Origin of the sequence: Dolichospermum sp. FACHB-1250 (genome assembly GCF_014696335.1) — a bacterium.
Taxonomy (GTDB): Bacteria; Cyanobacteriota; Cyanobacteriia; order Cyanobacteriales; family Nostocaceae; genus Dolichospermum; species Dolichospermum planctonicum.
The window spans coordinates 1-57671 of sequence record NZ_JACJPZ010000025.1 but is presented as its reverse complement, the minus strand read 5'-3'; the positions used below and the strand labels follow the sequence as shown (position 1 = coordinate 57671).

Annotated in this window: 47 protein-coding genes and 1 pseudogene (1 of these 48 running past the window's edge); 21 read left to right on the top strand and 27 right to left on the bottom strand. The window is 36.9% G+C overall.

Annotated elements, in window-relative coordinates; all coding sequences use genetic code 11:
• A protein-coding gene (locus H6F39_RS11005) for a hypothetical protein (RefSeq protein ID WP_137908754.1) crosses the window boundary here: on the top strand, window positions 1–289 show its end. The gene continues 665 nt to the left of window position 1, outside the view; only the last 289 of its 954 coding nucleotides appear in the window; the start codon falls outside the window, past its left edge; its stop codon occupies window positions 287–289.
• A 48-nt stretch (window positions 290–337) separates the two neighbouring features.
• Here H6F39_RS11005 and H6F39_RS11000 read toward each other — a convergent pair whose 3' ends face one another.
• The 5 genes from H6F39_RS11000 to H6F39_RS10980 form a co-directional block, all read right to left on the bottom strand.
• Window positions 338–1207 carry a DUF4351 domain-containing protein gene (locus H6F39_RS11000; protein ID WP_137908755.1) on the bottom strand — a complete coding sequence of 290 codons (870 nt, stop codon included), beginning with the start codon at window positions 1205–1207 and terminating at the stop codon, window positions 338–340.
• A 154-nt stretch (window positions 1208–1361) separates the two neighbouring features.
• The gene (locus tag H6F39_RS10995; RefSeq protein ID WP_190396701.1) at window positions 1362–2003 is read right to left on the bottom strand and encodes a tetratricopeptide repeat protein; all 642 of its coding nucleotides are present in this window, start codon (window positions 2001–2003) and stop codon (window positions 1362–1364) included.
• Window positions 1951–2178 (bottom strand): hypothetical protein, encoded by a 228-nt coding sequence (locus H6F39_RS10990; protein WP_236097156.1) that lies wholly within the window; start codon window positions 2176–2178, stop codon window positions 1951–1953. The genes H6F39_RS10995 and H6F39_RS10990 overlap by 53 nt, the downstream gene beginning before the upstream one ends.
• Before the next feature lie 88 nt (window positions 2179–2266).
• Window positions 2267–2635 carry a pentapeptide repeat-containing protein gene (locus H6F39_RS10985; protein WP_190396700.1) on the bottom strand — a complete coding sequence of 123 codons (369 nt, stop codon included), beginning with the start codon at window positions 2633–2635 and terminating at the stop codon, window positions 2267–2269.
• A 424-nt stretch (window positions 2636–3059) separates the two neighbouring features.
• Window positions 3060–3722, bottom strand: a complete 663-nt coding sequence (locus tag H6F39_RS10980; protein ID WP_190396699.1) for a phosphoribosyltransferase — start codon at window positions 3720–3722, stop codon at window positions 3060–3062.
• Between the two features lie 270 nt (window positions 3723–3992).
• Here H6F39_RS10980 and H6F39_RS10975 point away from each other — a divergent pair, with 270 nt between their 5' ends.
• The 3 genes from H6F39_RS10975 to H6F39_RS10965 all read left to right on the top strand — a co-directional run bounded on the left by H6F39_RS10975 (window position 3993) and on the right by H6F39_RS10965 (window position 5679).
• The gene (locus H6F39_RS10975) at window positions 3993–4331 is read left to right on the top strand and encodes a hypothetical protein (RefSeq protein ID WP_137908760.1); all 339 of its coding nucleotides are present in this window, start codon (window positions 3993–3995) and stop codon (window positions 4329–4331) included.
• Window positions 4332–4400: 69 nt separating this feature from the next.
• Window positions 4401–4946 (top strand): hypothetical protein, encoded by a 546-nt coding sequence (locus H6F39_RS10970; protein WP_190371677.1) that lies wholly within the window; start codon window positions 4401–4403, stop codon window positions 4944–4946.
• Window positions 4947–4998: 52 nt separating this feature from the next.
• A complete protein-coding gene (locus H6F39_RS10965; protein ID WP_137908761.1) occupies window positions 4999–5679 on the top strand; it encodes an SDR family oxidoreductase in 681 nt (226 codons plus the stop codon).
• 145 nt (window positions 5680–5824) lie between these two features.
• Here H6F39_RS10965 and H6F39_RS10960 read toward each other — a convergent pair whose 3' ends face one another.
• Window positions 5825–7672, bottom strand: coding sequence for a bifunctional serine/threonine-protein kinase/formylglycine-generating enzyme family protein (locus H6F39_RS10960; protein WP_137908762.1), 1848 nt, complete (start codon window positions 7670–7672; stop codon window positions 5825–5827).
• Window positions 7673–8286: 614 nt separating this feature from the next.
• On the opposite strand from H6F39_RS10960, the gene H6F39_RS10955 reads away from it, so the two are divergent.
• Both H6F39_RS10955 and H6F39_RS10950 read left to right on the top strand, forming a co-directional pair.
• Window positions 8287–9597 carry an AAA family ATPase gene (locus H6F39_RS10955; RefSeq protein ID WP_137908763.1) on the top strand — a complete coding sequence of 437 codons (1311 nt, stop codon included), beginning with the start codon at window positions 8287–8289 and terminating at the stop codon, window positions 9595–9597.
• Window positions 9585–10316, top strand: coding sequence for a hypothetical protein (locus H6F39_RS10950; RefSeq protein ID WP_190396698.1), 732 nt, complete (start codon window positions 9585–9587; stop codon window positions 10314–10316). Before H6F39_RS10955 ends, H6F39_RS10950 begins: the two co-directional genes overlap by 13 nt.
• A gap of 26 nt (window positions 10317–10342) precedes the next feature.
• Here the strand turns inward: H6F39_RS10950 and H6F39_RS10945 are convergent, their stop codons facing one another.
• From H6F39_RS10945 to H6F39_RS10915, 6 genes are all read right to left on the bottom strand, one after another.
• Window positions 10343–11986, bottom strand: coding sequence for an acetolactate synthase large subunit (locus H6F39_RS10945; protein ID WP_137908765.1), 1644 nt, complete (start codon window positions 11984–11986; stop codon window positions 10343–10345).
• Between the two features lie 128 nt (window positions 11987–12114).
• A complete protein-coding gene (locus tag H6F39_RS10935; protein ID WP_137908766.1) occupies window positions 12115–13482 on the bottom strand; it encodes an NAD-dependent succinate-semialdehyde dehydrogenase in 1368 nt (455 codons plus the stop codon).
• Between the two features lie 154 nt (window positions 13483–13636).
• The gene (gene ylqF / locus H6F39_RS10930; protein WP_137908767.1) at window positions 13637–14518 is read right to left on the bottom strand and encodes a ribosome biogenesis GTPase YlqF; all 882 of its coding nucleotides are present in this window, start codon (window positions 14516–14518) and stop codon (window positions 13637–13639) included.
• 53 nt (window positions 14519–14571) lie between these two features.
• Complete coding sequence (locus tag H6F39_RS10925) at window positions 14572–14937, bottom strand: VOC family protein (RefSeq protein WP_137908768.1); 366 nt, start codon at window positions 14935–14937, stop codon at window positions 14572–14574.
• A 185-nt stretch (window positions 14938–15122) separates the two neighbouring features.
• Window positions 15123–15728, bottom strand: coding sequence for a Uma2 family endonuclease (locus H6F39_RS10920; RefSeq protein ID WP_190396697.1), 606 nt, complete (start codon window positions 15726–15728; stop codon window positions 15123–15125).
• Between the two features lie 70 nt (window positions 15729–15798).
• Window positions 15799–16428, bottom strand: a complete 630-nt coding sequence (locus H6F39_RS10915) for a type I restriction endonuclease (RefSeq protein ID WP_190396696.1) — start codon at window positions 16426–16428, stop codon at window positions 15799–15801.
• Between the two features lie 248 nt (window positions 16429–16676).
• Between H6F39_RS10915 and H6F39_RS10910 the strand changes: the two genes are divergently transcribed.
• Window positions 16677–17843, top strand: coding sequence for a pyridoxal phosphate-dependent aminotransferase (locus H6F39_RS10910; protein WP_137908771.1), 1167 nt, complete (start codon window positions 16677–16679; stop codon window positions 17841–17843).
• 151 nt (window positions 17844–17994) lie between these two features.
• Here H6F39_RS10910 and H6F39_RS10905 read toward each other — a convergent pair whose 3' ends face one another.
• Together H6F39_RS10905 and uvrC are read right to left on the bottom strand one after the other, a co-directional pair.
• Window positions 17995–19191, bottom strand: coding sequence for a glycosyltransferase (locus tag H6F39_RS10905; protein WP_242028635.1), 1197 nt, complete (start codon window positions 19189–19191; stop codon window positions 17995–17997).
• 135 nt (window positions 19192–19326) lie between these two features.
• On the bottom strand, window positions 19327–21207 hold the full coding sequence (gene uvrC, locus H6F39_RS10900) for an excinuclease ABC subunit UvrC (protein WP_190396694.1): 1881 nt from the start codon (window positions 21205–21207) through the stop codon (window positions 19327–19329).
• 1121 nt (window positions 21208–22328) lie between these two features.
• Here uvrC and H6F39_RS20500 point away from each other — a divergent pair.
• The 4 genes from H6F39_RS20500 to H6F39_RS10885 all read left to right on the top strand — a co-directional run bounded on the left by H6F39_RS20500 (window position 22329) and on the right by H6F39_RS10885 (window position 25642).
• Window positions 22329–22589 (top strand): hypothetical protein, encoded by a 261-nt coding sequence (locus H6F39_RS20500; protein WP_162501202.1) that lies wholly within the window; start codon window positions 22329–22331, stop codon window positions 22587–22589.
• Window positions 22590–22784: 195 nt separating this feature from the next.
• Window positions 22785–23069 (top strand): HU family DNA-binding protein, encoded by a 285-nt coding sequence (locus tag H6F39_RS10895; protein ID WP_137908773.1) that lies wholly within the window; start codon window positions 22785–22787, stop codon window positions 23067–23069.
• Between the two features lie 26 nt (window positions 23070–23095).
• Window positions 23096–24184, top strand: a complete 1089-nt coding sequence (cobD, locus tag H6F39_RS10890; RefSeq protein WP_190396693.1) for a threonine-phosphate decarboxylase CobD — start codon at window positions 23096–23098, stop codon at window positions 24182–24184.
• Window positions 24185–24187: 3 nt separating this feature from the next.
• Entirely contained in the window at window positions 24188–25642 is a 1455-nt protein-coding gene (locus tag H6F39_RS10885) for an NAD(P)/FAD-dependent oxidoreductase (RefSeq protein WP_137908775.1), read from the top strand.
• 587 nt (window positions 25643–26229) lie between these two features.
• Here H6F39_RS10885 and H6F39_RS10880 read toward each other — a convergent pair.
• Window positions 26230–27927: a DUF3685 domain-containing protein gene (locus H6F39_RS10880; protein WP_190396709.1), complete on the bottom strand. Its 1698-nt coding sequence runs from the start codon at window positions 27925–27927 to the stop codon at window positions 26230–26232.
• A gap of 152 nt (window positions 27928–28079) precedes the next feature.
• Here H6F39_RS10880 and H6F39_RS10875 point away from each other — a divergent pair, with 152 nt between their 5' ends.
• Complete coding sequence (locus H6F39_RS10875; protein ID WP_190396692.1) at window positions 28080–28568, top strand: CRR6 family NdhI maturation factor; 489 nt, start codon at window positions 28080–28082, stop codon at window positions 28566–28568.
• Between the two features lie 183 nt (window positions 28569–28751).
• On the opposite strand, the gene H6F39_RS10870 is transcribed toward H6F39_RS10875, so the two are convergent.
• From H6F39_RS10870 to H6F39_RS10850, 5 genes are all read right to left on the bottom strand, one after another.
• Window positions 28752–29693: a glycosyltransferase family 9 protein gene (locus H6F39_RS10870; protein WP_190396691.1), complete on the bottom strand. Its 942-nt coding sequence runs from the start codon at window positions 29691–29693 to the stop codon at window positions 28752–28754.
• A gap of 261 nt (window positions 29694–29954) precedes the next feature.
• Window positions 29955–31076, bottom strand: coding sequence for an ABC transporter permease (locus tag H6F39_RS10865; RefSeq protein WP_137908778.1), 1122 nt, complete (start codon window positions 31074–31076; stop codon window positions 29955–29957).
• Window positions 31077–31130: 54 nt separating this feature from the next.
• Entirely contained in the window at window positions 31131–32237 is a 1107-nt protein-coding gene (locus H6F39_RS10860; protein WP_190372685.1) for an ABC transporter permease, read from the bottom strand.
• A gap of 91 nt (window positions 32238–32328) precedes the next feature.
• Window positions 32329–34323 carry an ATP-binding cassette domain-containing protein gene (locus tag H6F39_RS10855; protein WP_190396690.1) on the bottom strand — a complete coding sequence of 665 codons (1995 nt, stop codon included), beginning with the start codon at window positions 34321–34323 and terminating at the stop codon, window positions 32329–32331.
• A gap of 43 nt (window positions 34324–34366) precedes the next feature.
• Window positions 34367–35740: an HlyD family secretion protein gene (locus H6F39_RS10850; protein ID WP_190396689.1), complete on the bottom strand. Its 1374-nt coding sequence runs from the start codon at window positions 35738–35740 to the stop codon at window positions 34367–34369.
• Between the two features lie 361 nt (window positions 35741–36101).
• Between H6F39_RS10850 and H6F39_RS10845 the strand changes: the two genes are divergently transcribed.
• Complete coding sequence (locus tag H6F39_RS10845; protein WP_190372683.1) at window positions 36102–38231, top strand: peptidylprolyl isomerase; 2130 nt, start codon at window positions 36102–36104, stop codon at window positions 38229–38231.
• A 96-nt stretch (window positions 38232–38327) separates the two neighbouring features.
• Here H6F39_RS10845 and H6F39_RS10840 read toward each other — a convergent pair whose 3' ends face one another.
• Window positions 38328–39743: an addiction module component gene (locus H6F39_RS10840; protein ID WP_190396688.1), complete on the bottom strand. Its 1416-nt coding sequence runs from the start codon at window positions 39741–39743 to the stop codon at window positions 38328–38330.
• Between the two features lie 402 nt (window positions 39744–40145).
• Here H6F39_RS10840 and H6F39_RS10835 point away from each other — a divergent pair, with 402 nt between their 5' ends.
• On the top strand, window positions 40146–41000 hold the full coding sequence (locus H6F39_RS10835) for a Uma2 family endonuclease (protein ID WP_190396687.1): 855 nt from the start codon (window positions 40146–40148) through the stop codon (window positions 40998–41000).
• Between the two features lie 233 nt (window positions 41001–41233).
• Here the strand turns inward: H6F39_RS10835 and H6F39_RS10830 are convergent, their stop codons facing one another.
• The 4 genes from H6F39_RS10830 to H6F39_RS10815 form a co-directional block, all read right to left on the bottom strand.
• Complete coding sequence (locus H6F39_RS10830) at window positions 41234–42385, bottom strand: LptF/LptG family permease (RefSeq protein WP_190396686.1); 1152 nt, start codon at window positions 42383–42385, stop codon at window positions 41234–41236.
• 173 nt (window positions 42386–42558) lie between these two features.
• The gene (locus H6F39_RS10825; RefSeq protein WP_190396685.1) at window positions 42559–42945 is read right to left on the bottom strand and encodes a hypothetical protein; all 387 of its coding nucleotides are present in this window, start codon (window positions 42943–42945) and stop codon (window positions 42559–42561) included.
• A 269-nt stretch (window positions 42946–43214) separates the two neighbouring features.
• Window positions 43215–44543 (bottom strand): TIGR03279 family radical SAM protein, encoded by a 1329-nt coding sequence (locus H6F39_RS10820; RefSeq protein WP_137909667.1) that lies wholly within the window; start codon window positions 44541–44543, stop codon window positions 43215–43217.
• A 152-nt stretch (window positions 44544–44695) separates the two neighbouring features.
• Window positions 44696–45622 carry an undecaprenyl-diphosphate phosphatase gene (locus tag H6F39_RS10815; RefSeq protein WP_190396684.1) on the bottom strand — a complete coding sequence of 309 codons (927 nt, stop codon included), beginning with the start codon at window positions 45620–45622 and terminating at the stop codon, window positions 44696–44698.
• 1387 nt (window positions 45623–47009) lie between these two features.
• On the opposite strand from H6F39_RS10815, the gene H6F39_RS10810 reads away from it, so the two are divergent.
• From H6F39_RS10810 to nadB, 3 genes are all read left to right on the top strand, one after another.
• Entirely contained in the window at window positions 47010–47741 is a 732-nt protein-coding gene (locus H6F39_RS10810; protein WP_137909628.1) for a DUF3120 domain-containing protein, read from the top strand.
• Between the two features lie 315 nt (window positions 47742–48056).
• On the top strand, window positions 48057–48485 hold the full coding sequence (gene psbU, locus H6F39_RS10805; RefSeq protein WP_190396683.1) for a photosystem II complex extrinsic protein PsbU: 429 nt from the start codon (window positions 48057–48059) through the stop codon (window positions 48483–48485).
• Between the two features lie 141 nt (window positions 48486–48626).
• The gene (nadB, locus tag H6F39_RS10800; RefSeq protein ID WP_190396708.1) at window positions 48627–50303 is read left to right on the top strand and encodes an L-aspartate oxidase; all 1677 of its coding nucleotides are present in this window, start codon (window positions 48627–48629) and stop codon (window positions 50301–50303) included.
• 335 nt (window positions 50304–50638) lie between these two features.
• On the opposite strand, the gene H6F39_RS10795 is transcribed toward nadB, so the two are convergent.
• The gene (locus H6F39_RS10795) at window positions 50639–51628 is read right to left on the bottom strand and encodes a vitamin K epoxide reductase family protein (RefSeq protein WP_190396707.1); all 990 of its coding nucleotides are present in this window, start codon (window positions 51626–51628) and stop codon (window positions 50639–50641) included.
• Between the two features lie 71 nt (window positions 51629–51699).
• Complete coding sequence (btpA, locus tag H6F39_RS10790; RefSeq protein WP_190372682.1) at window positions 51700–52512, bottom strand: photosystem I biogenesis protein BtpA; 813 nt, start codon at window positions 52510–52512, stop codon at window positions 51700–51702.
• 690 nt (window positions 52513–53202) lie between these two features.
• Between btpA and rimO the strand changes: the two genes are divergently transcribed.
• The 4 genes and pseudogenes from rimO to H6F39_RS10770 form a co-directional block, all read left to right on the top strand.
• Window positions 53203–54558 (top strand): 30S ribosomal protein S12 methylthiotransferase RimO, encoded by a 1356-nt coding sequence (rimO, locus tag H6F39_RS10785; protein WP_137909629.1) that lies wholly within the window; start codon window positions 53203–53205, stop codon window positions 54556–54558.
• Between the two features lie 65 nt (window positions 54559–54623).
• A complete protein-coding gene (locus H6F39_RS10780; RefSeq protein ID WP_137909624.1) occupies window positions 54624–56213 on the top strand; it encodes a DEAD/DEAH box helicase in 1590 nt (529 codons plus the stop codon).
• Window positions 56214–56418: 205 nt separating this feature from the next.
• Window positions 56419–56931, top strand: a complete 513-nt coding sequence (locus tag H6F39_RS10775; RefSeq protein ID WP_242028634.1) for an IS607 family transposase — start codon at window positions 56419–56421, stop codon at window positions 56929–56931.
• 27 nt (window positions 56932–56958) lie between these two features.
• A pseudogene (locus H6F39_RS10770) lies at window positions 56959–57671 on the top strand (addiction module component); the annotation flags it as partial.

Here is a 57671-nt window from a genome sequence, read left to right as displayed (position 1 = left end):
ACCAGCGTATCTTAAACAACGGGAAGAATGGAAACAAGAGGGAATAGAGGAAGGAAGACAACAAGGAAGACAGGAAGGAAGACAGCAAGGACGACAGGAAGGACAAAAAGACGGACAACGTTTGATGGTAGAGAGTTTGTTAGCGGTGCGTTTTGGTAATTTAGATGAGGAGTTATCTGCTATTGTCAGTCCGTTAATGGAACTTTCTTTAACAGAAAGAACCCAGTTATTACTTAATTTATCTAATCTTTCCCGTCAGGAATTATTAGCTAGGTTTAAAGTTGATTAGACATTGCCAAAAAAGAGAGACATTTCCTCAAATGTCTCTTGCAATGACTTAATCAATATTTTGTTGTAACCAGGTTTCTAAATCAGCCATAGCAGAAAAATCAAAAATACTTTCTCCTAATGTTTCTAATTGTGAAATTGATAACTGGCGAATTTGTGATGCAATTGCTGGATCTAAATTACCAAACCGCTTTGATAATTGACGAATAATTAAATTAGCTTCACCTTGTTGTTCACCTTGTTGTAAACCTTGTTGTAAACCTTGTTTGAGGATTTCGTTATACCAGGGTGATTCTCTTAATACTGTCATATCCCACCTCATGATTTGTTGAACTATTGGTATTTCTAGGACAAAGGATGCAAAAAATGATAATAATGGTTCTAAATCCCTTAACTGTTCATTTTCTCGCAGTTTAATTACTGCTTCTCTGACAACTGCTTCTTCACCACCTCCTTTGAGAATTGGTATAAAAGGTAATAAACTTGATAAATTTTCTGCAAATACTAAACTAGCTTCAATTTCCCAGAGATTAATTACCCGATAGTCTTGATAACTTTTCATTCCCATAAATTCTTGTTGATAGAAGTTGGGAATATTGGGTGTTTTGACGTGGGGTAAAATATTGATCAGTACGGGATAAATGGGTAATTTATAACGTTCCCGTGCTAAAGCTATATAAGCCGTCATTCTCAGCGGAACTTTCTCGTTATAACGCAATTGTAGCTCATTGAGAATTAAAAATTCCCCCTCTGGGTTTTCGGCTTTAATCAGTACGTCATTATCGCGGCTGATCCATTGAAATTCTGAGGAAATAAACTCTTTCACCCGAATATCTTTTCTTTGTGTTACCCATTGTACCCAATTATCGGGTGCGAGACTGATTAAGCGTTTACTACCAATATCTACTTTTTTGGTCATAGATTGATGATTATGAATTTAACAATCAAGGGGAAATTATTATAGCAATTCCCATTCAAGTGAGATACAAGCAGTAATAATTAAACGCAGATGGACGCAGATAAACGCAGATTTTTTACAATGTTATCAAAGTTTGGAATTTAAAGAAATTACCTTAACCGTTTGCCATTTTTTGCACATCATTAATAATTTTCCTCACTGTTTCAGCATCGGGTGATTGAATACGCTGGAATATCTCTAAAGACTGATGTAAATATTTTAGTGCAGTCACAAAATCTCCTTTGTTATATGCTAACAACTGTCCCAACATTGCTAATGTCGCGGCTTGACCTTGGACATTACCAATGCTTTCTTTGATTTCTAAAGACTGCTGGTAGTGGGCGATCGCTTCTTCTATTTTCCCTGTGTTGGCGTAGATACTGGCTAAACCGTGCAAAGTCACGGCTTGACCTTGGACATTACCAATGCTTTCTTTGATTTCTAAAGACTGCTGGTAGTGGGCGATCGCTTCTTCTATTTTTCCCGTTTTGGCGTAGATACTGGCTAAGTTATTAATAATTACCGCTTTTGTTGTTTTATCTGTTGCTGGACAGAGTTCTAATGCTTGTTGATAATCTTGCTGTGCTTGTTCAATGTTTCCAAGTTCTTGTTCAGATCGTGCTAGATTAGTAAGAATTTCATAGCTTTCAACAATATTTAAGGTAGATTTGCATAGATGTAAGGTTTCACGAAATCGGCTAGTATTAATCCACTTTTGTGTTAAAACTATTCCTACTCTTGCGGATTTGTTCAGCAATGGCCAGAGTTCCACCCACAAGACCAACTATAGTGGCTACAGTGGTAATAACTGGCTCTCTTTCGATTTCTTCTGAATTTACGGTATAGTTACCAGTTATGCCCTCAATTGCCAAAAGTTCTTTTGTGGCTGTAATTGCGTCTTCACCTTCAATAGCAAATTTAATTTCTGTCATAAATTTACCTAAAAATACCTAATTTTTATTGCTATTGCTCACTACTTTAAAATATTTCCCATACCAACAGCAGAAGCAGTTTAAGTATTTACAACTTTTGCATATTGTGACTAAGAGGATCAAAATCTCTAGGAAATTTGGTACTTTCATCATAATATGCACCATGTAAATTCGCGCCGTAGAACTTGGTGTAATGCAATGTAGCACCTCTAAGATTTGCCTCAGTCAGATTAACACCAGATAAATTCGCTCTAGTTAAATTGGCCTGGGCTAAATTCGCTCTACTCAAATTCGCGCCCCACAGTTTAGCTTTAGCTAAATTTGCTTCGCTTAAATCTGCTCCCCATAAATTAATTCCTGGTAAGTAAGCATTAATTAGTTTAGCTTTGACTAATTTAGCCGAAACAAAATATCTTTCTCCCACAGCATAACGCCGTTTTAGTTCTTCAGTGTCCATATCTTGTTAACCTAATTGAGTAACAAAACCTCTATTTCCACAATACTCCCTGTCAACCAATTTTGGATTTTGGATTTTAGATTTTAGATTTTAGATTTTCCTCTTCTTAAAAAGAGGCTTGCAAATGTGCAATTAAAGTCAAACTACTAGTAGTTATAAATAAGAAAAACGCCTGAGTTTTTTCTCACTCAAGCGTTTCCCCGTATAACTTTATACTACTTCACTAGTTTTGTGACATTTTAGACCCGCAACTCAAATAACAGGAAGTATAAGCAGCGCGAGGGGACTTGTAACAAGTATCAAGTGAAGTGGTATCACTCCTTGCATTTGCTAATGATACCCCTTTTAACACCAAATAGCTAGTGTAGAGAGTGACACTTTCTTAACTGACACCCAATGTTCTATCAATAACTTTAACTTCGATTTAGGAGTCTTTAGCTACCAATAATTTTTGCGTTGTCAAAATTTCACATACTTCAGCGTCGGTTGTTTGCCGAAAATCCTCGTACCAAATACCAATTGCATACAAATTGTTTGGTGTTATTACTGATATAACCTGATCTACCTCTGCTTTTAATTCTTCAGAAGTAGATACCGCCGCCACTGGAACAGCTACTACAAGCTTCTGGGGTTGTTGTTTTTTCAACGTAGCGATCGCTGCTCGGATAGTAGCACCCGTAGCAATACCATCATCCACCAGAATAATGATATGATTTTTTACCTCTGCTAGGGGACTATTACCGCGATAAGCGTGGCGGCGGCGGTCTAATTCCCGCATTTCTATTGCTACTACTTGATCAATAGTTGCTTGGGAAATATGCAATGAATCTACAACATTCTCATTCATAACACGGACTCCTCCGGTCGCAATAGCCCCCATGGCCAATTCCTTATGTCCAGGTACACCTAGTTTCCGCACCAAGCAGATATCTAAAGGTGCATTAAGTTCCTTTGCTACCTCATAAGCCACAGGTACACCGCCACGGGGAAGCCCTAATACTAAAATATCAGGACAATGGGCATATTCTGTTAACTGAGCAGCTAACAGTTTCCCTGCTTCTGTGCGATTACGGAATTTTTGCAGCATATTGTTATACCTCTTTATGAAAATAAGTCCCTAATTGAAGCCAGAAATTTGATCGTAAATCCTGTAATGGCACTACAAAAACAAAATTACCCCTCTAATTTGAGGGTAGCAATAAAATCAGAGAACTTGTTAAATCAAATTACCAACCAAAACTTTATTAGAGGTTTTTTTCTTAAATTTTATCTCAATTTTTTGAGCTAAACTAAAGAGAGTGGGATAATCTCTGGTAGTAAGTTACCTAAATTACACATCTACATAACTCCAGTAAAAATGTCTGAAGATCCCTATAAATCACCTGAAATCCAAGAAGTAATTGGATTAAAACCGCAACACTTTGCTGACTTAGTTAGAGCCTCACAATTAATTTTTGACCCGACTGCGGGAGTTACCGGCAGAAATGTCAAAATTGATTGGCAGGACTTTGGTATTCCTGGGAATATAGAAGATAATCTCAGAATTATCGGTGAAGAATTTCAATATGCTTCTCCCCATGTTCCCGCTGATATTATTTGGGGTAAATTAACTACAGAAACTCGAATTTGGTTTCTGAAAAATAAAGATCAATTGTGGCAATTTGAAGAAATTTTACCTGCACTTGACGAAGATTAACTATTGCCAAAAATATCCTTCTCAAGTAGGATATATATATTTTCTATCCTACTTGTTTATTAGAAGATAATGTTGATTAAAATTGCAAATACTCAGGTTTTACTAGTTCCTTTATCTTTGATGTTTCCATTAATAATATCGGGTTTACATAACTCTGATATTGCTTTAGCAGAAAGTCAGCAAGAAAGTAAACAAAAATATAGTCATGGAATTATTAATCAGCAACTAGCTGTTAATAAAACTGAATTTGGAGTTAAGATAATTAATTCATCAGGAAAGGTCAATTTTTTCCCAACAACTACCGTTCCGTTAAAAGAAGGTGATGCTTATGGTTGGAGAATTAAACTTGATAACTATCCAGATAAAGTCCAATGGAGAGAAGTTTTAACTTTACCAAAATCTCCCGAAACTTGGATTACAGAGAATCATCAAAATCTTTCCATATCAAAAGATGGAAAAACGGCAATTTCCACCCGAATACAAACACCTGTTAATGGTGTGATTGAAAATTTCTGGACTATTTCTCCTGGAGATCCTTTAGGTAAACATCAAATAGAAGTTTATATTGATCAGCGTTTGCTTGCTACTTTTGAATTTGAAATAGTCCCATTTTAAAATGACCATTTTGTGATAGATGTAAATATAGGATCTTTTTTATCAACTAATTATGTCAGTCACATCTTACATTTTTCTAGCTGGTGCTAGTCGCGGTGTTGGTCAAGAAATCGCTAAATATTTGACAGCACAGGAAATTCAAGTTAAAGCACTTGTGAGAACAGAAACCGCTGCTGTAGAACTAAAAGCAATGGGTATTCATCCAGTTTTAGGAGATGCTTTAAATGCGGCAGATGTTGAACAGGGAATGTTAGGAAATGAACCTATTCAAGCGGTTATCAGTACATTAGGAGGTTTACCGACAGATAATATCAAACCTGATTATATCGGTAATAAAAACCTGATTGATGCAGCAGTTAAAGCGGGAGTAAAAAAGTTTATTTTGGTAACTTCCATTGGTAGTGGTGATAGTGTTGTGGCTTTACCTCCCCAAGCATTAGCAGCACTCAAACCCGTTTTAATTGAAAAAGAAAAGGCTGAACAATACCTGATTTCCAGCGGACTGAACTATACAATTATTCGTCCTGGTGGTTTAAAATCAGAATCTGCTACCAACAACGGAATTTTAACTGAAAATCCTCAAATTGTGGGGACTATTCATCGTGCGGATGTTGCTGCATTGGTTTGTCGTTGTTTAAATTCTCCTAATTCTGATCAGAAGATATTATCGGCCATAGATCGAAATATGGTATATCCAGGATTACCGGAATTTGTGGAATTTAATTTAGATTAGGGATTGCCAAAGAATAAATAATCTAATTTATTAGGGTGTGTTAAATTCCAGGATAACGCACCCTACAGTTGAGGATATTTTTCTAATTTTCAGTCCCTTAGTTGTTGTTGATGTTGAGGACTAAAGTTCTCACTACTAACTAAATTTAAACAGAAAATACTACTCGAAAACCACAAATTCGTAAACCACCGTCTGCTTCATTCCAACTTCTACTAGCACTGCGACAAAGTTGCGCGTTAAAATTCCACGCACCACCCCTTAAAACTCGACGATGTTGATCACCACCATTTTCCCAGACACTACCATCTATAGGCGCTCCATGATAGTTATTATGCCAAGGATCGGCACACCATTCCCATACTAAACCGTGCATATCATATAAACCAAAAGCATTTGCAACTTCAAAATAACCAACATTTGTTGTTTGTTTACGAAATCTACTTTTTCGTTCTCCAGCATAAGTATCACTACCACTACAGTTAATTAAATCGGAGGTAATTGTTTCTCCAAAATGAAAAGATGTGGTAGTTCCCGCACGACAAGCATACTCCCATTCTGCTTCACTAGGTAGACGATATTCTCTACCAGTTTTAATTTTTAATCTAGCACAAAATTCCACAGCTTCATACCAAGAAACATTTTCTACTGGCAGATTTGTACCTTTAAATTTCGAGGGGTTGGGATGTAATTCTTGTTGAACTTTTGGTAAAGCTGCTACTATTCTCCACTGTGCTTGAGTAATAGGATATTTAGCCATAAAAAAAGATGGAACTATTACTTGATGTTGGGGACGTTCATCACTATCACCTTCACAAATAGGAGAACCCATGATAAAAGTCCCATTAGGGATTGACACCATTTCTAAGGTTGTATTTCTGCCTAATTCCTCATGAAAATATTTAGAATTACGTCGATCACGATTAACTTCTCTCCCAGTAGTGTCTACAGTAATGACATAAAAATCAAAGTTATACAAAGGGGGTAAGGGAACAATAATTTTTGTGGGAGGTGGTGGAGGTAATGGTGTTAATGGTGGTTTAGAAACAGGGGGGAATTTAATGACAACGGGGGATTTAGCAAAATTCAAATCATGTAAAACATCCATTGCTGACTGATATCTATCACTAGCAAAATGTTGGAGTAATTTATCTAAAATTTGCTTAAATTCATCACTAATAGTAATTCCTTTAAGTTGTAAACGTTCCTTCCATAACCATTTAGCATTCATAGCATCATAAAGATGATCTTTTAGTTGTCCATAATCATCTTGTAATGGTAAATCTTGAGTTAATAACCGCACACAAGTTACACCCAAAGCATATAAATCACTTGCTTGACAAGCAAACCCGGCCATTTGTTCCGTTGGTGCATAACCGAGGGTATAAATAGCTGTTGCTTGTCTAGCTAGACTAGTTTGAGTAACTTGTTTTGCACCACCAAAATCAATTAAGACCGGTTTTTTATCACTATCTCGACGAATAATGTTTTCTGGTTTAATATCGCGGTGAATCACATTGTGTTTGTGAACAAAATCTAACACTGGTAATAAATCAGTCAAAAGTTGACGAACTTCTATTTCACTATAAGCTTGATTTTGCAGTTCTTCTAGAAGAGTTTTACCAATTATAAATTCCTGGACTAAATATAAACTAGAACCTTGTTCAAAATAAGCCAAAAGTCGCGGAATTTGAGAGTGATTTTCTCCCAAATCATATAATCTAAAAGCTTCTTCTTTGAAAAATTTCGCAGCTTTAGCACGTTGTCCAGTTCCTTGCACTTGGGGAAAAAATTGCTTAATAACACAGGGTGCATTAAGTCTATCTACATCTTCAGCAGCGTAGGTTCTGCTAAAACCACCTTCACCTAATAATCTTAAAACCCGGTAACGGTTACGCAGCATTTCTCCAAAGTTACTTTCTTGACAACTTTGGCAAAATTTAGAGGTTTTGGGATTAAAGGGGTTAGAACAATTGGGATTTTGACAAATTTGCATAGAACTTGGGAAAATAGCATCCTGTAAAAGTAGTCCCCAATTTTATTAATTTGTCAAAACGATATTGATTGTTGTTAGAAAAAAATAGTCAAAATATAAATTAGTTTATGGGGGAAAGTGAAAAAATCTGAGTTGTGATTTACTTATAAATAACACTTTCGGCTAGAAAAATCTGTGCTGTTTGTTGCACAGATTCTAATTTTTTTCCCAGTCCATTTCCTGTAAGTTGGGTTAAGCAATAGCGCAATGGAACGCTCATGTTGGGTTTTATACTTCAACCCAACCTACAAATCAAAGCTTTTTCCAATTTGGACTAGGTATTGTAAGAACCAAAACTTTCTACAAATTTGGTATAGAGTGTCTATTTAATTAAGATCCCTGTGGGACTACCAGCAGGAGTATTTAAAGGTAGAAAAAATCAACATTTCAAAGATATTACTTAACCTATCGCTAAAGTCACCCTTGGCTATGGAACAACAATAAACACCAGTATTGGGAATTAAGTCATAGTTGAGTAAAGTGCTGTACTCATATATATTTCTTGTAAATTTCAGAAAATATATTGTATAATCTTCTCAGTCAAAAATATCTTTCTATAGTGTTAGTAAAAAAATATGTATCAACCAATTCTTAAATTTATTTTAACCCAAAATTATAAAAATCTCTCGTTATCTCAATCCGTAGAGTTAAAAAATCTTAATATTTTCATAGGAGCAAATGGTTCTGGAAAAAGTAATTTTATTAGTACATTAAAATTTTTAAAGGATTGTTTAACTAATGTTTCTGATGAAAGTCGTGGTATTACTAGTTTTGAAGAAGCAATTAGTAAAATTGGCAATGATAGAATATTAGATAATAGTGTTGCTAGTCCTGCGGTCATTAAATTTCAGTATGGCTTTTCAGAACAATTACAAGATACGAGTCAACTGAAAAATTCAGTTCTTGATCTTGATTTGTTTGTAGATAGGAAAAAACAGAAATTAACTATTCATCAAGAATCTTTATATAGTGGAGATAATTTAGTAAATCCAGATTTATCACCTTTTTATTATTATAAATTTAATGATCCAAAACTGCAAAGAATAGGTAAAGGTGTGATCTCAGTATATAATCAAGGTGAACAGAAATCAGGAACACATTTTGAAGTATTAGATAATATTCCTGCAAACATTCTAGGTTTAAATGTACTTCCAGAATTATTAGAAAATAGTCAAAATAAACTGATAACTACACCTGGGTATAAAATTAGGAGAGAGTTAATTGCATTTATTTCTCAATGGCAATTTTATAATGCGAATAATATGGATTTGCATCAAATTAGAAATTCAGAACCAAAAATAGGAGGAAATGATATTTATTTATCTACATCAGGAAATAATTTACCCTTAGTATTTGAGAATTTAACCCAGGAAAATATTGACTTTGAAGACAGCATTAATAATGCCATGAAGTCCATTTTACCTAAAACCCGTCGTCTGCGTTCTCTTCGTTCTGGGCGATTATCATTAACATTAGAATGGCATTTTGAAGATATTAAAGAACCATTTTATCTTACAGAAATGTCAGATGGAACGGTAAGAATGTTATGCTGGGCAACTATATTACATTCTCCTATTTTACCCTCTTTATTAGTTATTGATGAACCAGAATTAGGTTTGCACGTATCTTGGATGCCAATTTTAGCAGAATGGATTAAACAAGCTGCTAGAAAAACTCAAATTATTATCACTACTCATAGTCCTGATCTTTTAGATCATTTTACAGATTGCTTAGAAAATGTTTATTGTTTTTATTCTCAAGATAAGACGCATTTTTCCATGAAAACACTCTCTCATGAAATTTTAGATCAAAAACTAGAAGAAGGATGGCAATTAGGTGATTTATACCGTGTAGGAGATCCTACTGTGGGAGGATGGCCGTGGTAGTTTGGGTATTTGCAGGTGGTGGAGAAGCGGAGGTGAGAGGATTAATTCCTTTTTTAGAAAAGAATTTTCCCAGTTGTCAATTTGAACGGAAAACACCAGCAAGACTCAAACCAGGACCAAAACCTGGGAAGGTAACTGGTTATGGTAAAACAGGTAAGAGTTTAATTGAACAAATTACTCAAGAATTACCTATTGCTTTGCAATGTGATCCCAAAAAATGTGATTTAATTTTAGTTTTTGATGATTTAGATTGTCGAGATGTTAATTCTCAAAGAGAGAAGTTTATATCAGCAATATCTAAGATAACTGAATCTCATGATATTCCTCAATATATCGCTTTTGCTGCACCTGAATTAGAATCATGGATGATTGGGGATTGGGATAATACTATTGCTAAACATCCAGATTTTCGCGGTAGACATGAAAAAATGCGTTGGTGGTTAAGCACTCAGAAAAATATCTCGTTTGATGATCCTGAATCTTTTAGTAAATATGATCAAGATCGAGATTGTTGTCAAGATAAATTATCTCAGCTAATTGTTGATAGTAGCATTTTACTAGAACTAAACTTTGATATGCAATCAGTCCGATTTTCTAAAGGATTACATACACCTTTGTTATTACTAAAAATAGTCCCAGAAAATTTACAAAAAAAATGTCCTTTATTTCGTGAACTTTATAACTATTTACATGATTTTTGTAATACTAAGATGCAATAAAGGGTGGGGTTTCCCCGCCCCTACATTTAAACTTCACAAATTAACTCACCGGCTTTTTTAGTAAAACGACTGTTTTCTCGATAATCTACGCGACAGTCTATAACTGCTGGTACATCTTGAGCGAGCGCTTCTTTAAGCATGGGAACTAAATCTGTAGCAGATTCAACTCGATAACCTTTTAATCCCATACTTTCGGCAAATTTGACAAAATCAGGATTACCAAAATGTACGAAAGATGAGTTACCTTTACCAAATTGATTTTCTTGTTTCCACTCAATTAAACCATAGCCACCGTCATTAAAAATCAGAGTCACGAAGGGAGTTCCCACTCGCAAAGCTGTTTCTAATTCTTGACAATTCATCATAAAACCACCGTCACCGGTTGCAGCGACAACTTTACGATTTGGATAGACTAATTTTGCGGCCAATGCACCAGGAATAGCAATACCCATAGCCGCGAAACCATTAGAAATAATGCAAGTATTGGGACTATGACAATGATAATGTCTAGCAATCCACATTTTATGTGCGCCAACATCAGAAATCACAATATCATCGGGTCCCATAACTTGCCGCAAATCATAAATTAATTTTTGCGGTTTAATGGGAAATTGATCATCTTGGGCATATTCTTCATAATCAGCCCGAATATTAGGACGTAAGCTGATAGAATAGGGATTGGGTTTATTTTGTCTATCTGCTAATTTTAAGATCTCATTCAGGGAATCAGAAATATCTCCTACTACTTCCAATTGGGGAATATAACTACTGTCAATTTCTGAAGACGTTGCTGCAATATGGATAATAGGAATTGTCCCTTCAGGATTCCATTTTTTGGGAGAAAATTCAATTAAATCATAACCAATAGCTATGACTAAATCTGAATTATCAAAGCCGCAGGTGATAAAATCTCGTTGTTGTAATCCCACGGACCAAAGTGCTAAGGGATGGGTGTAGGGAATCACACCTTTACCCATAAAAGTATTCACAACAGGAATATTCATTTGGGTAGCAAATTGTGTTACTGCGTCGCTAGATTGGGCGCGAATTGCACCATTTCCTACTAAAATGATGGGATTAACTGCTTGGGAAATTACGGCAGATGCGGCGCGAATACTGGCAAAGGAAGCATAGGTTTTTTCACTATTATCCTTATTTAAAGGTTTGCCTTCTACGGGCATGGCGGCTATATTTTCCGGTAAATCAATGTGAACGGCACCGGGTTTTTCTGTTTGCGATCGCTTGAAGGCTTTTCTGACGACTTCTGGTGTAATACTTGGTCTAACAATCTGTTTATTCCACTTAGTAACGGGGGCAAACATAGCTACTAAATCCAAGTATTGATGAGATTCAATGTGCATTCTATCTGTTCCCACCTGGCCGGTAATTGCCACTAATGGCGCACCATCTAGATTAGCATCTGCCACTCCTGTCATTAAATTAGTTGCCCCAGGACCGAGAGTAGAAAGACAGACTCCGGCTTTTCCTGTTAACCTACCATAAACGTCGGCCATGAATGCTGCACCCTGTTCATGACGGGTAGTAATAAATTGAATTGATGATTTTTTTAAAGCTTCTAAAACGTGCAGATTTTCTTCTCCAGGAAGTCCAAAAACATATTGAACTCCTTCGTTTTCTAAACACTGTACTAACAATTCTGCGGTGTTCATAAGTTTGGTAATTGGTAATTGGTAATTGGTAATTGGTAATTGGTAATTGGTAATTGGTAATTGCTTAATTTTCTTCTTTTTTATCTGTTCCTCCTGAACTCCTGTACGGGCGAACCGCAGGAAAGCCCCTACTTCACCCAAACGGTCTTGATATTCACAAATTCATGAATACCTTGAATACTCAATTCTCTGCCATAACCAGAACGCTTGGTTCCCCCAAAAGGTAACCGAGGATCAGACTTAACCATGCTGTTAATAAATACTGCCCCGGCTTCAATTTCTTGAATTAGACGATTTTGTTCTTCTGTATTTGTTGTCCATGCACTTGCACCTAAACCAAAGGGAGTATCATTAGCTAATTTAATCGCAGTGTTGAGATCAGGAACTCGGAATAATAATGCCACAGGACCAAAAAATTCTGCTTGGGCAATTGGTGTATCTACGGGAACATCTATGATAATTGTTGGTGGGTAAAAGTTCCCCGACATTTCTGTTAAAGGATGTCCACCTGTGAGGATTTTACCGCCACTTTTGACGGCTTTTTTAACTTGTTGGTCTAATTCTTGGAGAATATTAGAAGTTGCTAAGGGTCCTAAATCTGTATCTAGGTCCATGGGATTGCCAATTTTCAGGGATTGGAATTTTTCTAACAGCAATTTTTGAAATTTATCAGCAACAGCCTCAGCAATAATAAAGCGTTTGGCCGCAATACAAGATTGTCCGTTATTCAACATTCTCGCTGTAACTGCGGTAGAAACTGCTGTTTCTAAATCAGCACTTTCTAAAACTATAAATGGGTCACTTCCCCCCAATTCTAAAACAGTTTTTTTGATTTGTTTCCCAGATGCAACAGCGAGGGATATCCCTGCTGGTTCACTACCTGTTAAAGTAGCGGCTTTAACTCGATCATCGGCCATTAAATCAGCAACTTGATCTGCACCGATTAATAATGTTTGAAATACACCACCAGGAAAACCAGCGCGATGAAAAATATCTTCAATTGCTAATGCACACTGTGGTACATTAGAAGCGTGTTTTAGTAGGGCTACATTGCCCGCCATCAGTGCTGGTGCTGCAAACCGGAAAACTTGCCAAAAAGGAAAATTCCAGGGCATGACGGCGAGAATCACCCCTAAAGGCTGATATTTTACAAAACTATGACTAGCATCGGTTTTGATGGTGACATCAGCCAGAAAACTGGCGGCATTTTCGCTGTAATAACGACAAACAAGGGCGCATTTTTCGACTTCAGCAATGGCAGCTTTTAATGGTTTACCCATTTCCAAAGTCATCAATTTCCCCAAATCTGCCTTTTCTTGGTCTAAAATAGTCGCTGCTTGTTCTAACCAGTGAGACCTCTCTAAAAAACTTGTTTGACGGTATTCTTGAAAAGCCTTTCCTGCTAAATCTAATTTAGCAGCAATTTCCATTTTTTGTAACGGCTCAAAAATTTTCAGTGTTTCCCCGGTGTAGGGGTTAATAGTAGCTATAGCCATTATCTGACCTCTGAATAAAAAATAGTGTCAATAATTCGTAATTTAATTATTCTCTATTCTTTGTTGCCTATCATTTATGATCTAACACATTCATAACTCATATTTTAGACATTTTGGCTGAAAAATATTCACAAGCTCAACAGCAAATTGACAGTTACATTGGTGGTAATTCTAAAGGAATACTCCCCAATAATCCTTTCCGAAAATCGGTGATCATTTGTCTAGCTGTACGTTCTATGTCTCCTTTGTAGCGATGTTCTGCTAAAGCTTGTAAATACGCTTCCCCTGTGTGGATAACAGAGTCAAGATCATATCGTGTTAGTAATGGATGGGGTGGTAAAAATTTTGGGTATGTTTCCTGAAGTTCATTAAGTATATCTACGAATGCAGCGGCGATGAGTTGGTTATCATAGGATGCTTCACCGATATCATCACAAATGGCTAATTTCACTCCTGCGGCTTGGCTATCGAGTCTAGCGGGGATGACACCCGGTGCATCTAATAATTCTAGCTGATCGGAAATTCTGACCCATCGTAGTTGACGGGTAACTCCGGGACGGGCGGCACTTTCTACCACTCGTTTACCTATGAGACGGTTAATTAGAGCGGATTTACCGACATTGGGAAAACCAATAACCACGGCGCGAACGGGACGGGGTAACATTCCCCGTTCTTGACGGCGTTTGTTAAGTTCTATACCTGCTGCTTGGGCGGCTTTGGCGATCGCTGTAATTCCCTGTCCATGTTGAGCATCGGTAAAATATGGAACTTCACTTTGATTTTTAAACCACTCTATCCAGCGCGATCGCACCTGTGGTAAAATCATATCTACTCGGTTAAGTACCAGTATGCGCGTTCTTGTTCCCACCCATTCATTCATTTGTGGGTGGTTTGTTGCTAGGGGAATACGAGCATCTCGTACTTCTAAAATCACATCTACCCGTTTTAGCTGTTCCTTGAGATTCTTTTCAGCTTTGGCGATGTGTCCGGGATACCATTGGATTAGATTTAATTTGTAGTTTTGTGTAATAGACATTTATTGTTAGTTGTTAATTGTTAGTTGTTCGTTGTGACTAATAACTTCCCATATTAGTTAGATTGATGTAAAATTAATCTGTTACCATCGGGGTCATAGGCGTAAATTTCTCTACCGTGGGAAGCTGTATAAATTATTCCTGGTGGGGGATAACCTAAAGATGTTAAGTAAGATATGGAGCTTTCTAAATTATTGACTTCTAAACACAAACTTAGGGGACTTTGGGAATTAGTGACAAATTCTGCTGCGTTAACTGGTTTGGGTTGAAAAATACCTAATTTTAAACCAGGGATTTCAAACTCAGCATAAATATGAGGGATGAGTTTTTTTGGTTCTTGTGCTAGTAATTGAGTATAGAAACTAAGGATACAATCAAAATTAACTGTGGCTATGGTGATGATTATACTATTATATTGCATATTTAGGATTTGCTGAAGAAATTCACAACTACAATCTAGAATATTATACCAGTTGTGTAAGTCCTGTTAATATGGTTGTGATCAATTAAAAGCGATTCTTGACTAAGTGAGATACAAGAAACCCATCCCCAACCCACACCTCCCCATGAGATTTTATCAGTCCCTATGATAAATTCTCACAAAAATTATCGTGGCATAATATCATCTAGACGCAGTTGTAAAGAAGGTAAAAGAGAAGATTTGATATATTCTCCTAAACGATATTGTTGCTGACTATAATCTTCGCCAATTAATTGACAAACTGTAAATGTCGGTTGCTTTCGTTTACCAATGAAAACCACTCCTCCCAAACCTCGATAATCAACAATCCAATATTCAGAAATTCCTAATAAAGCATATTCTTCAACTTTACGAGCATAATCTGTTTCCCAGTTAGTGCTGACAACTTCAACCACTAATTTAATTGATTGTCTTAAAGCAATAATTGGTTGATGTTCCCAAAAAGGTTCATGGTGCTGCAAAGTTTCATCTAATACTACAATATCAGGTCGTCGGGCTGTGGCTATTTCTGTAAAAGGACGGATAAGACAGGTACGAGGGATAAACCAGGGAAGTTGTGCATTGGTAATAGCAATACCCAGTTGAGTTGCTATTTTACCACCGACGGTTTCGTGGGGTCTTGTTGGTTCTGTGTCAATCAATTCTCCGTCTGCAAGTTCATAGCGGGGGTTGTTACTGTATTCAAGGATGAAATCTGCGAAAGTTAATAATTTTGTTAATGCTTGAACCATAACTCACTCCATCTTTATTGATTATGATTCGCTACCTTGTTACCAGGAAGAAAACAATCTTGTCAAAGTTTCAAGCGGTCACTAGTTGAGTTAAATGCTTGAGAATACGCAATACATCGTATAATTCATTGCCAGGATTACGCATTAAGAAACCTTTTGATAAAGAATAACGGGTAGGTTTTCCTTTGATTAATTTCACAAAAATAAACTCGCTACCTGTAGCAATCATTCCAAAACTGGGTTGATCATGATAGGGATTACCTAACATATATGATAAAATTTGCGCCAGTCCTTCTTCAATAGAAAATGAAGCTTTTTTTGACTCAATAATCATCACCCATAATTGATTTTTTAAAACTAAAATATCCATTCTCCCCTTAATAATTACATCTTCATCTGGTACAGCAATATCTATAGATTCTTCCGATTTTACATAAAAGGGAGATAGGTAAAAATCACCGATAAAAAGTATTGGGTCTACAATTGCCATTCTGACAACATCTTCTAGTAATGGTGGATAATTGAGAAGATTCAAATAACCAGCTTTTACTTTGTCTAAAAGTTGTTTATCTAAATCTGTAATTTCTGGTAATCCTGCTTGCCATTCCCAGAAAAATTGTCCATCTAAAACTAACTCAATGCCAAAATTATCAATTAAGTAGCGTAAATTAATATCTTTTGCTGGGAGTGTTTGTGTCATTATTTGGTTGATGATTGGTAATAGGAAGCAATCTTTAATATTTTATTTAGAACCGCTATAATCATCTAATGCTTGTTTTAATTCCTCTACTAGCTGGAAATATCATCATATACTTGGTATTATGGGAATTTATTGATCTCAATATTTACCGCTGGTGAAGGAAAAAGAATTTAAAAAAAGGCAAATATAGAAGAGAATTATGGGATATCCTGAGATCAATAGGACAGATATTCGCCAAATAAAGTAGAATGAAGCTGGCAGAAAGAGTAAGTAGGGTAACACCTTCCATCACCTTAGCCATTACAGCTAAAGCTAAGGCTATGAAGGATAAGGGTATAGATGTTTGTAGTTTTAGTGCTGGAGAACCGGATTTTGACACCCCAGCGCACATTAAAGCCGCAGCCTCAAAGGCTTTGGCTGAGGGTAAAACCAAATACGGTCCAGCCGCAGGAGAACCAAAGTTAAGGGAAGCGATCGCTCGCAAGCTAAAAAATGATAATGGTCTTAATTATAAGCCAGAAAATGTGATTGTCACCAATGGTGGTAAACATTCTCTTTACAATTTAATTGTAGCACTGATTGACCCCGGCGATGAGGTAATTATCCCCGCTCCATACTGGTTAAGTTACCCCGAAATGGTAACTTTAGTCGGTGGGAAGTCTGTGATTGTAGAAACAGACGCTTCTACAGGCTACAAAATCACCCCAGAACAACTGAAACAGGCAATTACCCCAAAAACTAAGTTATTTGTCCTTAACTCCCCTTCCAACCCCACGGGGATGGTATACACGGCGGCGGAAATTAAGGCTTTAGCACAGGTAATAGTTGATGCAGATATCTATGTGGTTTCTGACGAGATTTATGAGAAGATTCTCTATGACGGTGCAGAACATATCAGTATTGGTGCTTTAGGTGAAGAGATTTTTAACCGGACTTTAATTAGTAACGGTTTTGCTAAAGGTTACGCAATGACGGGTTGGCGCTTGGGTTACTTAGCCGGACCTGTAGAAATTATTAAGGCCGCTAGTACCATCCAAGGACATAGTACCTCAAATGTGTGTACTTTTGCTCAATATGGAGCGATCGCTGCTTTAGAGGGTTCTCAAGATTGCGTAGAGGAAATGCGTCAAGCTTTTGCTAAACGTCGTCAAGTCATGTTAGACAGACTCAACGCTATTCCTGGTTTGAGTACGGCTAAACCAGACGGTGCTTTTTACCTATTCCCAGACATCAGCAAAACCGGCTTAAAATCCCTGGAATTTTGTGACGCATTATTAGCAGAACATCAAGTTGCAGTTATTCCGGGTATAGCTTTCTGTGCTGATAATAACATTCGTCTTTCCTATGCTACGGATTTGGCGACCATTGAAAAGGGAATGGATAGATTAGAGAAATTCGTGCTTTCTCGTATCTAATTAAGTGATTATACAGAATTAATCTCAGGTTGCATAGGATAATTTATCTGACAAGACCGACGCTTTCAGAACAAAGAGAGGAGTTTGGGGAATGTATTAATCTTGATCTGCGGCTAATAATTCTGGATATTTGATTCTATGCAGCCTGATATTAACTTGGTAATAAACCCATTTCCTGTAAACCCTGATGAATTCGTTGTGCTTCTTCGGGGTTATGCAGTTCATGGAGAGAAATAGCATATTCAAAGGCTTCTAAACTAGCGGAAACATGACCAATTTTCAACAACACAACCCCCAAATTTTGATAAGCTTCTGCATAATCAGGATTGAGATTAATAGCATGATTATAGCAATCAATAGCCTGGGAAAATAATCCCATAGCTTTACATACCATCCCCAAGTTATAATAACCAATTACGAAATTAGGATCAATTTTGATAGCTGTTTCATAGGCAATTTTTGCTGCTGGTAAATCTCCCAGATTTTTTAATAAATTTCCTAAATTATTATATCCTCCTAATTTTAGAAGTGAATAAATAGGTAATTTTACCGCAGCTTGATAATGATGAATAGCGGAGGATATATCTTGTAGATGTGTATAAGCAATTCCCAAATGATAATGTAATTCATACAAGATATCATAATTTATATCTTGATTAAATTGATTAGTAATTAATTGATTTAACCCTCGATTTAACAAATCCATACCTTGATTAATTTTGTGATTATGCACATACAAAGCCCCCAATTTACTACAAACATAAGCGTCATGGGGATGATTTGCAAAAAATTCCTCCATTGCGGCTGCGGCTTTAGAATATTTATGCAGTGCATTAATCACAGATTTTTGATAACCAGTGTGGAGAATTGCTACCCCGGGTAAATAACCAACTTCCCAACATGGTTCTTGAGTTAAAATTGTCGTCACACTATCATCAATTAAAGCATGATAAGGGCGATCGAAATATATATTTGGATGATTACGAAATAGTCGAGAAACCAGAGAATAAGGTGATTGTGTAGAACCGACTTCTTGACGCACCAAATTAATGACAAGATATTCTTCCTTAAGAAGAACTGATTTAAGTAAAGGAATAATTTCCGACGTTAAAGTTTCATCAGCATCTAAAACCAAAATCCAATCACCCGTCACATATTTTAAAGCCTGATTTCGAGCCGAACTAAAATTATTATTCCAAGTAAAATAATAAACCTTAGCTCCAAATTGTTCAGCAATTTGAGGAGTTTTATCAGTTGAACCCGTATCAAGAACCACAATTTCATCAACAAAACCTTTTACACTTCCTAAACACCTTGGTAGAGTAGTTTCTTCATTTTTGACAATCATACACAGGCTAATTTTCATCTCTTAAAACCATGGTATTTACAAAGTTAACCAATAATACAAAACCAACCATAACCCAAGACAATTCACTTGTAAATTTTCCTTGTCTCTCTGGTTTGTATTTCTTAAAAAAGATATTTAAACAGGATGGAAATAATCATAAATATCTTGCGCTAACCGGGAACCAATTCCGGGAACTTCCGTTAATTGTGTAAATGTCGCTTGACGAATATAATCAATGGAGCGAAAATGAGCTAATAGTAACTTTTGTCTATGTTGTCCTAAACCGGGAATTTCATCTAAACGAGATCGTTTTAATTGATCACTTCTTTGTTGACGATGAAAACTCACAGCAAATCTATGGGCTTCGTCTCGTAATCTTCTTAATAATTGTACTCCTGGTTGTTCTGGGTTAGTTTTTAAAGGTTGAGATGAATTTGGTAAAAAGATTTCTTCTCGCTTTTTAGCCAAACTAATAACCTGCAAATCTCTTAATAAATTCATTTCTGTTAAAATACCCACAACAGCAGATAATTGACCTTTACCACCATCAATCATAATTAAATCAGGCCAGTCAGAATTACCTAATCTTGTTAATTGGGGATTTGCGATATAATTACGAAACCTTCTATGAATAACTTCGGCTAAACTAGCGAAATCATCTGAATGTCCAATTGTAATATTAGGGTTTTTAATTTTGTAATGTCGGTAATGTTGTTTGGCTGGTAAACCATCAATAAATACTACTTGAGAAGCGACGGTATTAGTACCTTGAATATGGGAAATATCATAACCTTCAATACGTTTTGGTAAATCTGGTAAATTGAGAATAGTAGCTAAATCTTGAGTTGCTTGTAGATTGCTATCTCCCAATTTCTGCATTCTTTGTAATTCATATTGGGCATTTTTTTCCACCATTTCAATTAATTCGGCTTTAGTTTGTCGCAAAGGGGCTAAAATTGTCACTTTTTTGCCTTTACGTTCTGTCAAAATATCGGACAGAATTTCACTATCTGGTAAATCATGTTGTACTAGAATTTCGCTAGGAATTTCTATATTTTCTGCTGTTTGGTAATGTTCTTCTAAAACTCGTTGTAAAATTTCTCCAGGTTCAGGGTGGGAGTCAGTAACAAAGGCCAACCGGCCAACTAATTGACCAGCGCGAATTTGAAATAGTTGAATATGGGCGTGTTGATTATCTGTGGCTAAAGCGATCGCATCTCGTGAGATTGTATCATTAGGTAAGGATACTTTTTGGTCTGCATTGAGGGATTTTAAAGCAACTATTTGATCACGGATTTTGGCCGCATTTTCAAAATCCAATTCCTCCGCAGCCCTTTGCATTTGTTCTGTTAAGATATTAATTAATTCCTGAGTTCTTCCTTGAAAAACCATCGCCACTTTCTGGACAATTTTCCTATATTCTTCTGGAGAAACTAATTTTTGACAAACTCCAGGACAACGACCTATATTATAATTTAAACAAGGACGATCTTTAAATAAGGGTTGTGGTCTTTGTCGCAGGGGGAAAATGCGTTTACATAAATGCACAATTTCCCGTAATAAACCGGAATCTGTATAAGGTCCGTAGTATTTATCTTTTTTATGTTTTGCTAATTGACGTTTACGAGTTATAAAAATACGCGGATATTCCTCTGACCAAGTAATACAAAGATAGGGATATTTTTTATCATCTTTGAGTAAAACATTAAAATATGGTTGATGTTGTTTAATTAAATTGGCTTCTAGTGCTAATGCTTCGGCTTCACTATCAGTGACGATAAATTCAATTTCTGTCACTAATTTGACCATCGTGTTGATACGTTCCGTTTTATTGCTGGAGTCGCGGAAATAGGAACGGACACGAGAACGCAATTTACGAGATTTACCTATATATATTAAGCGATCGCTGCTATCTTTCATTAAATAAACCCCCGGTTCTGGAGGAATTTCCCCTAGACGATTTTCTAGTTTTTCGGGATTTTTAACTAGTGGTAGTGTTTGCGAATTTATGGTCATAATTGTCATAAATTTAATTAATTTATGTAATTTTACACGACAAATATTAAGATTTTTTTAAAATGGCTCAGTTCATAGCATACTTCTAGACAAGTAAACACACTCCATAGAGGGATGCAAAAAAAGAGAAGTAGATTTACATTAATCCTGGTGTGTCGAATAACTGCTTTTTATGAGGTTTAGCTTCATGCTAGACCTTTTTCCTTATTTGAGAAAAAATCCCCAAAATATACCATTCTATATTACTTAGTTCTTTCTTTTGCACCCCATAACAGATTTTGTGAATATTGATATACATACTTTAGACTTTAGATAGATTAATATCAGCATCAATTAATGTATATTCAGTAGTTATAGTAAACAATTGGTATATATAGGCTTGGTAAACCACTAAGCCTTTCTTATTATTGTAACTTCTTACGCACCAAAAGCACAAATATCTTCTTTAATTCTACTTTAGGTAGTAGAAATATTTATGAAAATTGAGTAGTGTTAACTTTGATTAATGCCTGAAAAACGTGTATGGACTCTGAAAATAATTTCAGGGTCTTTTTTTATTTCTGATCAAGTAACAGGGAAACGGCTAAAAACACTATAGTTTCGTTAATTATCATATTTTGTCGGTTTTGTAAACATCTTACAGAATGATGAATAGGAATAACATCCGGTTTAAAGTAGTTATATATGGTAAACACCTGGTATATATAGAGGCTTGGCTAACACCCAAGCCTTTTTTATGTCTAATTTATTTAGTAAGATTTTATATACTTTACCCCTGTAGTATCAATATCTGTGGTGACAATGCTCTATCATTTTTAGGACAATTTGGACACACCCCATAGGAAGATGATCTATCAGCAGAGTAGGACTAAATTAATTAAGTACGTTGTTAAGCACAGCAATTATGGAGGTTTGGTTGAAAGCGCCAAACCTTTTTTTTCGTTGCAACTACATGAAGCTATATCAATATCAATTTTTTGAAGGTTTAACCAGAATCCCCAGGAAGAGGAGGTAGGGTAAAAGTTGAAAATTCCGTTTCAAACCCAAAAAATCTTACATGATGACCAGCTGAGGGTAATAAAATAGTTATAGGGCGGGCAAGATGCCCACCCCACAAGAGTTTGATCAAATATCAATATGTAAACATAAGTGTTTGGGCTGATTTCCTGAGAATTATTCCTATAGAGGAGAAAAAGTTAACCTGGGAAGAGTTGAGAAAAACGAAGGGAGTAGGGGACGAAGAGGAGGAGAGGGAGAAGGTGTTTCCCAAGCACCAAGGACTAAGGAATAGCACCACTAAGTATTTATTCATGAAAATAGGGTGTTTTAACTACAAAAAAGAGGTTAAAAACACAAAAAATCCTGAAATCTATATAAATTAATAGTTTCACCTATCCACTTCGGGCGACAACACCTTAGAATGATTCATTGAAAAGTCGAGTCAATGGGATTTACGGCGGTTTTGAGTGTAAATACTCTCCAGGAACGATTTTTGTATTTGTACAAGCAGAGATTTACGTAAAGATGCGAAAGGGTGCATCTTGAAAGAATATCTGGTAAAACTTTAGGAGTCTGATATGAACAAAGGCGAATTAATTGACGCAGTGGCGGAAAAAGCTAACGTTACCAAGAAACAGGCTGATGCTGTTTTAACTGCTGCCATAGAAACCATTGTGGAAGCGGTTTCTTCTGGTGATAAGGTTACATTAGTGGGATTTGGTTCTTTTGAATCACGGGAACGCAAAGCCCGTGAGGGACGTAACCCCAAAACGAACGAAAAAATGGAAATTCCCGCTACCAGAGTTCCCGCTTTCTCCGCTGGAAAACAGTTTAGAGAAAGGGTAGCACCCCCAAAAGAGTAAGTTTTGTTGTAGGGAGAGTATTTTTGATGCCACAACCAGCACACGGGGGAAATTTAGCCTGGGCGGCGGCGTTAGCTGACTGTTCCCCTGATGCTATTGTGGATTTTTCTGCCAGCATCAGCCCGTTTGGACCGCCCAGCAGCGTCCTTGCAGCCATTATGTCCCAACTGGGTAATCTCAGGCATTATCCTGACCCGGAATATAGTGAACTCAGACTGGCTCTGGGTCACTTTCATCAAATAGCTGCTGATTGGATTTTGCCAGGTAATGGTTCAGCAGAATTATTAACTCTGGTTGGTAGAGAATTAGCGCAATTAGCAGCAACTGTTATACTGACTCCGGCTTTTGGGGATTATTACCGCACTCTGGCGGCTTATAATGCTAAAGTGCTGGAGTTTCCTCTGGATTTGGGAACGGGGACAAAGGCTATACCTAAGCAGGAGAATTTTTCTCTGTTTCCAGATTTCAGATTTATAACCTCGGAATATGGGTTACTCCTGAATAATCCTCATAACCCGACGGGAAAGTTATTTTCACGGGACTCTATCCTACCGTATTTAAAACGGTTTGCTTTGGTGGTGGTGGATGAGGCTTTTATGGACTTTTTACCCCCTGATGAGGAACAAAGTCTGATTGAATTGGTGCAAGAATATGATAATTTGGTGATTTTACGATCGCTTACTAAATTCTACAGTCTAGCAGGTTTAAGATTAGGTTATGCTATCGCTCACCCCCAGCGTTTAGCAAAATGGCAATCATGGCGAGATCCCTGGCCTGTAAATATTTTAGCAGCCAAAGCAGCGATCGCGGCTCTTGAAGATAGAGAATTTCAAAATCGCACCTGGAAATGGCTACCAGATGCGAGAAATCAACTATTCCAAGGGTTAGCCTCAATTCCTGGTTTCACCCCCCTAGAAGGGGCTGCTAACTACCTATTGGTAGAATGTCAGCAGTCTACTTCCCAGTTACAAAAAAAATTACTTCAGCAACACCAGATTTTAATTCGTGATTGTTTAAGTTTTCAAGAGTTGGGTGATCGTTTTTTCCGCGTCGCTGTCCGTTCTGAATCTGATCACCAACGCTTATTAACAGCCCTGAAAAGATTGGACAATTAACTAATGACCAATATTGATTATGATATAGTTATTCTTGGTGACACTATTGCTGCATACCAAGCCGCTTTAAATGCTACTGGGTTAAATGCAAAAGTGGCTTTAATTGTCAGCGATAATTTTTCTCATAACTACTATTTTAATCATCAATATGTACTGAATGAAATTAGTAAAATTACTCAACAATATCGTAATTTAGAAAATCTAGGAATTGACGAAACAAATATTAACCTAAACACAATATCTCTTAACTGGAAAAAGGCTTTGTTTTATGCTATTTCTGTTTCAAAAAATCTTACTCAAATCAATTCCCTTGCTAATTTAGCAGCTCAAGGAGTTGATATTATTGTTGGTAATGGTCAATTTCAATCTTCTCCCTTGAGTTTGATAGTTAATGAAAGACGGTTGTATAGTCGGACTTACTTACTCGCTAATGGTTCACGTCCTTTAATTCCTAATATTCCTGGATTAGATACTATTGAATATCTGACTTTAACTAATATTTGGGATTATTTAGAAAAAACAACATTACCTAAAAATTGGGTAATTCTTGGTGGTATTCCCCAAAGTATAGAAATTGCCCAAGTTTTAGCCCAGTTTGGTTGTAATATTACCTTAATAGTTAAAAAATCGAGTATTGTTCCCCTTCTTGACCCAGAAATAAATCAATTACTAATAGCACAATTAGAAGTTAATGGTGTGCGTGTTTTAACACAAACAAAAGTAACCCAAGTTCGACATATAGATAATCAAAAATGGGTACAAGCAGGAAATCAAGCTATGGAAACTGATGAAATTTTCATTGCTACCGGACAACAACCAAACTTAGAATATCTCAACCTGTCCGCAGTGGGAATAAAATATCATCAACACCGCTTAGTTGTCAATGAAAAATTGCAAACGACAAATCATCGTATTTATGCTTGTGGTGATGTAATTGGTGGTTATAATATTCAGAATCTTAGTAGTTATGAGGCTAATATTGCCATAAAAAATGCTTTATTTTTTCCGAGAGTAAAAGTTAATTATCACTGTGTTCCTTGGGGAATCTATACTTATCCCAGGGTAGCACAAATTGGTTTAACGGAAATTCAAGCAAAAAGTCAATATTCTCAAAATCAAGTTTTAGTTTTCAAACAATATTTTAAAACAGCTACAAGCGCACAAGTTCAAGGACAAATTACAGGAATTTGTAAATTAATAGTTTTTAAAAATGGTAAAATATTGGGATGTTCTATTTTAGGAATAGCAGCAGCAGAATTAATTAATATAATTAGTTTAGCAATAACCCAAAATATTAAAATTCAGCATTTAGCAAAATTATCACCCATTTATCCCAGTTTATCAGAAATTCTCATCGAAACAGCACGAGAATGGCATAGACACAGAATTAATAAAAACCATGCTTTTCAAGAATTATTAGCAAGTTTCTTTAATTTTCGTCGTGATTGGAATTTATAAGCTGTTACAAAACTAAATTGTACAATCGTAATATGTATAAATCTTGTGGTGCGGGCATACTATGGCTAACGCCACGCTACGGGAACGACAAGCTCAGTACAAGTCCTGCCCGCTATTATTATTATTAATATAATTATAAGTATAAAAATTAGCTTTAATTATACAAATTCAATGCAGTACAGCTTACAGCAAGTAGCTTTGAGTGAGGTACACCTTGTGCGGGCAAGATGCCCGCACCACAAGAGTTTTATTATTACAGCACTACAAGAGTGTTATGAGGTACACCTTGTGCGGGCAAGATGCCCGCACCACAAGAGTTTTATTATTACAGCACTACAAGAGTGTTATGAGGTACACCTTGTGCGGGCAAGATGCCCGCACCACAAGAGTTTTATTATTACAGCACTACAAGAGTGTTATGAGGTACACCTTGTGCGGGCAAGATGCCCGCACCACAAGAGTTTTATTATTACAGCACTACAAGAGTGTTATGAGGTACACCTTGTGCGGGCAAGATGCCCGCACCACAAGAGTTTTATTATTAATATTTGTACTTCATAAGATCGGGAACTGCTGTATTTTTCAGCTTATTCTCTATTTTTATTTTTCCGTTGTCCTTTTTCTGTGAAAGAAACGCTACCAATTCCTTGTAAAATACCCCTCCCAACCAAACCTAAACTCCGGCCAATAACTTGGGTCAGCACGAAAACAATTCCAGTTCCTAAAAACCCTAATAATGATTGTAAACGTGGAGCAATAGCATCTCGAAATTCTAGCATTAATGTCACTCCTAGAGGAATACCAGAAAGTTCCGCTAATTCTTGGTTACGAGGAGCATAAATTGATATTTTAGCAATACCACGAGGTGCAAAAACAAATAACTCATAACGACTTTCAAAAATTTTTTGAGCTTCAGTTATATATTGATTTAATCTATATTTCCAAGATAAGTTATTTCTAAATCTTTCAATTTCTCTAGTAGAAATCATTTGTCTGTGATAAAAGTTTTGTTTGATTGTTTCAACGTCTGCTAAATAATTTAATAATGGTTGAATTACATTATTAGCTATATGAATCAATAAATTTTCTAAAATTAATAATGCTTGAGATTGAGCTTCTTTACTACCAAAGGGACAACAAGTATTATCAATATATAAATCTGTGAATAGTAGCAGATAAGATAAAAAATCCAAGAAAAAAGGGACTTTATTAATTATTTCTTTTTGTAAATCTGTGGTTTTATCTAATAAGAATTTAACTAGGTTTATCTCTTGTTTATCCAAACTAATACGGTAGTAATTACCAAAAAATTCTGTGATACTAAATTGCCATAAATCTAGTAAAATCTGCTCTTTTAAATTAAATATTTGATTTTTATTAAAATTAAAAGTCCGAATTTCATCCAACTGCTGAAAAAATTTCTGGAGGATAATATAAAGTAGTTCTCGCTTTTTATCTTCTTGGAGAATATCAATTTCTAAAGGTGTGTCCGTGATATTTTCTAAAGGAAATTTTAGTTTATTTAAACATAATGTTAATAATTCAGATTGCAATTGTTGAGAACTCACTACAGGTGGTATATTTATTAAAGGTTGTGTCTCGGATTTGATAATTACTTGATTAATAGGGTTTTCTGGTGGTAAATTCTGCCTTTTGTGTGGTAATTTTAATAAATTACTAATAAGCCAACGAGCCGCTAAAAGTTCCCGTCTTTGTCCTGCTAAAATTGCTTTATTTAATAGGGTTATTCCCGGTAATTTTAATTGTTCTGTAACTTGATATAAAGTATCATCAATATAGTTAATTCCCGAACTTTGTAAGTGATTTCGCAACTTACCTGGTAGGGAAGATGAGGTAAAATTAGACATTTTTCTATCTTCAAACCAATAATAACCCCCATTGGCTACCTGCTCAAGAATGGGGACTAATTGAGAAATTGAGACCCCTTTAGGACAATAGCCATTTATTCCTATCGCTTTGGCAGATATAATTAGTTCCGGTTGAGATGTGCTAGTTAGAAGTAATATAGGTATATAAGGATATAAAGTTTTTAGTTGTCTACAGAATTGCCACCCTAAATGCTCATTATTTAATGCTAAGATTATCAAGTGAATTTGCTGAGAATTAACGGCCAATATTTCCGCTATAACTTTTAAAGCAGAAGTATCTGAGGGAACATCTGCTATGACTTGTAAATTGGGAATAGTTTCCAATGTCACCTTTAGTCCTAAACGGAAAATTGGATCTGGATCAATTAATAACAATTGTAAAAGGCGATCGCTCATTGGCCATATAATATCAAAGTTGGCAAGATCTTTGGCGTGATTATTGTTCTCCTGAGAATTTGCGGGGAAAATTCCTGTAAATGTCCATCTCAAAGGGGTAAAAAGCTGCTAATCTGGATTTTCACCACTGTTGAGCCAGAAAATAAACAGTTATGACCATCACAATCATCCTCAACAACGACTCCATTTATAATTTGGATCTGTCACCTGCTTTAATGGTGATTGAACCATTACTCCAAGCAGGAAACATTTCCTCCCATGAACAGCAACTGCGTTTAGAAATTAATTATGAACGAGTTGCAAATGATCCAAGAGAACTATCGGAAATTCCAGAGGTCAGACTGTGGTTTGTCCGTCTCGATGCTAAATATCCGTGGTTGCCATTTTTACTAGACTGGAAAGCTGGAGAATTAGCTCGTTATGCGGCCATGTTAGTACCTCATCAGTTTAGCTCCAAAGAAGGTATCCAATATAACCCAGAAGCCTTAGAAATATTCTTGATGCAGAAGATATTTATTTTAAGTGATTGGTTGCACAAACAAGATATTGTTAGTCCATCTCGACTGAAATCTTTAGCACAAGTTCTGGGTTATGAATTAGATGATGCTTTCTTTGAGATGATTGAAAAAGGTAATTCTTAAAGACAAAATCAAAAAGACAAAATCAAAATCTCAAACTTTGCTCCTTTGCTATTTGGTGCGAAAGATAATTCCTACTCCCATTATGCAGCGCTGATAACACTTATTAGACATCTCTTTGATAAAATTGGTGGTTTGGGATTTTGAATCTCAAATCCCAAATCCAAAACCCATAATTGATAATATTCAACCTCCCCAAATTTTTTCTAATACTATTTGGGGTGAAATATCCGCTACTTTCCCAGTATGTGAGGTGATAGTCAAGACTTTTTCACTTGTGGGTAATAATTTTAATGATTCCGTAGAATTAAGCAAGGCAATTGTATATGTTTCTACTGCTACGCTTAGTTGGAGTAAGCTGTTTTCCACAGATAACATTAAACTAGCGCCGGCAATTATAGCAGTTAACTTGCCAATATCTTCGGGGGAAGTAACTTTAATATTGTCACAACTTTCTAGAAGTGATTTGACTAAAGGCTCATTATTGGCTTCTTTAATAACCACAATGGGTAAATCCGGTTGTTTTTGTTGACAAGCTTCAATAATTTGTCGCCAATTTTCTCCCGGATAAGTTGTATCTAAACTAGTTCCACCACCATTAATGAGGATAAAACCTGTTTCAGTTACTCCTAATCGTTTTTGTTCACCTTGCGCCCATTCAATATCTATTTTAGGTACATTTACAGATAATGTTGGACAATCAGTATCAATCTTTAAAGGTTTCAATAAGTCATGGTACATCCTGGCCACATATTGGGATAGATTTGGCGCAATTCGGTGAGTCAGAAAAACCGCACCTTGGCCTTGGTAGCCAATACGCATGGTAATTCCTGTTAACCACATCAAGAAACTTACAAACCAACTTTGTCCTACAATAATAGCAACATCATACTCTCGATCGCGTATCATACCAACGAAGTTACCCCAATCAGCTAGACTATTACGATCTTTATAATCAAAAGTTAATACATCGTGAACAGACTTGCTTACCCGGTAAGCAGCCTTTGACTTAGGTTCTACAACGACATCTATCTGTGAGTGAGGATAATAACGCTTCAGATCATCAAGAGTGGCAAAGAAAAGAATTTGGTTATCAATTGAACCAGGTACAAGAGCTACTACACGCATAATATTTATTAACGCTTATCATTTTATATTTTAGGAGAATATAGGTTAGGTATTGAGAATTAACTTGACATACTCACCGACCTAAAGTTCTGAATATTGATGGTGATCATAGCTCATAAATTACCTTTTGTTTTCATAAAAAGTCACAATTTTAAGCAAATACGGAGTATATCCTACAAATTGCCAGTGAATTGCCTCCCAAACCAACCCGAACCAATAGTTTGTAACTCAGCATAGGGATTTAAATGTTACACTGCTTCATTAACTCAACTGATTCCGAAACTTACTCACACTAATACTCAACAACACCACAGCAAAACCAAGTAATGCTAAAACATGAATCCATAGCACATCTAAACCAACCCCTTTGAGTAAAATACCCCGCACAATAGTAATATAATGACGAAGAGGATTTAGTAAAGATAGAACCTGGAAAAAAGTAGGCATAGCTTCAATAGGAGCAATTGCCCCAGATGTCTGCACAATTGGTAAATTAATAAAGAAAGATGTGAGTAATACTTGCTGTTGAGAACGGCAAATAGTCGCTAACATAATTCCTAAACTAATTCCCACAAATACATACATACTTGATAAGGAAATAAATAATAAAAAACTGCCCTGAAATGGTAAATTAAATACCACAGTTCCCAAGGTTAAAGCTAACATCACATCTCCCATGAGTAAAAAAACCAAAGGGACAATTTTTGATAACAATATTTGCCAATTGGCCGCTGGAGTCATTAACAATTGTTCCAAAGTTCCCGTATCTTTCTCGCGTACAACAGTGACTGCGGAAACTAATGTACCGATTAATGTTAACACTAAACCCATGACTCCCGGTACAAAAAACCAACTACTTATAAGTCCAGGATTGTAAAGAAATACGACTTGAGATGATACGGGAGGACTGCGTTTACCTGGTTCCAAACTCAGATTGTATTGTTGGACAATTTGATTCATGTAATTAGCAGCAATACCCGCTGTATTGGCATTTACCGCATCAATAAAAACTTGAATTTCTGCCGATTTCTGTGCTAATTTACGCGGAAACTCAGGAGGAATTATCACCCCTACATTTAACTTTCCTTTTTCTACTTGTTGACTTAAATCTTTTTCGCTATTGGGTACAGATTCTAAAGTAAAAATTCGATTGGAAGTCATGGCAGAAATTAGTTCTCGACTATCAGCAACATGAGCATAATCAATCACACCTAATTTCAAATTTTGGACATCAGGATTAAGTGCAAATCCATAAAGTAATAATTGGACTGTTGGAGGGACTATTAACAAAATAATTAATTGTTTATTGCGTAAAATTTGATTAATTTCTTTCCGCACTAATGCCCAAAATGGATGATCAAAGAATGGAAGAATAAATTTCATAAAACAGGTAATAGGTAATAGGTAATAGGTAATAGTCGAACAACTGACAACTGACTAATTACTAATTTGCATCTTACTTAAAATTCGACGGGAGACATTAAAAAATATCAAACCTAAAACTGTTAACATGAGAAAATCAAACCAAACCCCTGGCCAACCTGTACCACGCAGAAAAGCATCACGAGTAATATTAATATAATAACGAGCAGGAACTACATTAGTGACAAGTGACAGGGGAAAAGGAATATTGTTGAGAGGATAGATAAAACCAGACAATAATAAAGAGGTAATAAACCCGACTAAAGAAATAATTTGAACAGCGGAATTTTGGTTATTACTACGTACCCCAACTAGTAAACCAAACATCACACTATCTATCAGAAATATCAGAGTTCCTAATAATAAAGTGATTGGGTTATTAACTACGCTTAATTTAAAAATAATTCCCCCTAATCCTATCACAACTAATGCTTCAGTTATGGCAATTAATAGATAAGCCATACCTTTACCTAATAACAATTCTGTGGCACTAATACTAGAAGCATAAACTTGTAAAATTGTCGCTTTTTCTTTCTCTCTTACCATGGCAATTGCTGTTAGTAAAGATGGAAAAATCCACAGGATTACACCATATACTCCGGGAACAATATATAATGATTCTAATCTACCAGGATTAAACCATAAACGGATTCTAGCGGTAATTATTTTAGTAGCTGGTAAAAGTTTTTCTTCCTGCATAAAGAAATTAGTAACTCTTTGAATACTTCCTCTAATTACACGGGCATTATTAACATCTGTGGCATCAATTAAAACTTGCACTGTGGTAGGTTTATTAGCTTTAATATCTCGACTAAATTGGGAAGGAATAATTACCGCTACTTTAGCAATACCTCTATCAATAGCATCTCGCGCTGGGTCTCCTCCTGACCATTCTTTGGGAATAAATTGATTGGTAGCATATAATTTTTCAATATAGCTATTGCTTAGGTTTGTATGGTCAAAATCCTGGACAACTAAGGGAATATTTTGACTTTCTAATCTGGTAGCAAAACCGAAGATTAACAATGTCATGAATGGTAATAAAAATGCTAATGCTAATGTCAATTTATCACGTTTAAATTGAGATAATTCTTTAATACATTGGGAAATAATTCTTTTCATAATTTTGGAGATTAAAAATTGTAGGTTTGGTAAAACGAAGTAAAATCCAAAATTTTAGAAGTTGTGTTGGGAAATTGTGTTAGTTTACTTGTCAGCTATTTTCTACTTTTTGTACTCTTTGTACTATACCAATAAAGGCATCTTCTAGGGAGAAAGGAATAGGACGAAGAGATTCAATTATCAGGTTTGCGGATTTTAAAAGCTGTATTACTTGGGGAATTTCTATTTCTGGGTTGTCGAGAACAATATGTAAACTATTAGCAAAGATTGAAACTCTCCAAGCAGCAAATTTCTGTTTTAATAGTTGGGAAGCAGCCTGATTTTGATTAACAATTATTTCTATCAGTTGTCCTGGTTGGGAAGCTTTGATAAAACTGGGTGAACCTTCCGCAGCGATTTCTCCAGCTACCATAAAACTCATGCGGTTACATTGTTCTGCTTCTTCTAAATAATGGGTTGTAACTAAAATTGCTGTCCCATTTCGCGCAAAATCATTGATTAGTTTCCAAAATTGACGACGCGCTAAAGGGTCTACTCCTGATGTTGGTTCATCTAAAAATAAAATATCAGGTTCGTGCATGACTGAAGCACCAAAAGCAACTCTTTGTTTCCAACCTCCTGGTAATTGTCCCGTTAACATATTTTCCCTTCCTTCTAACCCGCAGGTAGATATTACCCAATCAATTTTTTCTCTTCTATGTTTGCGGGGAACGCTATAAACACCACTATAAAATTCTAGATTTTGCAGAATTGTTAAATCGTCATAAAGGGTGAATTTTTGACTCATATAACCAATACGTTTTCTTAATTCTGGACTTCGCAAATTTCCGGTTTCTCCACCTAAAGAAATTTCTCCACCACTAGGTTCTAATAATCCACATAACATTTTAATTGTGGTGGTTTTTCCTGCGCCATTTGCTCCTAAAAGTCCGAATATTTCCCCATAACGTACTTCAATATTCACACTTTTAACTGCTGGAAATTTACCAAATACACGGTTAAGATTATTTGCATAAATAGCAATTTGTGAAAATGGTAATTGGGAAGAAGTTTTTTCTCTATTGATATTCTCATTTATTTCTTTACTTTTATTTCCACCACGATAACGGGGAAATTCTAAAAATTTTGGTGCAGAACCCTGTTGTCGCAGACGAGTAACAAAGACATTTTCTAAAGTAGGTTCATTAGGTTCAATATGGGGATTATATGCTTTTAGTAGTTCATTGACTTGATTTTCCCCCATACTTATATCTTCGACTAAAACATCTAAGCGATCGCCGAAAGTTTGAATATCAACTATATTTGTATATGATATATTTGTGTCTAAATTCTGGAAAAGAATTTTCTCGCTGACTTCCAAATTTGTAGTTTTTACCTGCAAACGATGTAAACCTAAATTGGTTCTTAAAGCCGCTGGAGTGCCAATTTCATGAATTTGACCATTATACATTAAAGCCACAAGATGACAGCGTTCAGCCTCATCTAGATAGGGCGTAGCCACCACAATTGTCATCCCCTGGGCAGATAATTCTGCTAATACATCCCAAAATTCTCGTCGAGAAACTGGGTCAACTCCCGTAGTCGGTTCATCTAATAATAAAACCTGCGGTTGAGACACTAAAGCACAACATAAGGCCAGCTTTTGTTTCATACCTCCTGATAATTCACCAGCCAAACGATTGCCAAATTTTTCTAAACTCATTAATGTTAAATATTTATGGCTGCGTTCCCATAATAAATCATCATCAACTTGTCGCAACCCCCCCGCATAACGCAAATTTTCATCAATACTTAAATCCAAATATAGAGAAAATTGTTGTGTTAAATATCCCGTCATTAACCGCGAATTTCGTGCGGGTTGACCAAATACTAAAACTTCCCCCGCAGTCCCTTCCATTACACCACCTAAAATGTGAAATGTCGTAGTTTTACCCGCACCGTCAGGACCAATTAAACCAAACATTTCCCCCTTGTTAACAGTGAAATTAATTCCTTTAATTGCGGCTAATTTACCATAATGTTTATGTAAATTACTAACTTTAATAGCTTCTGTTTGCTTAGTGATTGGTAATTGATAATTAGTCATTCTTAACTCCCCCCATGACTTATGCAGAAAATATTTTAAACTTTCATTTCTTTTCCTGTAACTTAATTTCCGCATCTGCTGGCATACCAATTTTAGCACAGGGTAAATCTGATTCTTTGTAAGGATTGTCAGGATTAAAACAGCCTTGAGGATTTTCGACTTGAATGCGAACTCCTATTACTTGTCGCACGCGATCTTTTTGAAAGTAAATATTTTCTGGAGTAAAAGAGGCTTGAGGGTCAATAGCAATAACTTTACCATTGAGGGGTTTTTCTGGTGCAGAATCAAGGAAGATTTTAGTAGTTTGTCCTAATCGTACTTTACCAATATCACCTTCAGGAATAAAACCCCGTAGATATATATTTTGGGGATCAACTATTGTTAAAATTTTAGTCTGATTACTAACTATTGCACCCGGTTCAACACTGCGAGCAGTTATAACTCCATCTAAAGGACTAATCACATTCAAATCTCTTTGAGAATCTTCTATTTGAGTGAGGATTTGCTGTTTTGATGCTAAGGCATCTTTGACTTTACCATGAGCGGATCTAACTTTAGCCTGAGCAGATTGTATTTGAGCAAAAATCTGGTCTTTTTTTCTGTTTAATGCTGTTAACTGGGCGTTGCGAATATCAGGATTTAAGCCTGTAGTTTTTGTTTGGATTAATGCCCCTTGAACTGCACTTAATTGTTCTTTTGCTGCATTTACGGCCGCTTGTCTGGCTTCTAGAGTAGCCATGGCTGTATCTAATGTAGTTTGTGATTGATCAAATTGTTGGCGATTAATAGCACCTTCTTCGATAAGCTGTTTATAGCGATCGCTGTTCATTCTCGCTAATTTTACTTCTGCTGCTGCTTGTTTTGCCTGAGCTTGTACTTGTATTAATTGAGCTTTAGCCGCTGATACATTAGCTTTTGCCTGTTCAATTCGTCCAATCGTATCCCCTTGAGATTGCTGTAAATTTAGCTTTGCTTCGCTAATTTGACTATCAATTTGCTCAAACTCACTGCGGACTCTATTCAAATCTGCCATTACCTGTTGTTCATCAGATTGTGCAGATATTATCCGTGCTTCCGTCCCTCGTAATTGTTCTCGTAACAATTGGTCGTTACTATCATCTAACTTAATTAATACTTGTCCTTTTTTGACATAAGCCCCTTCTCGCACTTTAATTGACTCAATTCTACCAGAACGCTTAATCCCAATTTCAGTTTCATAACCTTCAATTCTGCCAGTTAGTTTAAGTATATTTGCTGACAATTTTGGATTATTTCGCCACAGTACATAACCAATACCACTCCCGACCACCAGTAACCCTAAAAACAAAGGAATTAGTTTTTTACCCTTTTGCTGTTGAGATGGTGGTATAGAAATATTAGTAAAATCCTCTGGAGGTGTTGGCGCAATTTGAGACATAGTAGCAGCCTAAATGATTAATCTGTTTTCATATCTAAAATCTAGACTAGACCGTCTAGTATGATATAGCAAGAAGTATGCAAAAAATTACTTTTATCCGACTGGACAAAGTTTTTACCCCACTTTAGTTAACTTTGGATTATTAGCCTGAAAATTGACTTCCAGTGGGCTGGGGAGGCTAATTTAAAATGGTAGACTTGTTGTATAATTTGGGCAAATGCCTATTTTCCATTTCCATATTATTTGCAACTATTTGTGGTTCTTAATCATTTTTTTATTTCCTCTGTTTTATTTCTTGGCGAAAAGGGGTATAATGTTCCTGTCAAGATCACGGATAAATGTGTAATACTAAGGAAAAACCATGACTACTAACAACCTTCCTGATCCTATTGTTACTAATCCTATCTTAAACGTAGTTGTCAATATTAATGCACCAGATACCACCCTGAATTTAAGTAATTACTTTGATGATCCTTTGACAACAGGGAAAGTTGCTCGTTTTAACTTAGCCAATACATCAACGGGAACCATTGGCAACGGCATCATTAATGTTGTACTATTTGACCAAACTGGAACTGGCGCACCCTTGACTGTGCAAAATTTCCAAAGTTATGTTAATACTGGCAGTTATACTAATTCTTTTATTCACCGTTCTATTCCCAGTTTTATCGTCCAAGGTGGGGGGTATACTTATAATAATTCCACATTAACAACGATTCCATCTAATGCGCCTGTACAGAATGAGTTTAGTACACAACGCTCAAATTTGCGGGGAACGATCGCTATGGCAAAATTAGGTAATAATCCTAATAGTGCCACAAATCAATGGTTTTTTAACCTAGCGGATAATTCCAGCAATCTCAATAATCAAAATGGTGGTTTTACAGTTTTTGGTCAAGCTCTTGGTGCTAGTGATTTAACCACAATAGATGCGATCGCTGCCGTTAGGACTTATAATGCTGGTGGAGCGTTTACTAATCTTCCCCTGACGCAAGCTGCAATTAGTGATACAAATTTTATTCGTTTCAGTAGTATTACAATTACTCAAGAAGATGAACTGAGATTTTCTATAGTTAACAACTCCAAACCTACCTTAGTCACTCCCAGTATTAGTAATAAACAACTGTTTCTGGATTATCTTCCTAACCAAACCGGTAGTTCACAGATTACAGTTCGGGCTACAAATCTATTTGGTGAGTTTATAGATTATCAGTTTACTGCCACAGTTTTACCAACAATTACCCTAGCTTTATCTCCTACTAGCGTCTCTGAAGACGGGACAAATAACCTTATTTACACCTTTAGTCGCAATGGTGACTTAAGTGCCGCCCTCACAGCCAACTATAACGTTGCTGGTACAGCTACCTTCAATACAGATTATACCAGAATAGGTACAGGAAATTTTACTGCTACATCGGGAACTATTACCTTTGCGGCTGGTGCAAGTACAGCTACTTTAACTATTGACCCTACAGCGGATACAATCGTTGAAAATGATGAAACTGTAGCCCTAACCTTAGCTGCGGGAACAGGTTACACCATTGGCACAACTACAGCCGTCACGGGAACTATCGTTAATGATGATGTACCTGTGATTAACCTCAGTGCTAATCAAACCATTGTTGAAGGTAACACCAACCCTCAAAACGTCACTTACACTGTTACTCTCTCCAGATCCGATACCAGAGTTATTACAGTCAACTATACCACTGTTAACGGTACAGCTACAGCGGGTTTAGACTATACCACCACCACAGGGACTTTGACTTTTAATAGCGGTGTTACCAGTCAATCAATTAACATACCCATTCTGAATGATTCTATAAATGAAGTAAATGAAACTTTTACCCTCACCCTTACATCTCCCACAAATGCCAACTTGGGGACTCGAACCAGCGTCACTACAACTATCAGCGATACTCTCACAGCCTCTGTCACCACTACCTTACCGACCAACGTTGAAAACCTCACCTTAACAGGAACAACGGCTATAAATGGTACGGGTAATGCAGGTAATAACATCCTCCAAGGTAATAGTGGCAATAACATCCTGTCAGGACTCAATGGTAATGATACACTTTGGGGAGGAGTTGGTAATGATACACTTTGGGGAGGAGTTGGTAATGATACCCTGACTGGAGGAGATGGTAATGATAAATATCTATTTCAAAGCAGTGGTGTCTTTAGTAGTGCTTTAGGTACTGACTATATTACCCAGTTTGAAGCTGGACAAGATCAGATTGTATTAAGTAAAACCACATTTTCCGCCATTACTAATGCTGTGGGGCAAGCTTTCACTGGCTTTGCCGTTGTCCCCAATAATGCCTCAGTAGATGCTAGTAATGCTCCTATTGTCTTTAGTCAAGGGACTCGAAGTATATTCTATAACCGAAATGGCAACCTGATCAGTTCAACGGAAGTGTTTAAGTTTGCTGATTTAGGTAATTCAGGGATCACCCTCAGTAGTAGCGATTTCATTTTGGTTAGCTAGTTTATAAATATGGGATACACAACTAACGTAGTTAAACCTTGGTCAAACAGTGTCAATTGCTGATAGTTCGCTCTCTGATTGACCTGACTCGTAAAATTACCTTATTTGTTCTAGAGTCTGGGGCTTATCCTTGCCCGTTATCGCTTCGGTTTCCATCAAGGAATCCCGAAACTTCTGACTTCTTTCTAACAAGATTTTCTTCACATCGGAATGTTTCATGTATCGAGTGATTTCAACATCACTCATTCTTGCTAGAATATTGTCAGCAGCATTAGTATCTGAGTGCATTACGACCCCATCATGTCCGGTAAACTTGTCACCATTTCTACTACCCGTTAAGGTAGCAAATCTGGAGTCAAGTTGTGACGTATATGCACTATTAACACTAACAACCGTGCAACCTACACGGGTTGAAACTTGTTTGAGAGCATCCGCAACTACCCCCTTGCACCATGAAGAAACATTTCTCTTCATGCGTTTTCGCAAGGGCTTTTTGCTTTTTATTGCTTCCGTCAGATCTTCAAAAGCTACCTTGATTGCATCAGTCATCAAGTGATATGTAGCCGTAAAAACTATTGTTTGAATCCTACCTTGAAATGATGTTTCTCGGTTGTTCCACTTGATTTTACCGAGGTTATTCCGTCTGATTCTATCAGCTTTGGCACTGTTCCCTTTGGCAATAGACTTGTCAAAAACTGATTTGATTTTGTTGCGTTTAACTTGTTTCGCTGTTCTGTAATCAGTTTCTTCTGTTTGGATTTTACCGAAATTATTACCCAAAAATCTAGCACCATCGTTAGATGATGTAGCATAAACTTCTGTATAACCTCTGTCACAGCCAATTATTTTACCTTTGGTCTTTTTTTCGGCTTTTTGAATATCGGTTGTGTAATGTATTTCCCATCTACCATTACGTTTGATTAGCCTTAACTGACATTTTACTTCTGTCGCTAAAGTCGTTGGCAACTTCAGATTTTTACCCTTTGTGAGTCCACCAAAACGCAGCCATACCACGCCTTTATTATCTAATTTAGTATCAAAAGCCTTGACAATAATTTGGTTACAAACTTTTGTGTTACCTCGATACCAGAACTTTCTAACTAAGGTGCAAAGCTTGGGGTGTTTCAACCATTCACGACTTTCTAATGTAAGTTGTAAAACCCCTTTTTTAGACTGAAAGGATTGGAACGATTGACCTAGGGATTTCATCACTTTTTCGATGCAAGCAGCCTGAACCAAATGGATATTATCAATTACATCATAAAGGGTTGAATCCCATAACTTAGCAGGTAATTGGTATTTGTCTTTAGATGTGCGTAGCTGTTTGTCTATTTCAAATTTAGAAATACCCCAAGCCTTTAACGAGCCGAACTCATTCCACAAGTCAGAGCGTAGTTGTCCTAAACGCAAAGCAATTAAATCAAGTTGGTTAGATTTCCACGTATTTAGTTTTTTAGTCCCTAAAATGGCGATTCTCGTAACGGTTAACTGATTTTTAACTTTGAGTTTCATGGTCTAGACTCAGTACGTCTCTTGTTATTATACTTCTATTGAATCACATTGGCTACTATTTGGCTCATAAATATTTTGTTTTTCGGCTATTTTTTCCTTGTCAGCCCCCACAAGCGATTGTCTTGGAGTGATAGCTGAATTGTTTATAAACTTGTTCTGGGGTTAGGTATTTTATCTTGCGTTTAAATGCGATTAACCCAATTATACTACGTTATTCTGAGATTAAATGACCAGACCATGAATCATCTATTGAATAGTTGAATATAATAAGTCTTGATTAATTCCTCTACTCCCGCTACAGGGAAAATACTGGCATTCAACAGATATTTAATTAATCAATATTCTTCTTAAAGAGTCATATCATCTGATAAAATCAGAATAAATCAATAAAAGGTGGCGCTTATGGCAACCCTACTCAGTGAAATTAAATCACAGACTGGACTGGTAATCTCCTGGGAAGCCTTACCCGATGATTTTCAGTTAGAGGACGAACCAGTGGAAAATACAGGACAACCACTTTTAGCGGGGGCTTTGCGTGAAAGTTTAGAAATCAGTGGATTTATACAACCACAGATGTTAATTGCCGCCAATTTTGGGCTATGTGCCACATTAAATGGGCAATTTGTGGCTAAAGCACCAGATTGGGTATACATACCTTCAGTGAAAGAGATATTACCAGAAAGGAAAAGTTATACACCCAACTTAGAAGGGGATATACCGACTATAGTAATAGAGTTTTTATCAGATCAAGACGGTGGGGAATATTCAGTTAAACGTATCTATCCACCGGGAAAATGGTTTTTTTATGAACAAATTTTACAAATCACCACTTATATAATTTTTGAGCCAGAGGGGGGATTATTAGAATATTATCAATTGGAAAATGGACGTTATGAATTAAAGCAACCAGATGAGAATGGTCGTCATTGGGTTGATACCATGGGACTATTTTTAGGAACATGGAGAGGTGCAAAGGAAGGTCGTACTGGCTATTGGTTGCGCTGGTGGGATAAAACAGGTAATTTGTTACCTTGGGCTGTAGAACTGATTGAACAGGAACGTCAACGGGCTGAACAGGAACGTCAACGAGCAGAACAGGAACGTCAACGGGCTGAACAGGAACACCAACGGGCTGAACAGGAACGTCAACGGGCTGAACAGGAACACCAACGGGCTGAACAAGAACGTCAGGAAAAAGAACGGCTAATAGCTTATTTGCGATCTCAGGGGATTGATCCTAATAACGTAAGTTGCTAAGTAGGTTGGCGTTAGAAATTGTTGTTATGACAAGGGAACAGGGAACTCTTAACTGGGAACAGAAAAGAGGTTTCCGGCAACTTTACTTTTCGTTACTTATGTTGGTTTTTTTCCGTTCACCTATTTAGTTAGGCACAACGTCAGAATCAGGATGTCCAGGATTAAAGGATAAACAGGATGAAAACGGGATTTTATCACCAATTACCAATTACCAATTACCCATTACCCATTACCTAAATTTTTTTAATTAATATATAGAAGCCAAAAACTGTAGCCAAAATATTTGGTAGCCACATTACATAAATTGAGATATTTTCTGATATAATCAAAGCATGAATAATCGCCTCAAATATTTTTATTAACCAGACAATTACTAAAGTAATTGTCAAACTATTATATTTAATTCTTGGTTGTAAATTAATTCCTATACCTGCACCCAAGAAAGCCAATACAGCACAGGAAGATGGTAGGGTAAATCTTTTTTGAAAATTAACTTGTAATTTGATTATATTCGGAATATCCCCGGCTTTTTTCGCAACTAACAATCGTTGATAAATTTGTAATATATTCATTTCTCTGTCATCTAATTTTTCCCTATCGAGTTGAAATTGTGAAGATATATGAGAAAGATCAAGAGGAATTTTATCAAATTTAATTCCCTGACCATAAGAACCATCTGGATTAATTATACTCTTGATACCGTCATAGAAATACCAATATTTTTCTCTTTGATTCCATTCAGCAAATTTAGATTTTATAATTACCTTTAATCCTTGGTTATCTCTAATTAATAAGGTAACTTCTTTCATTTTTCCATTGCTAAATCTTTCCGCGTAAAAGAAGTATTTAAGATAATTATTTTCATCTGATATTTGTTCATGATTCCTGTTAGCTAATTCCTTATAAACAATGTCATTATTTTTAATATCCCATCTATTTATATTCATCGCTTTTTCTAAAGTAATAGCAGCTTGATAGTTAGAGACAGGAACAATAAATTCATTAACAATAAATAGGATTAATGAGAGAATAAGACTGAGATTAATAGCTGGATATATTAACTTATATAAACTTATTCCACAACTTTGTAAAGCAATAATTTCCCTGGTACTTGATAATTTATCATAAACGAATATTGTGGTCATTAAAATAGCAATTGGTACAGCAAAAACAATAAATTCAGGTAGTTTAAGAATGTGTAAATATATTAAAGTACCCAAAGATATTTGTTCCGTCAGGAGAAAACTACATTGCTCGAATGATATACCAATTGATTCCGCAACAACAGTAACAATAACAATGGTAAATAGTAAAATCGGGATAATTTCTGAGATTAAATAGTGATCTAGTAATGATATGTCAGGAAAAATATTTATTTTTTTCATTTATCATTTTGCAGGTTATGTAGTTACAGCAGTTGACGATATTTTGATATACAGATATTAGTGATAAAAATTTTGTGGTGCGCTTATTAATCTTATTTTTGTTTTTCGCAAACTTGGTTGAAGTTATTTTTGGAAATGTTGGGTTTCGCTGTCGCTCTACCCAACCTACGACTTTAACTTCTGATAAAAGCAACTGCTTGATTATATGCTGCTTCAACCTCTGCATTGCAAACTTGAACCACAGAACCAAAAGGGTTTAAAAAATTTCTTGCTAGGGAAGTACACTGCGTAGCTAAATCCCTCCTTGCGGCTGTAATATCATTAATGGTTGTACTCTTAGTAATGGTTTGTGTATAATTTAATGAGGGAACACTAACAGTCAAAGTTTGAGGGGTAGTACCTCCACCTCCACTATTAGTACCTCCACTATTAGTACCTCCACTATTAGTACCTCCACCTCCACTAGAAGTATTACTTGATGTACCTCCACCACAGGAGGTAATCATTAAACCAGTGAGTAGAAATGCAAAAAGCCTGTGGGTTGAAAAGATTCTTAACATAAAGTAGTTATTACACCTAGATTTACTTATTTCATTGTAAATCTAGAAATCTCAACTCCTGTGTAAGTAATAACTATCTTTTGTTTATTTTATGATTAACTTATGGGAAAATAAATAACGTTGTCGGTATTTGTGCATTCGTTTTAGACAATTTAGACAGATAAGATACCCGTTTTGCACAAGTTTCATTCAAAAATGACCTGCAAACTACAGTAGTTACTGATATTCACAAAATACAGATATTAATTTTATTGAAAAGTCCAAATTTATTACCGACGAATACAAGTTTTAATTAATTCCTCCACTCCTGACACAGGGAAAATGCTGACATTTAATTGTTGAGATACTTCTTCAACCGTCATATCATCTAGAAATACTAGTTCCCCGTGTTTAAGCATAACACTAGGTAATAAAATTCCCTCTCCTAAATCTTGTCCTTTGAGGTTTAAAAGTAAATCATGTCCTGTTAATAAACCAGTCACACTGATACTTTGACCCCAATAATCACTACACAAAGCTTGCATATTTACCTCTAAACCCTCCACAGTGTTTAATTGCTGTAATAGTGGTTTAAATGCTGTTTCCACCGCATTACCGACGACCCAAGTTAATCTACGTCGGTGTGTAATTTTCGGTGGTAATAGTATTTTTGCAGTTTGGGTAAATTGTTTAATAAATAAGCGAATTGAACCCACACCATTATCAATTTGGGGGTACTCTTCATATTCAGCTTCCGTAGGTAATTCTTCCCCCGCAATTAAAAACCATTCATCAGCTAACCATACCACACTAGAGGCATATTTTTGGCGAAATTCCGCAGCTAGTAATTTAACTTGACAAATTACCTCCCTCGCTTTTTCCCGCGTTACAGGGATTAATTCATCTTCTTGGGGACGAAACCGCGTTAAACCCACGGGAACAACTGCTACTGATGCTACTGTTGGTAATTCTCCAGTATAAAAAGATGTGAGGTCTTTTAAAGTCCTTTCGAGATGTTCACTGTCATTTATACCCGGACAAACAACGACTTGGGCATGAATTTGTAATCTTCGTTCTTGAAACCAGCGAATTTGTGATAAAATTTCACCAGCGCGGTGATTTTTTAAAAGTTTAATTCTTACCTCTGGTTCTGTGGAATGTACAGAAACATATAGAGGTGATAATCGCATTTGTTCAATTCTTTGCCATTCTTTAGCGGTTAAATTCGTTAAAGTCAGATAAGAACCATAGAGAAAGCTTAATCTATAATCATCATCTTTTAAATACAAGCTGGTGCGTTTACCCGGTGGTTGTTGATCAATAAAGCAAAAAGGACAACGGTTATTACACTGAATTAAACTATCAAATAAAGCTGTGGCAAATTCTACACCTAAATCATCATCATAATCTTTTTCAATTTCTACATGATGGGTTTTCCCTGTCGTATCTAAAACTTCTAATTCTAGAATTTCCTCAGCACATAAAAACTGATAATCAATTAAATCACGGGGTTTTATGCCATTAATACTAACAATCATATCACCAACCTCAAAGCCAATTTCGTCAGCAATTGAGTCAGGAAGCACCTTAGTAATTTTAGCAGGTTGAATAGTAGTCATGAGTCAGTGGTCAGTGGTCAGTGGTCAGTTGTCAGTTGTCAATTGACTAAATCTATATTATTCTAATAGTAGGGGAGTAGGAATTAATTTAAGACAAGTAAAATCTAAAATTTAATACCCAATTCCCAACTACCGTAAATATTCTAACAGAGTTATCCCGGCCAACCTGTGGCAATAGCTAATAAGATGGAAATACCAAAAGCCAATCTATACCAAACAAAAACCAAGGTATTTTTAGTTTGTAAGTATTTGATTAAAAAGGCAATTGATAAATAAGAGAAAATAAAGGTAGAAATGATACCAACAATCAACAAAATCACAATATTATCTGGTAACTCATGAGCTTGGAACATTTTGAAGATTTTCAAACTTTTGTACAAAGTCGCAATTGTCAAAGTTGGAAATCCTAATAAAAATGAAAATTTCGCTGCTGCTTCCCTTTTTAACCCTAAAAATAAGCTTGTGGTTAAGGTTGAACCAGAACGGGAAACTCCCGGAACTAAAGCTAAAGTTTGTCCCAACCCTACCAAAATACCATCTCGAATCTCCAAAGCATCAAAACCCCGTTTCCGAGTCCCAATTTTTTCGGCTAAACCCAGTAAAAATGCCATAATAATTGACATGATCGCAATAATTAAGGAACTTTCTGGAATTACATCTTTGAAAACAAAACCAATTGTTAAAGCTGGAATTGTCCCCGCAGCAATTCCCACAACAATTTTCCAATCTTCCCTTTCCCAGTCTTTATTTTTAAAAGCTTTAATTGCACCTTTAACTAAACTAGAAATCACAGACCAAAAATACCATAAAATGGCAATTACACTACCAAATTGAATAGCATCAACAAAATCTTTATCACCAAGTTCTTTCCAACCAAATACTTTTGTAAAAATTATTAAATGTGCTGTACTACTAATTGGTAAAAACTCTGTAATTCCCTGGACAATACCTAGAATAAATGCCTGTATGATTCCTTGAACTAAATCAACTTGACTACTGACTGCTTCACTAGGTGATGTTATTTGTGATATTTGTAGCAAAATTATATTTATACTACTTGTTTCTAAGATTGTTGTCATTAACCAGACTCCTAAAATCAATGCGTAATTCTAGCAAATTATCCAACTTTACTCGGTTGTAGTCAGTCTTGTTAGACAAAATCTGATCAGAAAGGTAGATTGAGTTAACAGCAGAAAACCCAAGATCATAAATCCCCATGTTTAAATATCCAACGTAACGCATCATTATTATTAAATAATTTTCATAAAACAAATTCATAGTTGCTGAGATTTATTTTGGAAATAATAATCTTAGTAATTCAAAACTCTATATATATGGACGCACTATTTTCCACCAATAACATCATCATACCCGAAACTCGAAACACTGTCAAGCCCTCCGGCTGAAATTACCGAAACTCGTGAAATTATTGACAAAATTCTCAATAATCATGAGAATAGACTCCTGTTTATTGAGAAAAATCTTTTTTCCTAAAGTCTCATATAAATAACTTATATCCCTAGAACAAAATATCCAAGTTATTTAATCAATCTTGTATTTCCAGAAGTTGTGGTTAATATTTTCCCTACTGCGGAGATTTATTTTGGAAATAATAATCTTAGTAATTCAAAACTCTATATATATGGACGCAGCATTTCCCACCAATAACATCATCATACCCGAAACTCAAAACACTGTCAAGCCCCCCGGCTGAAATTACCAAAACTCGTGAAATTATTGACAAAATTCTCAATAATCATGAGAATAGACCCCTGTTTATTGAGAAAAATCTTTTTTCCCAAAATCCTATAGAAATAACTTATATCCCTATAACAAAATATCCAAGTTATTTAATCAATCTTGTATTTCCAGAAGTTGTGGTTAATATTTTCCCTACTGCGGAGATTTATTTTGGAAATAATAATCTTAGTAATTCAAAACTCTATATATATGGACGCAGCATTTCCCACCAATAACATCATCATACCCGAAACTCAAAACACTGTCAAGCCCCCCGGCTGAAATTACCAAAACTCGTGAAATTATTGACAAAATTCTCAATAATCATGAGAATAGACCCCTGTTTATTGAGAAAAATCTTTTTTCCCAAAATCCTATAGAAATAACTTATATCCCTATAACAAAATATCCAAGTTATTTAATCAATCTTGTATTTCCAGAAGTTGTGGTTAATATTTTCCCTACTGCGGAGATTTATTTTGGAAATAATAATCTTAGTAATTCAAAACTCTATATATATGGACGCACTATTTTCCACCAATAACATCATCATACCCGAAACTCAAAACACTGTCAAGCCCCCCGGCTGAAATTACCAAAACTCGTGAAATTATTGAGTGCATAGTCCTATAAATAAATTTCGTGTATAATCAAGATGCCCCCAGGGGGGATTATCAATTATGATATTGTGGGATAAGTAAAGTTTAGTAACAAATATTAGAAACTTTGATTAATCATACATTCTTTTCCTATACAGCTACTAACCCTACGTTAGATATTGGTGATGGCATTAAAAAAACCTCTTTAGCAAACTTGATATCTTCCCGACAAAATTGGTTAGTATTTGCAGCGTCGGTATTTTTAGTATCAGTACCAGTGTTTGTGGAAGCACCATTAGTAAGATCATTTCCTGCGCTAAGTGTATTTTTAACAGGCTTTTTACTTTGGTTCAGTATGAGATTAATGTCAAGTTCAAGAACCTATTTATGGGGAGATTTACTCTTTGGGTTTAGCTGGACTTGGTTGACAGGGGCAATTTATTGGGGTTGGTTAAGATATGAACCAATCTGGCATATACCCATAGAATCACTAGGATTACCCTTTGCTTTGTGGTGTTTAGCGAAAAATTGGGGTAAAATCGGCAATTGGTTCTATTTAGGTTCTTTGCTGGGGACAGTTTTAACCGATATTTATTTTTATTTAGTAGATTTGATGCCCTATTGGCGACAAATTATGAGAATAGATCCCGCAGGAGCTTCACAAATCTTACAAAATGCCTTAGAACAAGTCGAAACACCCTGGGGAGAGGGCTGGGCGGTCATTCTTGCCCTGATACTGATGACAGTGGGAACAGTCTCTTTACTGAATAAACAATGCCATTGGTATGCCTTTGGAGGGGCAATTTTGAGTACAATTCTAGTAGACAGTCTATTCTTAATAGCAGCGGTTCTAGCGTGAAATTCCCATCAATGGGGAAAACACCCAAAAATAGGCGCGTAAGTGCTATGAGGAAGAATTTTTGGCAAAAGTCAAAGTAAACCAAATAGTAGTGAATATTGTGGATATTGATACGCTGTATATTAGTTCTTGATGACTGTTGTGCAAGATCCCAAGCTAAAACGAAGAAGCTAAACCATGAGAAAATCAGGATCAAGTTAGAATAGAAACTGCTCTAACAACCTGAAAATTCTGGCTTATGCCCTACGGTTTATGGCTTGTGGCTGCAAATAATCAACAATTTAATTGCTGTTTGATAGAAAGAGGTAAAAAATCGTGAAAGGATTGGTGCGTTTATTCACTGTATTTACATTGTTGCTAGGTTGTTGGGGAATGCTGGGAACTACTCAGACAGCCCAAGCTGTTAGTTTCAATAGCTTTGCAGGAAATCAAGTTCCAGTTTTAGCACTTGCTCGCCAAAACAAAGCAGATCAGAAACTGGGAACGGACTTTGGTAAAAAAATTGATTTGAATAATACCAATATCGCTGCTTTCCAAAAGTATCCAGGACTATATCCCACCTTGGCTAAGAAAATTATCAAAAATGCTCCCTACAACAAAGTAGAGGATGTATTAAATTTGGCAAAATTGAGCGATAAACAAAAAGCACTTTTGCAAGCCAATTTGGGTAATTTCACCGTGACAGAATTTGAGCCTAACTTCAACGAAGGTGATGATCGCATTAACAACGGTATCTACAGATAACCCTAGTTGGTAATTGGTAATTGGTGATTGGTAGGGGCAATAGGCAAAAAGTCTAATAAATTTCTCTATTACCCATTACCCATTACCCATTACCCATTACCCATTACCCATTACCCATTACCCATTACCCATTACCCCACCTTGTCTGATATAGATATTCCTAACCAATTTGATGTTTTAGTAGTCGGTGCTGGTGCAGCGGGACTATATACAGCCCTATGTTTACCAGCATCCTTACAAGTCGGCCTAATTACTAAAGAAACAGTTTCCCTATCCGCTAGTGATTGGGCGCAGGGTGGTATAGCCGCAGCCGTCGCCCCAGAAGATTCGCCAAAACTGCATATTGAAGACACATTAAAAGCCGGAGCGGGTTTATGTGATCTAGCTGCTGTAAAATTCTTAGCTGAACAAGCTCCCAGTTGTATTCAATCCCTGGTTAATTTAGGAGTCGCTTTTGATCGTCATGAAAGTAACTTAGCCTTAACCTTAGAAGCAGCCCATTCTCGTCCTCGTGTTCTCCATGCGGCTGATACCACTGGTAGGGAAGTTACAACTACCCTGAAAAATCAAGTTCTGCGTCGTCAGAATATCAAAGTAATTCAGCAAGCTTTGGCTTTGAGTTTGTGGATAGAACCCCAAACAGGTCAATGTTTGGGAATTAGCCTATTTTATCAAGGTAAAATTACCTGGGTGAGAGCCGGAGCAGTAATTTTAGCTACGGGTGGCGGTGGTCAAGTATTTGCCCAAACTACTAACCCAGAAGTAAGTACAGGTGATGGTGTGGCCATTGCTTGGCGGGCGGGAGCGATTCTTAGGGATTTAGAATTTGTGCAGTTTCATCCTACAGCCTTGAGTAAACCGGGACGTTTTCTTATTAGTGAAGCCGTACGCGGTGAAGGGGCGCACCTGGTGGATGATACCGGGCGACGTTTTGCTTTTGATTACCACCCATCTGGGGAATTAGCGCCGCGAGACGTGGTGAGTCGAGCAATTTTTAGTCATTTACAAAATACCGCCTCTGACCCGGCTACAGCCCATGTTTGGTTAGATATGCGTCCTATTCCCCCTGAGAAAATTCGTCATCGTTTCCCCAATATCATCGCCGTTTGTCAACGTTGGGGTATTGATGTCTTTAATCAACCCATTCCCGTTTCTCCCGCCGCCCATTATTGGATGGGTGGTATTATCACAGATGTGACTAATTCGACCAATATTCCCGGTTTATATGCTGTTGGGGAAACCGCTAGTACGGGGGTACATGGTGCAAATCGTTTAGCCAGTAATTCTCTTTTAGAATGTATTGTCTTTGGGGCGCAAATGGCTAATGTTGATCATGAAAAATTGATAATTCAAAAACAGAAATCTGTTAACTTTATTAAAAATGGAAATTTTGCAGTTAACCCGTCTGCAATTGATTGGGAAAATCAACAAAGACAATTAGCAGAAATTCGCCAAAATTTACCCCGTATAGTTTGGCAAAGTGCGGGTATTTGTCGAGAAAAATCAAGTTTAGAAACTGCCATTTCTCAAATCAAATCTTGGCAAAAAGACTTTGCAGCTTTACCTTTAAGTCAATTATTATTAAGTTTACAGCCTGGACAATCAGTTAATTTTCAACAACCGAAAATTGAAAAGGAATTGCGGCTTTGGGCAGAAACTCGTAATTTATTAGATGTGGCCGAATTAATTCTCAAAAGTGCTGTTTTTAGAACCGAAAGCCGTGGTGGACATTATCGTTTAGATTACCCCCAAACTGATCCTAATTGGCAAGTGCATACTCTGGTGAAAAATCAAGAATGGGTAATGGGTAATGGGTAATTGGTAATTGGTGAAATTAAAGATAAATATATATTCACCTGATTACCTTATCGCCATTCCCATTCAAGTGAGGTACAAGCAGTAATAATTGTAGCTTGCTTCCCGAAGGGTACGCAGATGGACGCAGATAAACGGAGATAATTTTGTACTTCATTAGACTGGGAAACGCTATCATTTCCAATGATAACTTACGCAACTGGTCTAATAAATGAGATCGTAGTTAGGACTTTAGTCCTATCTTCTAGAGGCTATGGGAACAATCATCAGGGCTAAAGCCCTGACTACAAACAAAACATAATAATTTTTTGTCACAATTGCGTAAGTCTTACTAATTTTTAACGGAAATATTTAAAGTTTTTCGAACCTGTATAACCTGTGATATTTGCTAATTCTTCTAGACTTTGTACTCCACTATAGCTTTTACCATTAATAATCCAAGTTGGGAAACTTTCAATTTTTGCGGCTTTACATAATTCTGGTTTACCATTGGGACTATCACCAGCGCACTCTACCTTAGAATTATCATTAATGATTTGATAAGCTTCTTTCCCGAAAAGTAACTTTTGTTCGTGACAGTGGGGACACCAATAGGCTACATATTCCTTAGCACCAGATTTAACCAGATGTTGGGCTAGGGCTATTTCCGCTTCTCCAGATTTAGTAGTAATTTCCCAGCCAAATTCAGGATTTGGGTATTGTTTTGGGGTAAAGGTGATTGCTGTAGGTTTTCCATCAGTTGATTCAGTAATATTACCTGATGGGCTGATTTGAGAATAAATTCCTAAAGTCCCAATTAGCGTCACAATCGTTACAATTAAAGCGGTAAATAAAAGTTGTCCGCTATCTTCCCAATCCCTACCCATGACGGTTAACACTAACATGATTAATGCAAATAAGGCAGAAGCGATACAGTAAAGACAAATAGCTTTCAGTTCAAATGCTAGTACATACATTAAGTATCCACTAAAAACCGACATAGCGATCGCCCCTATAAACAGCAACCACCAAGTCACATTTTCTAGTTGTTTCTGACTTTTGTTATTTTCCCCTGAGTTCAATGCCAAAGGAGCTAAAGCGAATATGAACATCCCAATGTATGCCAATAAACCAAATACAGGTAATGGTTGACCAAAAACTGTAGCCCAAGGACTGGAAAGGACATCTACACAACTCTTAACATTTTCTGGTGTAGTGCAAACCGGGGCACTGCCGGTCAGCTTTTCAAAAGTGAGATAACCTGTATTCAGGATACCAAAACCGGAGATCGCTCCAATGGCTGGACGCGACCATTTATAAATACTAGGAGTAGAACGACGACGAATCATAATATTAGTGATTGGTAATTGGTAATTGGTAATTAGTTTAGAAATCATCTAAATCAAGCAAATCAAAAGCATCATAGTTCAGACAATAGAGGTCTGCGGGCGGCTTCCACAAATTGACTGACGCGAATGGGGTCTATGGGTTGCTGAATTTGACCATGACGTTTGAGAGAACTAGAAACAATTACCCCATCTGCTGCTTGTAGGAGAGTGCTAACATTTTCCCAACTTGCGCCACTACCAATAAAAACGGGAGTTCCAGCCGCCGCAGCACTAGCTAGTTCTAAATCCTCTTGCTCAGGAGGACTACCAGTAGCCCAACCAGATAAAATTACCGCATCAGCCAAACCCCTTTCAATAGTGTCTTTCACAACAACAGTGAGATGAGGAGAACTCAACGGACGGGCGTGTTTTACTAAAACATCAGCAAAAATTTTCACGTCAGATCCTAATTCTCGACGATACCGTAGTAATTGATGAGCTTCCCCTTCAATTAGTCCTTGGTCAGTTGCCATTATACCTGTAAGTACATTAATACGAACAAATTGTGCATTAACACAACTAGCAACAGCGATCGCACTTCTGCCATCATTGCGTAACACATTTAATCCCACAGGCACAGTAACCAAGTTCTGTATACGTTGTACAACCACAGTCATGGCACTGACAACAGCCGGGTCAACTTGATTTTTAGTAAATGGGGCATCGAAAAAATTCTCAACGATAATCCCATCAACCCCTCCACTAGCAAGGGCTGTGGCTTCTTGTTCAGCGCGGTCAATCACTGCTTTGAGACTACCTCCCCAACGGGCTGAAGTAGGTAAGGGTAGCAAATGCACTACGCCAATAATTGGGGTTCGGGTTTTAAATAACTGATATAAGTCCACGTTTTTAATTTACTTCGCACATTCTCAAACTCTTACTCTTTGCGCCTTGGCGCGAAACATAACTCATACCGACATTATGCAACGCCGGTTTTTCTGTTCCCTGTTCCCTGCTGTGTGAGTCCTAAGCGGTTTTTTCATGGTCAGGTTGTAACCTCCTCCTCAAGATGGAAATTAACTTTCAACCTTCCCTAAGATATGTTAAGATAAAATCTGATTAGAAGAGAAGTTTGCCACTCACAAGATGCAAGGCAGCTTCCCGTCATTTAATTGTAAATGCCGGAGTAGCATTACTGCTTGATGGGCGTGGTCGCCAGTGCGATTTCCCGGTTGGGTAGCGGCTTCTCAAAACAGACCTCCGGGTCGGCTTCCCAATGGGTAAATTAACAAAGCCCACGCTGCGGTAATTTAAAATACCAATAAGCGAATTGTTAAAAAATATTACGAGTGTCAGACTTACCCAAAGATGCTCAAGATTACCCTGGGAAACAAATTAGTAGAAGGATCATGACACCGCCTCTATATGTAAAATAGAAGAGGTTGGGGGATTGTATTTACTAAATAAAGTAGCTAATTATACAGTTAAAATCTGGTAATTAGTAACGGGTAGTTGGGTAGGAGTTATTTATCTATATATCCCGACCCAATTTGAACGTTAATTAGCAAAGAAAAACGGAACATTTATTGAACATGATGGGTGAAAAGCCAACAGTTGCCATTTCTCACCTGGGCTGCGAGAAAAATCGCATTGATACAGAACATATGTTAGGGCTGCTAGTAAATGCAGGCTATAGTGTAGATAGCAACGAAGAATTAGCAGATTACGTAATTGTTAATACCTGTAGTTTTATTGAAGCAGCACGACAGGAATCAGTAAAAACCCTAGTAGAACTAGCGGAGGCTAATAAGAAAATCGTCATTACAGGCTGCATGGCCCAACACTTTCAAGAACAATTATTGGAAGAATTGCCAGAAGCGGTGGCGGTAGTGGGAACAGGAGATTATCACAAAATTGTGGATGTGATTGAGCGAGTAGAACAAGGGGAGAGAGTTAAAGAAATTACCGCCGAACCTACTTATATCGCTGATGAAACCACACCGCGTTATCGGACAACAACCGAAGGAGTAGCTTACCTGCGAGTGGCTGAAGGCTGTGATTATCGGTGTGCATTTTGCATTATTCCCCATTTGCGAGGAAACCAGCGATCGCGTACCATTGAATCAATAGTAGCCGAAGCCCAACAACTGGCAGATCAAGGTGTGAAAGAAATAATTCTCATTTCTCAAATCACCACCAATTACGGCCTAGATATTTACGGAAAACCCAAATTAGCCGAACTGCTGCGGGCTTTAGGGAAAGTAGATATACCTTGGGTGAGAATGCACTACGCCTATCCCACCGGATTAACACCAGATGTAATGGCGGCCATCGAAGAAACCCCCAACTGTTTACCATATTTAGATTTACCCCTGCAACATTCCCACCCAGAAATTCTCCGGGCTATGAATCGTCCTTGGCAAGGACAGGTCAATGATGGGATTATGGAAAGGATTAAAATGTCCCTACCATCAGCAGTGCTAAGAACCACATTTATAGTTGGTTTTCCGGGAGAAACCGAGGAGCATTTTCAACATTTATTAGAGTTTACACAACGGCATAAATTTGATCATGTTGGTGTATTTACTTTTTCACCGGAAGAAGGAACTCCAGCCTACAGTCTACCTAATCAAATTCCAGCAGAAATAATGGCAGCACGCCATGATCAACTAATGGCATTACAACAGCCAATTTCTTTGCAGAAAAATCAACAGGAAATCGGCAAAATTGTTGATGTCCTAATTGAGCAAGAAAATCCTGAAACGAGCGAACTAATTGGTCGTTCTGGTAGATTTTCTCCCGAAGTTGATGGTCAAGTCTATGTGAAAGGAGAGGCTAGGCTAGGAACTATCGTCAAAGTAGCGATTCAAAGCGCCGATGCCTATGACCTTTATGGTCAAGTTGTCAATAGCGATAGATTATTATCTCGTTCTCTATCTACTGTTGCATAAGACTTAATTTACAAATAAGTATCGGTTTACAAATCAAAAATTCACAATAAAATCTAGGAGAGTTAATGAACTTATCATTTCAAGAATTAGGCATTTCCCAAGAACGTGCTGAACTGTTAGAAAACATGGGTTTTTCTGCACCTACTAATATCCAAACCCAAGCAATTCCTCAATTATTAAATGGTCGGGATGTAGTCGGTCAATCCCAAACAGGAACAGGTAAAACCGCAGCTTTTTCCCTACCAATTTTAGAACGGCTAGATCCTGATCAAAAAGCTGTACAAGCAATAGTTTTAACCCCAACTCGTGAGTTAGCCATTCAAGTTCATGCGGCTATTTCCCAATTTATTGGTAATAGTTACTTGAAAGCAGCAGCCATTTATGGTGGTCAATCAATTGACCGGCAAATTATGCAACTCAGACGGGGGGCGCAAATCGTTGTCGGTACACCAGGACGGGTGATAGATTTATTAGATCGTGGTAGCTTGAAGTTAGATCAAGTACGGTGGTTTGTGTTAGATGAAGCTGATGAAATGTTAAGCATGGGCTTCATTGATGATGTGGAAAGAATTCTTTCCCAAGCACCAGAAGAAAGACAAACAGCCTTATTTTCTGCAACAATGCCACCATCAATTCGGATGTTGGTAAATAAATTTTTGAACTCACCGGTAACTGTCACCGTTGAACAACCCAAGGCCGCACCAAATAAAATCAATCAAGTAGCTTACATTATTCCCCGTCACTGGACAAAAGCCAAGGCCTTACAACCAATTCTGGAAATGGAAGACCCAGAAACAGCTTTAATCTTTGTTCGCACCCGTCGCACAGCCGCAGAATTAACCAGTCAATTGCAATCTGCTGGTCATAGTGTGGATGAATATCATGGTGATTTGTCCCAGCAAGCGCGGGAACGTCTATTAATTCGCTTCCGTAACCGTCAAGTGCGTTGGGTAGTAGCTACTGATATTGCAGCTAGGGGTTTAGATGTTGATCAACTTTCTCATGTGATTAACTTTGATTTACCTGATAGTGTGGAAACCTATGTTCACCGCATTGGTCGTACCGGTCGCGCTGGAAAAGAAGGAACAGCCATTTCTTTGGTTCAGGCTTTTGAACGCCGTAAACAACAGGCTTTTGAACGCCATAACCGCCAAACTTGGCAAATTCTGTCTATTCCTACTAAAGCGCAGATTGAAGCTCAACATATTCAGAAGTTAAGAGGACAAGTAGCTGAAGCTCTAACAGGTGAACGGTTAGCTTCATTCTTGCCCATTATCAGTGAAATGATTGCAGAATACGATGCTCATGCGATCGCTGCGGCTGCTTTACAAATCGCTTATGATCAAACCCGTCCCGCTTGGTTACTATCAGGAGTGGATTTACCTGTAGAAGAAAGCCCAACTCCCAAACCCAGAATTAACAAACGCCGTATAGATGTCGGTGATGGTTCAGAACGGGAAAGCGAACGTGGTGGTGGCTTACGTGGTTCTGGAGGCGGTAGAGGCCGTTCTTCTTGGTCAAAAGAGGGTAAAGGTAACGATGAAAGACGTAGTAACGGTGGCGGTAGTCCTAAACCCAAGTTAAGAACAGCCCACGGTGAAGCTTCTCCCACTCCTAGCAATCACAAATTAGGTTCACATACTGGTAGAGAATAGTTAAGCAAAGTAGCGGTAATTTATTTATTTATTTATTAATTAATTAATTACCGCTGCCATACTCTCTAATCTCGAAATAACGTAGTATACTGGGGTTAATCGTATTTAACCGAAAGATGAAATACCTAACCCCAGAACAAGTTTACAAACAATTTGGCTACCACCCTAAGACGACGGCAGAATGGGCTGACTTAGGGAAAATAGAATGTATTTCCCTGGGGGACACCGGAGATATCCAGAGTCAGCCTTTATCAAAACAGTTCCAACGGATAAAGAACGGGTTCTTTACGCCCGTGTCAGCACAAAAACCCAGTTGTTAGACCTTGACACACAAATAGAATTTTTAGGTAAAACTTACCCAGGATGTCGAGTCGTCAAGGATGTTGCTAGTGGCATCAACTGGAAGCGGAAAAACTTTCTTAAATTAATGACTCAAGTTGCGGAAAATCAAATCTCTGAAATTGTGGTGGGACACAAGGACAGGTTATGCAGATTTGGTTTTGAATTCGTTGAGTGGTTTTGCAACCTTCACGGCTGCAAAATTGTTGTGGTGAACAATGTCAAGCTATCATCCCACGAAGAGTTAATGCAGGATTTTATTATCATGCACTGCTTTTCCTCCAAACTTTATTTCCTTCGGGCTTACAAGAAAAAAATAGCCGAAGAGCAAAATATTCATGAAACAAATAATAGCGAATACGAGTCAATAGGAATATAATAGTAAAAGACGTAGCAAACCAAGTTCATGAAACTCAAAGTAAAGAATCAATTAACCGTTACGAGAACCGCCATTTTAGGGACTAAAAAACTAAATACTTGGAAATCTAACGAACTTGATTTAATTGCTTTGCGTTTAGGACAACTACGCTCTGACTTGTGGAATGAGTTCGGCTCTTTAAAGGCTTGGGGCATTTCTAAATTTGAAATTGACAAACAGCTACGCACATCTAAAGACAAGTACCAATTACCTGCTAAGTTATGGGAAGCAACCCTTTATGATGTAATTGATGATATTCATTTAGTTCAGGCTGCTTGTATTGAAAAAGTGATGAAATCCCTAGGTCAATCATTCCAATCCTTTCAGTCTAAAAAAGGGGTTTTACAACTTACATTAGAAAGTCGTGAATGGTTGAAACACCCCAAGCTTTGCACCTTAGTGAGAAAGTTCTGGTATCGAGGTAACACAAAAGTTTGTAACCAAATTATTGTCAAGGCTTTTGATACTAAATTAGATAATAAAGGCGTGGTATGGCTGCGTTTTGGTGGACTCACAAAGGGTAAAAATCTGAAGTTGCCAACGACTTTAGCGACAGAAGTAAAATGTCAGTTAAGGCTAATCAAACGTAATGGTAGATGGGAAATACATTACACAACCGATATTCAAAAAGCCGAAAAAAAGACCAAAGGTAAAATAATTGGCTGTGACAGAGGTTATACAGAAGTTTATGCTACATCATC

What these genes read in the sequence shown, in the direction of transcription:
- H6F39_RS11000 (WP_137908755.1), bottom strand. Translation starts at nt 1,207, where the DNA reads ATGACCAAAAAAGTAGATATTGGTAGTAAACGCTTAATCAGTCTCGCA.
- H6F39_RS10990 (WP_236097156.1), bottom strand. Translation starts at nt 2,178, where the DNA reads ATGACAGAAATTAAATTTGCTATTGAAGGTGAAGACGCAATTACAGCC.
- H6F39_RS10985 (WP_190396700.1), bottom strand. Translation starts at nt 2,635, where the DNA reads ATGGACACTGAAGAACTAAAACGGCGTTATGCTGTGGGAGAAAGATAT.
- H6F39_RS10980 (WP_190396699.1), bottom strand. Translation starts at nt 3,722, where the DNA reads ATGCTGCAAAAATTCCGTAATCGCACAGAAGCAGGGAAACTGTTAGCT.
- H6F39_RS10975 (WP_137908760.1), top strand. Translation starts at nt 3,993, where the DNA reads ATGTCTGAAGATCCCTATAAATCACCTGAAATCCAAGAAGTAATTGGA.
- H6F39_RS10970 (WP_190371677.1), top strand. Translation starts at nt 4,401, where the DNA reads ATGTTGATTAAAATTGCAAATACTCAGGTTTTACTAGTTCCTTTATCT.
- H6F39_RS10965 (WP_137908761.1), top strand. Translation starts at nt 4,999, where the DNA reads ATGTCAGTCACATCTTACATTTTTCTAGCTGGTGCTAGTCGCGGTGTT.
- H6F39_RS10960 (WP_137908762.1), bottom strand. Translation starts at nt 7,672, where the DNA reads ATGCAAATTTGTCAAAATCCCAATTGTTCTAACCCCTTTAATCCCAAA.
- H6F39_RS10955 (WP_137908763.1), top strand. Translation starts at nt 8,287, where the DNA reads ATGTATCAACCAATTCTTAAATTTATTTTAACCCAAAATTATAAAAAT.
- H6F39_RS10950 (WP_190396698.1), top strand. Translation starts at nt 9,585, where the DNA reads ATGGCCGTGGTAGTTTGGGTATTTGCAGGTGGTGGAGAAGCGGAGGTG.
- H6F39_RS10945 (WP_137908765.1), bottom strand. Translation starts at nt 11,986, where the DNA reads ATGAACACCGCAGAATTGTTAGTACAGTGTTTAGAAAACGAAGGAGTT.
- H6F39_RS10935 (WP_137908766.1), bottom strand. Translation starts at nt 13,482, where the DNA reads ATGGCTATAGCTACTATTAACCCCTACACCGGGGAAACACTGAAAATT.
- ylqF (WP_137908767.1), bottom strand. Translation starts at nt 14,518, where the DNA reads ATGTCTATTACACAAAACTACAAATTAAATCTAATCCAATGGTATCCC.
- H6F39_RS10925 (WP_137908768.1), bottom strand. Translation starts at nt 14,937, where the DNA reads ATGCAATATAATAGTATAATCATCACCATAGCCACAGTTAATTTTGAT.
- H6F39_RS10920 (WP_190396697.1), bottom strand. Translation starts at nt 15,728, where the DNA reads ATGGTTCAAGCATTAACAAAATTATTAACTTTCGCAGATTTCATCCTT.
- H6F39_RS10915 (WP_190396696.1), bottom strand. Translation starts at nt 16,428, where the DNA reads ATGACACAAACACTCCCAGCAAAAGATATTAATTTACGCTACTTAATT.
- H6F39_RS10910 (WP_137908771.1), top strand. Translation starts at nt 16,677, where the DNA reads ATGAAGCTGGCAGAAAGAGTAAGTAGGGTAACACCTTCCATCACCTTA.
- H6F39_RS10905 (WP_242028635.1), bottom strand. Translation starts at nt 19,191, where the DNA reads ATGATTGTCAAAAATGAAGAAACTACTCTACCAAGGTGTTTAGGAAGT.
- uvrC (WP_190396694.1), bottom strand. Translation starts at nt 21,207, where the DNA reads ATGACCATAAATTCGCAAACACTACCACTAGTTAAAAATCCCGAAAAA.
- H6F39_RS10895 (WP_137908773.1), top strand. Translation starts at nt 22,785, where the DNA reads ATGAACAAAGGCGAATTAATTGACGCAGTGGCGGAAAAAGCTAACGTT.
- cobD (WP_190396693.1), top strand. Translation starts at nt 23,096, where the DNA reads ATGCCACAACCAGCACACGGGGGAAATTTAGCCTGGGCGGCGGCGTTA.
- H6F39_RS10885 (WP_137908775.1), top strand. Translation starts at nt 24,188, where the DNA reads ATGACCAATATTGATTATGATATAGTTATTCTTGGTGACACTATTGCT.
- H6F39_RS10880 (WP_190396709.1), bottom strand. Translation starts at nt 27,927, where the DNA reads ATGAGCGATCGCCTTTTACAATTGTTATTAATTGATCCAGATCCAATT.
- H6F39_RS10875 (WP_190396692.1), top strand. Translation starts at nt 28,080, where the DNA reads ATGACCATCACAATCATCCTCAACAACGACTCCATTTATAATTTGGAT.
- H6F39_RS10870 (WP_190396691.1), bottom strand. Translation starts at nt 29,693, where the DNA reads ATGCGTGTAGTAGCTCTTGTACCTGGTTCAATTGATAACCAAATTCTT.
- H6F39_RS10865 (WP_137908778.1), bottom strand. Translation starts at nt 31,076, where the DNA reads ATGAAATTTATTCTTCCATTCTTTGATCATCCATTTTGGGCATTAGTG.
- H6F39_RS10860 (WP_190372685.1), bottom strand. Translation starts at nt 32,237, where the DNA reads ATGAAAAGAATTATTTCCCAATGTATTAAAGAATTATCTCAATTTAAA.
- H6F39_RS10855 (WP_190396690.1), bottom strand. Translation starts at nt 34,323, where the DNA reads ATGACTAATTATCAATTACCAATCACTAAGCAAACAGAAGCTATTAAA.
- H6F39_RS10850 (WP_190396689.1), bottom strand. Translation starts at nt 35,740, where the DNA reads ATGTCTCAAATTGCGCCAACACCTCCAGAGGATTTTACTAATATTTCT.
- H6F39_RS10845 (WP_190372683.1), top strand. Translation starts at nt 36,102, where the DNA reads ATGACTACTAACAACCTTCCTGATCCTATTGTTACTAATCCTATCTTA.
- H6F39_RS10840 (WP_190396688.1), bottom strand. Translation starts at nt 39,743, where the DNA reads ATGAAACTCAAAGTTAAAAATCAGTTAACCGTTACGAGAATCGCCATT.
- H6F39_RS10835 (WP_190396687.1), top strand. Translation starts at nt 40,146, where the DNA reads ATGGCAACCCTACTCAGTGAAATTAAATCACAGACTGGACTGGTAATC.
- H6F39_RS10830 (WP_190396686.1), bottom strand. Translation starts at nt 42,385, where the DNA reads ATGAAAAAAATAAATATTTTTCCTGACATATCATTACTAGATCACTAT.
- H6F39_RS10825 (WP_190396685.1), bottom strand. Translation starts at nt 42,945, where the DNA reads ATGTTAAGAATCTTTTCAACCCACAGGCTTTTTGCATTTCTACTCACT.
- H6F39_RS10820 (WP_137909667.1), bottom strand. Translation starts at nt 44,543, where the DNA reads ATGACTACTATTCAACCTGCTAAAATTACTAAGGTGCTTCCTGACTCA.
- H6F39_RS10815 (WP_190396684.1), bottom strand. Translation starts at nt 45,622, where the DNA reads ATGACAACAATCTTAGAAACAAGTAGTATAAATATAATTTTGCTACAA.
- H6F39_RS10795 (WP_190396707.1), bottom strand. Translation starts at nt 51,628, where the DNA reads ATGATTCGTCGTCGTTCTACTCCTAGTATTTATAAATGGTCGCGTCCA.
- rimO (WP_137909629.1), top strand. Translation starts at nt 53,203, where the DNA reads ATGGGTGAAAAGCCAACAGTTGCCATTTCTCACCTGGGCTGCGAGAAA.
- H6F39_RS10780 (WP_137909624.1), top strand. Translation starts at nt 54,624, where the DNA reads ATGAACTTATCATTTCAAGAATTAGGCATTTCCCAAGAACGTGCTGAA.
- H6F39_RS10775 (WP_242028634.1), top strand. Translation starts at nt 56,419, where the DNA reads ATGTATTTCCCTGGGGGACACCGGAGATATCCAGAGTCAGCCTTTATC.